The sequence below is a fragment of the Streptomyces panaciradicis genome (genome assembly GCF_023516615.1).
GTDB classification, from domain to species: domain Bacteria; phylum Actinomycetota; class Actinomycetes; order Streptomycetales; family Streptomycetaceae; genus Streptomyces; species Streptomyces panaciradicis.
In genome coordinates, this window is the sequence record NZ_JAMGBF010000015.1 from 1 (window position 1) to 54,669 (window position 54,669).

The window sequence follows — 54,669 nt, forward strand, 5'->3', positions numbered from 1 at the left end:
CGGGCGGGAGCGGTGGCCGCGGGCCGGGCGGGCTCGGCGACCTCCGGCGACGTCTCCACGACGGGGGCGGCCGTCGCGACCGGTGCGGCCGGTGCCGGAGCCGCCTTCCGCGCGCCCCGCGCGGTCCCGCTCTCGATCACCGCGAGCGGCGTCCCCACCGGCACGCGCGCCCCCGGCTCCACGAGCAGGCTTCCCACCGTCCCCGACTCGAAGCACTCCACCTCGATGGCGGCCTTGTCGGTCTCCACGACGGCCACCACATCGCCCTTGGTCACCGGGTCCCCGGGGCTCACGAGCCATTCCACCAGCAGCCCTTCGTCCATGTCGGCACCGAGCGACGGCATGGTGAACTCGGCCATCTCAGCCCGCCGCCTTCCCGTCCTGGTACGGCGCACCCGCCCCGACGGTGAACGGTTCGGGGCCCACCGCGCGCCGGGCGGCCGCGACGATCCCGGCGACCTGCGGCAGCGCGGCCTCCTCCAGCCTGCGGGCGTAGGGCATGGGCACCTCGGCGCTGCACACGCGCTCGACGGGGGCGTCGAGGTCGTAGAAGTTGTTCTCGGTGAGCCGGGCACTGATCTCGGCGGCCAGGCTGCCGGTGCGCCAGCCCTCGTCGACGACGACCGCCCGGTGCGTGCGGGCGACGGAGCCGGCGAGGGTCGCGTCGTCCAGCGGGCGCAGCGTGCGCAGGTCCACCACCTCGGCACTGATGCCGCCGCGCGCCAGATCGTCGGCGGCGGCCAGGACCTTGGGCAGCGAGCCGCCGTAGGTGATGAGCGAGACGTCCGTTCCGGGCCTGCGGATCGCCGCGTGGTCGATGTCGACCGGTCCCGCGTCGGCCGGCAGGTCGCCGGAGGTGTTGTACAGCCCCCCGTGTTCGAAGATCAGCACGGGATCGGGGTCGGCGAGGGCCGGGGCGAGCATGTACCGTGCGTCGGCGATCGTCGCCGGGGCCAGCACCCTGAGGCCGGGGATGTGCGCGTACCAGCCCTCCAGGCTGTGCGAATGCTGCGCGGCGAGCTGGCGTCCGGCTCCGGTGGTCATCCGGATGACGATCGGTACCGGCAGCTGACCGCCGGACATGTGCAGCAGGGTCGCGGCGTTGTTGAGGATCTGGTCCAGGGCCAGCAGGCTGAAGTTGACCGTCATGATCTCGACGATCGGCCGCATGCCCGCCAGGGCCGCGCCGATGCCGGCGCCGACGAACGCGGACTCCGACAGCGGCGCGTCCCTGACCCGCTCGGGGCCGAACTCCTCCAGCAGACCGAGGCTGACGCCGAAGCAGCCGCCGTAGCGGCCCACGTCCTCGCCCATCAGGAACACCCGCTCGTCGGCGCGCAGGGCGTCCCTGAGGGCCTCCCGCATCGCCTCTCGGTAGGTGGTCTTCCGCTCGGCGGGGTCACCGGTGGCCGGCATGGTCAACTCGCCTCCTCCACAGGGCTGGTGACGTACCGCAGCAGGTCCTCGACGGGTTCTTCGGGAGCCTGCTCGGCGCTGTGGACGGCCGCGTCGATCTCGTCGGCCACCCGCTGCTCCAGTTCGGCGAGCGCCTCGTCCGTCAGCTCACCGCTCTGCCGCAGCCGCCCGGCGAGCCGTTCGACCGGATCGTTCTCCTTCCACCGTTCGATCTCGGCCTTGTCGCGGTAGCGGTCCGGGTCGTACATGGAGTGGGCACGGAAGCGGTAGGTGCGCATCTCCAAAAAGTGCGGCCCCGACCCGGCTCGGACGCCTTCGGCCGCGCGCCGGGCGGCGTCCTCGACGGCGAGCACGTCCATGCCGTCGACGGCCCAGGAGACCATGCCGTAGGAGGCGGCGCGCATCGCCAGGTCGGTCTGGGCCTGGGCGCGCTCCAGGGCCGTGCCCATCGCGTACAGGTTGTTCTCGCAGACCAGCAGCAGCGGAAGGCCCCACAGGGCGGCCAGGTTGGCCGTCTCGTGGAACTCGCCCTCGGCGAAGGCGCCGTCGCCGAAGAAGCAGCAGGTGACCCGGTTCCGGCCGGCGATCCGGTCGGCGAGGGCGAGTCCGGCGGCCAGCGGCAGGCCTCCGCCGACGATCGCGTTGCCGCCGTAGAAGCGGCGCGAGGCGTCGAAGAGGTGCATGGAACCGCCGCGCCCCCGGCTGCACCCCGTGGCCTTGCCGAACATCTCCGCCATGATCGCGTCGGCGGGGACGCCGCGGGCGAGCGCGTGTCCGTGTTCGCGGTACGTCGACACCACCGCGTCCTCGTCGGTGAGCGCCTCGACGACCCCGACGGCGACGGCCTCCTCACCGATGTACAGGTGCATGAAGCCCCGGATGCGCGCGGCGCTGTACAGCTCGACGCAGCGCTCCTCGAATCGGCGGATGCGCAGCATCGAGGCGAGCAGGGCCGGCACGTGGGCCGGCTGCTTCTTCGGGCGGGCCCTGGGCTTGCGTGCCCGGGGGGTGGTGGCGCTCATGCGGACCCCTCCGTCGCTTCCAGAGTGGAGATGTCGCCCTCGGGCAGGCCGAGTTCCCGGGCCCGGAGCAGCCGGCGCATCACCTTGCCGCTGCGGGTGTGCGGCAGGTGCTGGTCGAAGGCGATCTCGCGGGGCGCGACGGCCGGGCCGAGCCGGCGGCGGGCGAAGGCCAGCAGTTCCTGGCGGGTCTCGGTGGTCGGGTCGTAGCCCGGCCGCAGGGTCACGAACGCCTTCACGATGTTCCCGGCGACGGGGTCGGGGCGCCCGATGACGCCGGACTCGGCGACCGCGGGGTGTTCCATCAGGGCGCTCTCCACCTCGAAGGGCCCGATGAGGTGCCCCGCCGACTTGATGACGTCGTCGGCGCGCCCCACGAACCAGTACCAGCCGTCGGCGTCGCGCCGCACCAGGTCACCGGTGAGGTACCAGCCGCCGGCGAACGCCGCGACCGAGCGGTCGGGCTCGTTCAGATAGCCCCGGAACATGGACGGCCACCCGGGCCGCAGGGCGAGTTCGCCCTCCGTGTCCGGCTCGTGGAGCTCGGTGACGCGCCCGCCGGTGATCTGTGCCCGGCTGTCCTCGCCGCGCCGCAGCACCGTCGCCTCCACGCCCGGCAGCGGTCGCCCCATGGAACCGGGGCGGATGTCACAGGCCGCGAAGTTGGCGATCATGATGGCGCCGGTCTCCGTCTGCCACCAGTTGTCGTGCACCGGCAGCCCCAGGACGTCGCGCCCCCACACCACGGCCTCCGGGTTGAGCGGCTCGCCGACCGAGGCGATGAAGCGCAGGGCCCCGAGGTCGTAGGAACGGGGCAGATCGTAGGGGCCGGTCCGCGGCGTGGTCTTCATCAGCATGCGCAGCGCCGTCGGGGCGGTGTACCACACGCTGACCCGCTGTTCGGCGAGGATGCGGTACCAGCGGCGGGCGCTGTAGTCGCCCTCGTCGACGACCACGGTGACGCCGTGCATGAGCGGCGCGACGACGCCGTAGGACATGCCGGTGACCCAGCCCGGGTCCGCCGTGCACCAGAACACGTCGTCGCGGTGGAGGTCGAGCGCGTAGGCGGCGGTGGCGTAGTGGGCGACGGCCGCCTCGTGGACGTGGACGGCACCCTTGGGGGTGCCGGTGGTACCGCTGGTGAAGTGGAGCAGGGCCATGTCGTCGGCCGAGGTGGGCGGAATGGTGAAGGCGGTCGGCGCGCCGGACATCAGGGCGTCGTACGACAGGGTGCCCGGCAGGTCCTGCGCGCCGTCGCCGACGATCAGCACGTGCTTCAGCGCCGGCAGCCGGTCGCGCTGCCCGGCGACCTTCCTGCGGTACAGCTCCGCCGTGGTGACCAGCACCCTGGCGTCGCTCAGCCGCAGCCGCTGCGCCACGGGGTCCGGTCCGAACGCCGAGAACAGCGGGCACAGCACGCTGGTGTTCTTCAGGGTGCCGAGGACCACCGTGTACAGCTCGGGGCACCGGCCCAGCAGGGTCACCACCCGCTCGCCCCGGTCGACGCCGAGGCTGCGCAGCACGTTGGCGAACCGCGCCGTGTCGCGGGCCAGGTCCCGGTAGGTCACGGAGGTCACCGACTCGTCGCGGCCCACGCAGCGCAGCGCGACCGCCGTCGCGTGCGGGGATGCGGCGTGCCGGTCCACGGCCTCGTAGGCGATGTTGAGGCCCTGTCCGCGGGGCAGGCCGTCCAGCGCGGCGCGGGCGCCGGACCAGGAGAAGGCTTCGCAGGCCTTCTCGTAGTCGTCCAGATTGGGCGGCACGCGAGGCGGGACGGCTTTGCGGATCGTCTCCCAGGGCATGGCGGCTCCCCTTCCTCGACCTGCTTCGACCATGCGTCCGTGCGGCACGGCACGCACTGGGCCGAACGTCCCCTGCTCAGGCCGGGTGGCTCCGCCGGGTCCGGCGGAGCCGGGAAGCCGGCGCCCGCGCCGTGCCGATCCCGCGGCCGGACGCGGCTGCGCGGCCGGGGTGGGCCGGTCGCGCAGGGTGCGGCTCAGCGCGTGACAGCGCTCAGACGTGCCGCACGGGGATGGTCCTCGTGTCCGCCTTCTTCTCGGGCACCGGAACCGTGATGGTCAGTACGCCGTCCTTGTACTCCGCGGTCGCCTCGTCGCCCTGTGCTCCCGGGGGCAGCCGCAGGGAGCGGGTGAAGGTGCCGTAGCGGAACTCGCTGTGGTGCTTGTCGGTCGTCTCCTCGGTGCGCGTGGCACGCAGTGTCAGAACGCCTTCCGCGACGGTGATCTCGACGTCCTTCGACGGGTCGACGCCCGGAAGCTCGGCCCGCAGCACGTACGCCCCGTCCTTCAGCTGCTCCTCGATGCGAATGCCGTGCGTCCCGGGGACGGTGTGCGCCGCCGGGAATCCGCCCTCGACCCAGCCGAACAGGTCAGGGAGCGCGGGCCAGCCCGGGAACCGCTCGATCATGCCGCTCATCTCGCCCTCCTCTTCGTCTCCTGCTTCCAGCGTCACGCCGCGGAGGGGCGTCCGCGTGGGCCGTCCGGCCCCGCGCGGGACCCGGTGGACCCTGTCAGCCGAGCATGCGCTTGCGCCACTGGGGACCGACCTGGCGCCACTCCGCCTCCCACTCGTCGTAGCGGCGGCGGTCCAGGCGGTTGCAGACCAGCCGGCCACCGAGAAGGACGAGGGTGCCGGCGGCGAGCCCGGTCGGCACGGCCAGCAGGACGGCCTGGGTGCGGGCCACGGCGGGCCCGGCGGGTTCGACGACCGGGGTGCCGTCGCGATCGAGCCACACGGTGACGCGGGCGCCCACCGTTCCGCCGGGTTCGACCTTGGCCAGGTCGGTGTGCGCGGTGCCGTCACGGCCGGTCCAGCGCACCTTGGCCCACACGGTGCCGTCGGAGCCGTAGGGGGCGACGACGGCGCTCTTGGGCGCGTCCTGGAGGAGGACGGCGGACACGGGGTGCACCGCGGCCCGTCGTGCGGTGAGGTCGTGCTCCGCCCAGGTGCCGGCGGCGAGCCCGGCGAACAGGCCGCCCACCACGGCGAGGACCCAGGCCGTCAGCAGGACCCAGCCCTGCACGCGGTCGCTGCGGCGCAGGAGCGTGTTGTGCCGCCACCGCCAGAACCGCACTCTGGCCGGCTTGTCAGGGCGTTGCTGCTTCATCGTCGACGCCTCTTCCCGCGTCTGCCGAGAACGCTCCGCGTTCCCTCCAGGACACCGTCTCACGTACGGCCGTCGCAGGTCAGGGGCCGGTCGGGGTCGTCGCCGGGACATCCGGACCCCTTCCGGCCCGTCGGGTCCCCGGCGGCTCGCGCCTCGGGGACTTCGGGCAGGTCCGCGTCGAGGTCGACCCGGCGCGGCGGGCCCGTCAGCGCGCAGTCGACGTCGACCACGCCCTCCACCGCCCGCGCCAGGCGGACGGCGACGGGCACGAAGGCGGTGTCCGCGACCCGGCCGGTGATCCGTACGACGCCGTCGCGCACCCTGACCAGGATCGGTTCGACAGGCTCGGGGAAGAGCGGGGCGATCACGTCGCGGCGCACCTCCTGCTCGATGTCGGCGTCCTCGCGCAGGAACACCTGGAGCAGGTCGGAACGGCTGACGATCCCCCGCAGCACCCCCGCCTCGTCGACGACCGGCAGCCGCCTGACCCCGTACTGGGCCATCGTGCGGGCCGCCTGGGCGAGCGTGGCGTCGGCCCGGACGGTGAGCGCGGGCGCGGTCATCACCTCGCCCGCCGTGCGCGCGCCGGCCTTGGCGAGGTCGCCGCCGCGGTGCATCCGGGTGTACCGGTCGGGGGTCCGGTTGCGGAACTCCTCCTTCGGCAGCAGGTCCGCCTCGGAGACGACGCCGACGACGCGCCGGTCCTCGTCCAGCACGGGCAGGGCGCTGACCTGCCACCGGCGGATCGCCCTGACGATGTCCTTGAACGGCGCGCCGCTCGCCAGGGCCACGACGGTGCGGGTCATCACATCGCTCACGGTGTGCGGAGTGCCGTACATGATGTCCTCCGGCATGCCCCGGCGCAGGGTCGCGCCCGTCAGGGGCCCCTGTACTCAGCGTCCCGCCGACGGCGGGCGGACGGCTTGGGCCGAACGGCACCAGGACCTCGAGCCGACGGGCACTTCCGCAGGGGATGGCCAGAAATCACCGTCGTAACGGACAGGGTCGAACAGTGCACGCACAGTAAGCGACAACCCGGTGCGGCGCTGACGGCGAAGCGGTGAGATGGCCTGATCGACGCCGGGGGTGGAGGTGAGGCGGAGATGGCCGACTTCGTCGAGACGGAGCCGCAGCTCAGTGCCGCGGTGCGTGATCGTTGCCGGTGTGCCGCAGCCGTCCGGGACGGGGCTCCCGGGGGTGCGGAAGAAAGGTTCCGTGGGCTGCTGGAGGCGGCGCCGGACGCCATGGTCATCGTCGACGACACCGGCAGCATCAAGCTCGTCAACGCCCAGACCGAGGCCCTGTTCGGCTACGGACGCGAGGAACTCCTCGGGCATCCGGTGGAGTTGCTCATGCCGTATCGGTTCCGCGGCCACCACACCCTGCACCGCGGCGGCTACACCGACAACCGCCAGGTGCGGCCCATGGGGGCCGGCCTCGATCTGCACGGGCTGCGCAAGGACGGCACCGAGTTCCCGGTGGAGATCAGCCTCAGCCCGCTGGAGACCTCCGACGGGCTGCTGGTGTCCGCGGCGGTCCGCGACGTCAGTGACCGCAAGGCCGCAGAGGCCCGCATCAACGAACTCGCCGCGCTCGTGGAGTCCTCGCAGGACGCGATCCTCGCCAAGACCCTCGACGGCTACATCACGTACTGGAACGCGGCCGCGCAGGACCTCTACGGCTACACGGCCGAAGAGGTCATCGGCCGGCACGTCTCCCTCCTCGCGCCCTCGGCCCTGCGCGACGAGGTCAGCATCCTGCTGGGGCGGCTGCGCGACGGCGAGAAGGTCGAGCACTTCGAGACGCTGCGGGTCACCAGGTCCGGGGGCCTGCTGGACGTCGACGTCACACTGTGGCCGACCCGGGACACCGCCGGCACCGTGGTGGGGGCGTGTGCCATCGTGCGGGACATCAGCGACCGCAAGAAGGCGGAGGCCGAGCTCACCGCGCTGTACGAGCAGCAGCGGCACATCGCCCTCACCCTGCAGCGCAGTCTGATGGGCGCCCCGCCCTCCCTGCCCGGTCTGGCCACGGCGAGCCGCTACCGCCCGGCCACGCAGGGCGCCGGGGTGGGCGGCGACTGGTTCGACCTGATCCCGCTGGGCGCCGACCGGGTCGGGGTGCTCATAGGCGACGTGATGGGCCGCGGTCTGGAGGCCGCCGCCGTCATGGGCCAGCTGCGCTCGGCGGCGCACGCCCTCGCCAAGACCGGCATGCAGCCCCGCCAGCTGATGCAGGCGCTGGACACCTGCGTGGCCGACCTGGACGTACCGGACCAGCTCGTCACCTGCTGCTACCTGGTCATCGCGCCGGACACCGGGACGGTGACGGTGTGTTCCGCCGGACATCTGCCGATCCTCGTCGCGGGCGTCGACGAGGGGGTCCGCGGCCTGCCCTCACCGGTCAACGCGCCGCTCGGCGTGGGCGGCATCCTCTACGAGCAGTCCTGTACGGCGATCCCGCCGGGCGCGACCCTCGTGCTGTACACCGACGGGCTGATCGAGACGCCGGGCAGCGACATCGAGGAGCGGGTGGGCGAACTGTCCGTCGTACTCGAGGAGTTCTTCGTCGGCACGCCGTGTCTGGAGGCCGCGGCCGATCATGTGCTGGCGAGCCTGCTGCCCGACCCGGAGAGCCACAACGACGACGTGACGCTCCTGCTGGCACAGCTGCCGGCCGCGCCGCTGGCAGCCCTCGGCACGGAACTTCCGGCCGTGCCGTCCTCCGTTCCGGAGGGGCGGGCCTTTCTGCAGAAGGCGCTGACCTCGTGGAACTGCACCCCGAGCGCCCATGACGCCCTGCTGCTGTTGTCGGAGACCCTGACGAACGCGGTGCAGCACGCGGAGGGCCCCATCGGCCTGCATCTGCACCGCACCGCCACGGACCTGACCGTCGAGGTCAGCGACCACAGCCCGCATCTGCCGCAGCCGCGTCTGGCGGCGCAGGACGAGGAGTCCGGGCGGGGCCTGCTGCTGGTGCGGGCCCTCGCCGACACCTGGGGCGTACGGCCCACCGACGAGGGCAAGACGACCTGGTTCACGCTCAAGCTGTGAGCGGCGGCGTCGCCGCCGTCCGGGGGGCCGGCCGTCCCACAGGTGCCGCCGCAGCGGACGAGCCGTCGATCCCGCCCGGCTTCCCCCCACCGGAAGCCGGGCGGGCGGACCGGGGCCACCGCACGTTCCCCGGTGGCCCGTTCCGGGAGAACGGTCCGAGGGCCGGGGCGAGCGGCCCCGCGGTCGTTCTCCATGGACCGGGACGCTATGCGGGGCGCCGGCCGCCCGGCCGTGGGCCGAACGGCCTCCGGCGGGTCCCGACCGGCCGCGGGTCGAGGTCCTTCGGCCCACACCGCCGGCGCGACTGATCGTCAACGCTGACGTCAGTCATCCACCCGCAGAAGGGACCAGCGCCATGCTCCAGTCGTCGAGGAACCCGCAACAGGCTCCGCCGGCGCCGGTCCCAGGGCGAGCCTGGCTGATGCTGGCCCTGGCCACCATCGGATTCGCCGTCAACTTCTGGGCGTGGGCGCTGCTCAGCCCGCTCGGCCCACGGTTCAAGGACTCCCTGGGGCTGTCCTCCTTCCAGCAGTCGCTGCTGGTGGCGGTGCCGGTCGTCGTCGGCTCGCTGGGCCGCATACCGGTGGGCGCGCTCACCGACCGGTACGGCGGCCGGCTGATGTTCCCGCTGGTGTCCGTCGTGACGGTGGTGCCGGTGCTGTACCTGGGACTGGCCGGGCACTCCTCGCTCACGGCGCTGCTGGTCGGGGGCTTCTTCCTCGGCGTCGGCGGCACCGCCTTCGCCGTCGGGGTGCCCTTCGTGAACGCCTGGTTCCCGCCCGAGCGGCGGGGGCTGGCCATCGGCCTGTTCGGCATGGGCATGGGCGGCACCGCCATCAGCGCCCTGAGCACGGTCAAGCTGGTCAAGGCGCACAGTGTCGAGACGCCGTTCCTGATCACCGCCGCGGTCCTGCTGGCGTACGCGGTCGTGGCCGCCCTGGTCCTGCGCGACGCCCCGGACCGCGTCGTGCCGACGGAGCCGCTGAGCACCCGGCTCGCGGCCACGCTGCGGCTCGGCATCACCTGGCAGGCCTCGGCGCTCTACGCGGTCGCCTTCGGCGGCTACGTCGCCTTCTCCGTGTACCTGCCCACCTACCTGAAGAACGGCTACGGCCTCACCCAGGCCGACGCCGCGAACCGCATGGCCGGGTTCGTGCTGCTGGCGGTGGCGATGCGGCCGGTCGGCGGCTGGCTGTCGGACCGCGTCGGCCCGGTCCGCGTGCTGGCCGGCTCGCTGGCGCTGGTCGTCACCGGCGCGCTGGTGCAGTCGGCGACTCCGGCGCTGGCACCGATGGGCACGCTCGCGTTCCTGCTCATGGCGGCCGCACTCGGCGCCGGCAGCGGCGCGACCTTCGCCTTCGTGGCCCTGCTCGCCCCGCCGCAGCGCACCGGTTCGGTCACCGGCGTCGTCGGCGCCGCCGGCGGCCTGGGCGGCTTCGTCCCGCCGCTGGTGATGGGCTCGCTCTACGGCTCCTACGGCAGCTACGCGGTCGGCCTGTTGCTGCTGGCGGGTGTCGCGGCGACGGCGCTGGTCTTCACCGGCACCGAGGTGCGGCGGGCGCTGACCCACCGGGAGCCGGTCGGCGCGGCCCACTGATCCCGGGGCGGCCCGGGCGGGGAGCAGGGCCGTTCGGCCTGGTGCCGAGGACGGCCAGCCCCTGCCCGGGCCGCCGTGCGTGCGCCGACTCTGATGGCATGACCCGTGCCGGAGCGGACCGCGCGGGCACCGATCCGGGGAGGTGTTGGCCGTGCTTCGCCCTGTTGTCGTGGGACTGGACGGTTCACGTGAGAGCCTCGCCGCCGCCGACTGGGCTGCCAGGGAGGCGCTGCGGCGCGGGCTGCCGCTGCGGCTTGTGCACGCGTACGAGGGGCTGCCGCCGGACGCGTCGGACCTGCCGGAGCTGGAGGCACCCCGCTACTGGGCGGGACGGATCCTGCGCGCCGCCCTGGACCGGCTGAACGAGCGGTATCCGCAGGTCGACCTGAGTTCCGAGCAGATCGTCCGGCCCGCCGCGGAGGCGCTGGTCAGGGCCGGTGCGCAGGCGGAGCTGCTGGTGCTGGGCAGCCGTGCGTTCAGTGGCTTCGGCGGGTTCATGGCCGGGTCCGTGGCGCTGGCGACGGTCGCGCACGTGACGCGGCCGGTGGTGCTGGTGCGGGCCGATCAGGCTCCCGAGGACGAACGCATCCCGGATCCGGCCGGCCGGCCGTCGGTGCGGGAGCCGTACCGCGAGGTCGTCGTGGGGGTGGACACCGGGCATCCGTGCGAGGAGGTCCTGCGGTTCGCCTTCGAGAGCGCCGCGCTGCGCGTCGCCCCGCTGCTGGTGGTGCACCTGTGGCAGCAGCCGCGGCTGTCGCGCCCGGCGGACGAGGAGGCGAACGCCGCGGCGCAGGCCGTGGCCGAGAAGGAACTGGCCGCCGTCGTGCGGCCGTGGCGGGAGAAGTTCCCCACGGTCGGGGTGCGCGAGCTGGTGCAGAACGGGCATCCGGCGCAGGAGCTGCTGCACGCGACGACCGACGCCGGTCTGCTGGTCGTCGGCCGCAAGGCCCGCGCGGGCCGGCTCGGCACGCACACCGGTCCGGTGGCCCACGCGGTGATGCACCACGTGCACTGCCCCGTCGCGATCGTCCCGCACACCTGACGCCCCCGCCCGTACCGGTCCCTGCGCAGGTCCACGCACTGCGCACGACGGTCCGCCCCCGACCCCGGGACCCTCGCACAGGGCCGCGGCCCGGCTTGCCCCCTCGGCCCCCGCCCGGGGACCTTCGGCCCCTGCGAGGGCGGGGGGAGCCGGGGATACGACTGGATGACAGGGCTCCGGGAGGAGGGCGTCGTGTTCCAGGTACGCATCCACGGTCGCGGTGGGCAAGGTGCCGTGACGGCAGCGGAGTTGTTGTCGGTGGCGGCGTTCCTGGAGGGCCGTCACGCGCAGGCGTTCCCGAGCTTCGGCTCGGAGCGCACCGGCGCGCCGGTGATGGCGTTCTGCCGTATCGACGACCGGCCCATCCGGGTGCGCGAGCCCGTGATGCGGCCCGACGCCCTGGTCGTCCAGGACGCCACCCTGCTGAACCAGGTGAACGTCTTCGAGGGACTGCGGCCCGACGGGTTCGTGCTCATCAACTCCGCACGCCGCATCGACGAGCTGGGACTCGCGGATCTCGCCGTGACCATGCCCCAGGTGCTCACCCTCACCGTGCCGGCCACCGCACTCGCCCTGCGCCACTTCGGGCGGCCGGTCCCGAACGCCGTCCTGCTGGGCGGACTCGCCGCGCTCACCGGGTGTGTGCGGCTGGAGTCGCTGACGGCCGCCATCGAAGAGCGGTTCTCCGGAGAGCTGGGCGCGGCCAACGCGGCCGCCGCCCGGGAGGCCTTCGCCCATGTCGGCGCCGAGCGTGAGGAGCTCGTCCGTGCTCAAGCAGACTGAGGGATCGCGTGCGGTCGCGGAGACGGTGGCGTACTGCCGTCCCGAGGTGATCGCCGCCTATCCCATCTCACCGCAGACGCACATCGTGGAGGAGCTCAGCCGCCTGGTGAAGTCCGGTGCGCTGAAGCCCTGCGAGTACGTCAACGTCGAGTCGGAGTTCGCCGCGATGTCCATGTGCATCGGCGCCTCCGCGGCCGGCGCCCGCACCTACACGGCGACCGCGAGCCAGGGACTGCTGTACATGGTGGAGGCGCTGTACAACGCCTCCGGTCTCGGCCTGCCCGTCGTGATGACGGTGGCGAACCGCGCCATCGGCGCCCCCATCAACATCTGGAACGACCACAGCGACACCATGTCCCAGCGCGACTCCGGCTGGATCCAGCTGTACGCGCGCGACAACCAGGAGGCCGCCGACCTGCACCCGCAGGCCTTCCGGCTGGCCGAGGAGCTGTCGCTGCCGGTGATGGTGTGCATGGACGGCTTCGTGCTCACCCACGCCTGGGAGCGGATCGAGGTCCCGGAGCAGGCGCAGGTCGACGCGTTCCTGCCGCCGTACGACCCCAGGCAGGTGCTGGACCCCGACGAGCCGGTGTCGATCGGCGCGATGGTCGGCCCGGACGCCTTCACCGAGGTGCGCTATCTGGCGCACGCCAAGCAGATGCAGGCGCTGGAGGCGATCCCGCGCGTCGCGGAGGAGTTCCGGCAGGTCTTCGGGCGTTCCTCGGGCGGGCTGGTGCATCCGTACGCCTGCGAGGACGCGGAGACGATCATCGTGGCGCTGGGCTCGGTCTTCGGCACGGTGTGCGACGTCGTCGACGAGATGCGCGAGAACGGGGTCCGGATCGGAGCGCTGGCGATCACGTCCTTCCGGCCGTTCCCGCTGGAGGAGGTACGGGCGGCGCTGGGCCGGGCGCGTCGGGTCGTCGTACTGGAGCGGGCGCTGGCGGTCGGCATCGGCGGGATCGTGTCGTCGAACGTGCGTACCGCGCTGTCCGGGATCCAGCTCGCCGGCCACACCGTGGTCGCCGGGCTCGGCGGGCGGCCGATCACGAAGGAGTCGCTGCACCGGCTGTTCGACGACGCGGTCGCCGGACGGCTGGAGCAGCTGACCTTCCTCGACCTCAACACCGAACTGGTGGAGCGGGAGCTCGCGCGGATGGCGAAGACCAGGCGGTCGGGTCCGTCCGCGGAGAACATCCTGCGCGATGTGGGGAGCAACCGATGACTGCCGCACGCGAGGTCAGGTTCTACCAGGTGGGCAGCTTCGCCGCGGGCAACCGGCTGCTGGGTCCGGAGCTGCAGTCCGAGCAGGCCCATCCCGGCCGCTCCAACGCGCTGACCTGCGGCCACCGCGCCTGCCAGGGCTGCGGCGAGGCGCTCGGCGCCCGTTACGCCCTGGACGCGGCCCAGCGGGCGGCCGGCGGGAAGGTCATCGCCGTCAACGCGACCGGCTGCCTGGAGGTGTTCTCCACGCCGTATCCGGAGACGTCGTGGCAACTGCCGTGGCTGCACTCCCTGTTCGGCAACGCGCCCGCCGTCGCCGCGGGCGTCGCCGCCGCGCTGCGCGCCAAGGGCCGCACGGACGTGCGGGTGGTCGGGCAGGGCGGGGACGGCGGCACGGTCGACATCGGCCTGGGCTGCCTGTCCGGCATGTTCGAGCGCAACGACGACGTGCTGTACGTCTGCTACGACAACGAGGCGTACATGAACACCGGCGTGCAGCGCTCGGGGGCCACTCCCCCGACCACGCGCACGGCGACCACGCAGGCGGTGGGCGAGGTGCCCGGCGCCCCCTTCGGGCAGGGCAAGAGCCTGCCGCTGATCGCGATGGCGCACGAGATCCCCTACGTCGCCACGGCCACCGTCGCGGGTCTGCGCGACCTGGAGGCGAAGGTGCACCGGGCGATGGGGATGCGCGGCGCCCGCTATCTGCACGTGCTGGTGCCCTGCCCGCTGGGCTGGGGCACGGCCTCGCACGACACGGTGCGGATCGCCAGGCTGGCCGAACAGACCGGGCTGTTCCCGGTGTTCGAGGCCACCGGCGGGGTGGTCACCGACGTCACACCCATCCGGCGGCGGGTGCCGGTGGAGGAGTACCTGCGGCCGCAGAAGCGGTACGCCCATCTGTTCCGGCCGGAGCTGCGCACGGATGTCATCGCCCGCCTGCAGCGGACCGCCGACCGCAACATCGCCCGATTCGGGCTGCTGGCGCAGGAGGAGGCGTCGTCGTGAAGGAGAAGCCGTTCGCGATCACTTTGGACGTGGGCTCCAGCCTGGCCAACCGGACCGGCGCCTGGCGCACCGAACGTCCCCGGTACGTCGACCGGATGCCGCCGTGCAACCAGGCGTGCCCGGCCGGGGAGAACATCCAGCAGTGGCTGTTCCACGCCGAGAGCGGCGACTACGAGTCCGCGTGGCGGCAGTTGATGCGGGACAACCCGCTGCCCGCCGTGATGGGCCGGGTCTGCTACCACCCGTGCGAGACCGCCTGCAACCGCGTCCAGGTCGACAACGCCGTCGGCATCAACTCGATCGAGCGGTTCCTGGGCGACGAGGCGATCCGGCGGGGCTGGACCGTCGAGGCTCCGTCGGAGACCAGCGGCAAGCGGGTGCTGGTGATCGGCTCCGGGCCCGCCGGGCTGTCGGCCGCCTACCATCTGCGGCTGCTCGGCCACGAGGTGACGATCCGTGAGGCGCAGGACCGCCCCGGCGGGATGATGCGCTACGGCATCCCGCGCTACCGGCTGCCGCGCGAGGTGCTGGACGCGGAGATCGACCGGATCATGGCCCTGGGCGTCACGCTGGAGCTGGGCACCAAGGTCGAGGACGTGCTCACGGCCCAGGCGGAGGGCGGCTTCGACGCCGTGTTCCTGGCCGTGGGCGCGGGCATCGGCAAGCGTGCCTACATCCCGGCCGGCGACAGCGCCCGCGTCCTGGACGCGGTGTCCCTGCTGGGCAGCATGGAGGGCGAGGGCCCGCCGCTGCTGGGCCGCCGGGTCGCCGTCTACGGCGGCGGCAACACCGCCATGGACGCCGCCCGGACCGCCCGGAGGCTGGGCGCCACGGACGCCGTGGTGGTCTACCGGCGCACCCGGGACCGGATGCCCGCGCACGACATCGAGGTCGAGGAGGCGCTGGAGGAGGGCGTGCGGATGAAGTGGCTCTCCACCATCAAGCACGCCGACGAGGGCCGGCTGACCATCGAGCGGATGGAACTCGACGAGACCGGATTCCCGCAGCCCACGGGCGAGTTCGAGGAACTTCAGGCGGACAGCGTGGTGCTGGCGCTCGGCCAGGACTCGGACCTGTCCCTGCTGCGGGACGTACCGGAACTGGCCGTGGACCACGGCATGGTGCAGGTGGCCGACGGCCTCATGACGGGACGTCAGGGCATCTTCGCGGGCGGCGACATGGTACCGGCCGAGCGCACCGTGACCGTGGCCGTGGGCCACGGCAAGAAGGCGGCCCGGCACATCGACGCGTATCTGCGCGGCGCCACCTACGATCCGGGCGCCAAGCACGCCCCGGCCACCTTCGACCTGCTCAATCCCTGGTACTACTCCGACGCCCCCGCCTCGGTGCGGCCGCGCCTCGAACTGGCCCGCCGCGTCTCGACGTTCGACGAGGTCGTGCAGGGACTCGACGAGTCCACCGCGCTGTTCGAGGCACGGCGCTGCATGTCCTGCGGCAACTGCTTCGAGTGCGACAACTGCTACGGCGTCTGCCCGGACAACGCCATCAGGAAGCTGGGCCCGGGCAAGGGCTTCGACATCGACCTGGACTACTGCAAGGGCTGCGGGCTGTGTGCGGCGGAGTGCCCGTGCGGAGCCATCGAGATGGTGCCCGAGGAGGACTCCGGCGCCTGACACGCCACGCGAAGCGCCCCCGCGGGTGACCGCGGGGGCGCTGTCCTGTGCGGTTCAGCCGACGAACTCGCCGACCGCCGACTTCAGTTCGCTCAGTCCCTTCTTCGCGTCGGTGAAGAACATCCCGGTCTTGGGGTCGGTGTAGAGCTCGTTGTCGATGCCCGCGTACCCGTGGCCCATCGAGCGCTTGATGACCACGACGCTCTTGGCCTTGTCGACGTCGAGGATCGGCATGCCCGAGATGGCGTTGCCGGGCTTGCGGGCGATGGGGTTGGTGACGTCGTTGGCGCCGATGACGAGCGCGACGTCGGCCTGCGGGAATTCCGGGTTGACGTCGTCCATCTCCTTGAGCTGGGTGTAGGGGACGTTGGCCTCGGCCAGCAGCACGTTCATGTGCCCGGGCATGCGGCCGGCGACCGGGTGGACGGCGTAGCTGACGTCGACGCCGTGGTCGGTGAGCAGCTTGGCGAGGTCGCCGAGTTCGTGCTGGGCCTGGGCGGCGGCCAGGCCGTAGCCCGGCACGATGATGACCTTGCTCGCGTACGCCAGCTGGATCGCCACGTCGTCCGCGGAGACCGGCCGCACCTGGGCGGCGGCGCCTCCCGCGACGGCCGCGGGAGCGCTGTCGCCGGTGCCGAAGCCACCGACCACGATGTTGGCGATCGACCGGTTCATGGCGTCGGCCATCAGCTTGGTGAGGATGCCACCGGAGGAGCTGACCAGCATGCCCGCGATGATCAGCGCGGTCTCGTTCAGGACGAAGCCGGCCATCGCGACGGCGGATCCGGTGAAGGCGTTCAGCAGGGCGATGACGACCGGCATGTCCGCGCCGCCGATGGGCAGCACCATCGTCACGCCGAACAGCAGGGCGACGGCCACCAGTCCGTAGAGGGCGACGAGGGAGTCGGGCGACAGCACCAGCCACACGGTGCCCACGACGAAGGACGCCGGCAGCAGCACGTTGAGCAGCCGCGCTCCGGGGAAGACGACCGGCGCGCCGGAGACGACCCCCTGGAGCTTGCCGGCCGCGATCAGCGAGCCGGAGAAGGTGACCGCGCCGATGACGATGTCCAGGGCGCCCGGCAGGGAGACGCGGGCGCCGAGGGCGGCCGGGTGGTCGGCCTGGAGGAGGTCGTTGACCGCGATGAGGGCGGCCGCTCCGCCGCCGACGGCGTTGAACAGGCTGACCAGTTGGGGCATGGCGGTCATCTTGACCTCGCGCGCGGCGTACAGGCCGAGCGCGGCGCCGATCAGGCCGCCGGAGACGAGGACCAGCCAGCCGGTCGTGGTGATCGTGCCCTCGTGGATCACCAGCCACACGGTGGCGGCGATCGCGACGGCCATCGCGGCGGCGGAGATCGCGTTGCCGCGGCGGGCGGTGCGCGGGTGGTTCATCAGGTGCAGGCCGAGCACGAAGCAGGCCGCGGAGCCGAGGAAGATGTAGTGGACGGCGTTGGAGACGGTGTCCATGTCGCTCACACGTCCTTCTTCTCGGCGGGCCGGGCCTTGAACATCTCCAGCATCCGGTCGGTGACGAGGTATCCGCCGACGACGTTCATCGCCCCGAACACCATGGCCACGAAGGCGAGGACGTAGCCGAGCCAGGTGTGCGACTCGGCGGCGATGAGCATGGCGCCGATGACGACGATGCCGTGCACGGCGTTCGAGCCGGACATCAGCGGGGTGTGCAGGGTCGCGGGGACCTTGCTGATGACCTCGACGCCGATCAGGACGCTCAGCACGAACACGGTGATCGCGGTGAGGAGATCGAGCTCGTTCATGAGGTCGCGCCTCCCTTCGGTGACGCTTCGCCCAGCAGCGCGGCCGTGATCTCGTCGGCCGGGTCGAGGACGAGTTCGCCGTCGCGCACGAGGTGGCGCAGGAGCGCGACGAGGTTGCGGGCGTACGCCGTGGAGGCCGCGGTCGCCATGGCGGACGGCAGCCGGCCGGCGCCGATGACGGTGACGCCGCCTGCGAGGACGTCCGTCTTGTCGGGTTCGGAGCCCTCGACGTTGCCGCCGAGGTCGCTGGCGGCGAGGTCGACGACGACCGAGCCGGGCTTCATGCCCCTGACCGCGGCCGCGGTGACCAGCAGCGGCGGTTTTCGGCCGGGGACCTGGGCGGTGGTGATGACGATGTCGGTGCGGGCGATGTGCGCGTCCAGGGCCGCGCGCTGGGCCCGCTGCTCCTCCTCCGTCAGCTCCCGCGCGTAGCCGCCCTGTCCGGCGCCCGGTTCCCCTGGTGCCTGGCTCTGGATGTCAAGGAACCGGGCGCCCAGCGACTCCACCTCCCCTCTCGACTCGGGACGTACGTCGTAGGCGGTGACGACGGCGCCGAGGCGGCGGGCGGTGGCGATCGCCTGCAGCCCGGCCACTCCGGCGCCCAGGACCAGGACCTGTGCGGGGCGCATGGTGCCCGCCGCGGTGGTCAGCATCGGGAAGAACCGGTCGTAGGAGTCGGCCGCGAGGACGGCGGCCTTGTAGCCGGCGACGTTGGCCTGGGAGGTCAGCGCGTCCATGGACTGGGCGCGGCTGAGGGTGCGCGGCAGCAGATCGAGGCTCACCGTGCGCACCCCGCGCTCGGCCAGCTCCCGCACGAGGGCGGGGTGGCGCAGCGGTTCGAGCAGGCCGATCAGGGTCTGTCCGGCGCGCAGCGACCGTGCGCTCTCGGCGTCCGGCGGGCCCACGCACAGCACGGCGTCCGCGCGCGCGTACAGCTCGTCCGCCGGTACGACGCCTGCGCCCGCCTCGGTGTAGTCGGCGTCGGTGAACCAGGCGCCGGAGCCGGCCCCGGTCTCGACCAGTACGTCGATGCCGGCCCGGGTGAGCAGGGTGACCGCCTCGGGGACGAGGGCGACACGGCGTTCGCCGGGCGCCCGCTCCCGTACGGCACCTACGGTGACGTGTGGCATGATCTGCTGCCTCTCTCCTGGGCCGCGGGGGTGTCCCGGGCCTCAGAACTCGAAGACGAGCCGGGCTTCGGCCCGTCCGCCGAGGACCTCGTCGAAGGAGTCGTTGACCTGGTCCAGGCGCCGGGTCTCGGCGATGACCTGGGTGCGGCCGGCGGCGTGCAGGGCGAAGACCTCGGCCAGGTCCTGGCGCGTGCCCACTATCGAGCCTATGACGGAGATGCCGCCGAGGACGGTCTCGAAGATGGGCACCTTGATCGCGGCGTCGTCGGCGGGCAGCGCGACCATGACCAGGCGTCCGCCGCGGTTGAGCGACCGGAACGCCTGCTCGAAGGCCGTGGGGGCCGCGGCGAGCACGACGGCGACGTCCGCGCCGCCGGCCTTCCTGATCTCCTCGACGGGGTCGTGGGTGCGGGCGTTGACGATCTCGTCGGCGCCGAGCCGGTGGGCCAGGCCCAGCTTGTCGGGTTCCAGGTCGACGGCGGTGACCAGGCCGCCGACGAGACGGGCGTACTGCAGGGCGAGGTGGCCGAGGCCGCCGATGCCGAAGACGGCGACCCGCTCGGCCGGGACCACGCGGGCGACCTTGATCGCCTTGTACGTGGTGACGCCGGCGCAGGTCAGGGGCGCCGCGTCGAAGGAGCTGACCCCGTCGGGCACGCGGACGATACCGCTCGCGTCGGCGACGGCGTACTCGGCGTAGCAACCGTCGACGCTGTAGCCGGAGTTGACCTGGGACTCGCACAGGGTCTCCCAGCCGGAGACGCAGTAGCGGCAGGTGCCGCAGGAGGAGCCGAGCCACGGCACGGCGACCCGCTTGCCGACGAGGTCGGCGGGAACGCCCGCGCCGACGGCCGTGACGGGGCCGATGCCCTCGTGGCCGGGGACGAACGGCGGCCGGGGCTTGACCGGCCAGTCGCCGTGCGCCGCGTGGATGTCGGTGTGGCACAGGCCGGAGGCCTCCATCTTCACGAGTACCTGGCCGGGTCCGGGCTCGGGGACGGGCAGGTCCTGGATCTCCAGGGGCTTGCCGAAGTCGGTGACGACTGCTGCCTTCATCGATCTGCTCCTCGACTGGTGCGGTTTCCGGGTGCCTCGACCCGGGTCACGAAGTGCAGCCCGTCCCCGGCTGCGAGGGAGAATCCGCCCGGTGTGCCCTCCTCGACGTCCAGGACGAGGAAGGGGCGGCCGAGCGCCTGGTACTGGTCGGCGTCCATGTGGAAGGTGCAGCCGTCGACGACGCCGACGAGCAGGTCACCGCCTCCCAGGGCGAACTCGCCGCCCTCGAAGCACATCGGGTCGCTGCCGTCGCAGCAGCCGCCCGACTGGACGAACATCACCGGCCCGCCGTGGGCGGCGCACAGGGCCGCGATCGCCCTGCGCGCCGCACGCGTGGCGGTGACGCGCCCGGGGGTGCCCCTCTCCGCCTTCTCGGACATGTCGCCGTACTCCTCCTAGAACAGCCCGAGCGGCTTGTCGCTGTAGCTGACCAGCAGGTTCTTGGTCTGGCTGTAGTGCTCGAGCATCATCTTGTGGGTCTCACGGCCGATGCCGGAGATCTTGTAGCCACCGAACGCGGCACCCGCGGGGTACTGGTGGTAGCAGTTCGTCCAGACGCGGCCGGCCTTGATCGCGCGGCCCATCCGGTAGGTGCGGGAGGTGTCGCGGCTCCACACGCCGGCGCCGAGGCCGTACAGCGTGTCGTTGGCGATCTCCAGCGCCTCGGCCTCGTCCTTGAAGGTGGTGACGGCGAGGACGGGTCCGAAGATCTCCTCCTGGAAGACGCGCATCCTGTTGTGGCCCTTGAGGACGGTCGGCTCGAAGAAGTAGCCGTCCGCGAACTCGCCGCCGATTCCGGGCCGGTGGCCGCCGACCAGCAGTTCGGCGCCCTCCTTCAGGCCGATCTCGACGTACGACGCGATCTTGTCGATCTGCTGCCGGGAGACCTGGGGTCCCATCATGGTGTCGGTGTCGAGGGGGTCGCCCTGCTTGATGGCGCGGATGCGCTCCAGGCAGCGGCCCATGAACTCCTCGTAGATGTCCTCCTGGACGAGCGCACGGGAGGGGCAGGTGCAGACCTCGCCCTTATTGAACGCGTACAGGACGAGTCCCTCGACGGCCTTGTCCAGGAAGTCGTCGTCGTGGGCGGCGACGTCGGCGAAGAAGATGTTCGGCGACTTGCCGCCGAGCTCCAGGGTGACGGGGATGATGTTCTCCGCCGCGTACTGCATGATCAGGCGGCCGGTGACGGTCTCGCCGGTGAAGGCGACCTTGGCGATCCGCCTGCTGGTCGCGAGGGCCTTGCCGATCTCGGCTCCGGGGCCGTTGACGACGTTGAGGACGCCCGCCGGCAGCAGGTCGCCGACGACCTCCATCAGCTTCAGGATCGACCACGGGGTGGGCGAGGCCGGCTTGATGACGCTGGCGTTGCCGGCGGCGAGCGCCGGGGCGAGCTTCCACGCGGCCATCAGCAGCGGGAAGTTGAACGGGATGATCTGGCCGACCACGCCCAGCGGCTCGTGGAAGTGGTAGGCGATCAGGTTCTTGTCGATCTCGGTGATCTCGCTCTCCTCGGCGCGGATCGCGGCCGCGAAGTAGCGGAAGTGGTCGGCGGCGAGGGGGATGTCGGCGGCCAGCGTCTCGCGGACCGGCTTGCCGTTGTCCCAGCTCTCGGCGACCGCGAGTTCCTCGCGGTGGGCGTCGATGGCGTCGGCGACCTTGTTCAGCACCGCGGCGCGTTCGGCGGTGGAGGCCTCGCCCCACTTGTCCTTGGCGGCGTGGGCGGCGTCGAGGGCGAGTTCGATGTCGGCGGCCCCCGAACGCGGAATCTCACAGATGGGCTTGGCCGTGGCCGGGCACAGGTTGACCGCGTACTGATCCGTGGTCGGCGCCTGCCACTTGCCTCCGATGAAGTTCTCGTAGCGTGGCGCCACGTCGACCGGGCTGCCGGGCCTGCCCGGAGACTCGTACTTCATGACCGTCCCCTTTCGATGACGACGATCCGCTGATGCTCCACACGCTAGGAACGGGAACGCTGCAATACCGCTGCATGCCGCCTGACCTGCGGGACCACCCCGCTCTCCAGGCCGAGGGCGCGGGCCCTGGCGGCCGCCGCCGCACGCTGCGGGGAGCCGCCCGGCAGGGTGTGGGCGAGCGCCGACCAGGCGGGTGCGTCGTCGCCGCCCCAGCCGGCGTCGACCCAGCGGCGCAGCAGTCCGGAATCCCCGCTGACCAGGACGGCGCCGCGCAACTGCTGCTCCAGGCAACGGCGTTGCTCCACGATCACCGGGGCGTCGGAGCGGGGCAGCAGCGGGCCGGGGTAACGGGCGAGGGCCTCGGCGACCCGGCCCTCGGCGAGGAGTTCCGCCACGTCGCCGAAGTCGGTGCGCACGGGCCGCAGCAGGGCGTAGGGCCGTGAGCCGAGCAGTTCGGGTCCCAGCACGGCGCGCAGCCGCGTCAGTTCGGCCCGCAGGGTGGAGGCGGGCACCTCCCGGTCGGACAGGTCCACCGCGAGCCGTTCTCCGGTCACGCCGTGGCCGGCGAGGGCGAGCGCGAGGACGATCTCGCTGTGCCGGGGGCTGAGCCGGCGTCTGCGTCCGGCGTCCTCCAGCAGGACAGTGTCCCGGCCCAGCGCGTACAGGCTCAGCGCGTCCCCGTGGGGCGTTCGTACGCAGGCGAGTTCGGCCTCGGCGGCCAGCGCGGCGGCCCGCACCGCCGCGAGGGCCGGCGGGGTGGCGATGGTCGGCCCGCCGGACAGGTCGACGACCCCCACGACGCGGCCGGTGCGCGGGTCGCGGACGGGCGCGGCGGCGCAGGACCAGCCGTGCACGGCGGCGCTGTAGTGCTCCCCCGTCACGATCTGCACGGCACACCCCAACTGCAGTGCCGTTCCCGGTGCGTTGGTGCCGGCCTGCCGTTCGGACCAGGCGGCGCCCTCGGCGAAGTGCATGCGTTCGGCGCGCCCGACGGCCTTGGTGTCCCCCTCGACCCACAGCAGGGTTCCGTCGGCGTCGCCGACGGCGAACACGTGCCCGTCGTCGGCGGCCCCGGTGCCCAGCACCTCGCGGAGCATGGGCAGCGCGGCGGCGAGCGGGTGGGCGGTGCGGTAGGCGCGCAGTTCCTCCGCGGTCCTCAGCAGCGGCGGCAGCCGGCTGCCGTCGGGCCGTACCGTGCTCCGCGCGCAGCGCCGCCAGGATTCGGCCACCAGACGGCGGGTTCCCGGTGCCGTGCCGGGGGAGGTGACGAACCGCTCGTGCGCGGTGCGCGACGCGGAGAGCGAGGCGGCGGTGGAAGCGTCCATGGCACCTCCCGCATGGCTTCCTCCCGGTCGGGTCACCCCAGCCTCCGGCTCGCGCCGCGCGGCCTGCAGAGGCCGAAGGGCCCCGGGACAGGGCCGCTCGGGCCCCGTCCGGGCACCGGGTGCCGCGACGGGGCTGTCCCTTCGCGTTCCGCCTCTCAGCCTGGCCCGGTGCCGGGGCCACGGGCAGGGGCCACCCGGTCATGCGGGGCGGCCGCTGGACCCCATTCACGCCGTGTGCCGCCGAGTTGCGCCGTCCACGCGACCGCCACCGACCCCGCGGTGCGGCGGCACAACGACCGGTGCTGCCCGCTGCGGGCTCCGGTCGGCCGTTGTTTACTGGCTATGAGCGGTGACCGGCGCGGCGCCCGCTGCCGGGCCGGTCCGACGATGGCGGTTGCCCGTGGCCATCGGCCTCCTCGCACACGTGGCGGTGACGATGACGCAGCTTGAGGAACGAAACCCGATCGTGGTCGGCGTGGACCCGGACCCGGGCAACCGTACGGCGCTGGCCTGGGCCGCCGACGAGGCGGACCGGCGGGACCTGCCGCTGCTGCTGGTCCTCGCCCAGGGGACGGCGACCCCCGGGTACCGGCCGACGGGCGGGCGGCCGACCTGGGAGGAGTGGAGCGCGGCGCTGCACGCGTCGGGGGACCGCGCGCTCGGCGAGGCGGTGTCCTTCGTCGAGTCCCGGTGTCCGCGGGTCCGGGTGTCCGGGCTGCTGGCGGAGGGACACCCGGCCTGGGTGCTGCGGGAGCAGGCGCAGAAGGCCACGGAGGTGGTGCTGGGTTCCTGGCACCTGAGCGCCGTACGGGAGCTGTTCACCTCGGCCGCCGTCGCCCTGCCGGTGGTGGCCCACGCCCCCTGCCCGGTGGTGGTCGTCCCCGAGCCGGAGCACCTCACCCGGCAGCCGCCGTACTTCGTGGTCGGGGTGGACGCCGGCCCGCACTCCGCTGCGGCCGTCGACTTCGCCTTCGAGGAAGCCGCGCTGCGCGGCGCGGCCCTGCGGGCCCTGTACGTGTGGCACACGCCGGTCCTCGGCCTCCTGGACGAGAACGCGGCCGTCCAGGAGTGCCGCCGGTCGCTGTCGGAGGCGGTGGCCGGGCCTTCCGCCGCCCATCCGGAGGTCGAACTGCACCACGAGGTCGTGCGCGGTCACCCGGTGGAAGCCCTCACCACGGCGTCGGAACACGCCCTCGGCCTGGTCGTGGGCACCCGCGGACACGGTGGCTTCACCGGCATGCTGCTGGGCTCCGTGAGCCAGGGCGTGCTGCATCATGCGCGCTGCCCGGTGATCACCGTCCCGCACGCGCACGACCGGTAGCGCCGCGAGCCGCTCAGTGGCCGCCGACGGCGAGTTCGTAGTCGCCGATCAGGTCGCCCAGCAGGGTGCCCGCGAGGAGGTCGGTGGTGACGTGGCCGGCCATGTACAGGCGGGAGTAGAGGACCTCGGCGCGCATCCACTCGTAGTCGGCGGCGCGGTGCGGACTGAGCGCGCTGAGGAGGGTGACGGCGGCGGCGGAACGGGCGGCGTGGCGGGAGGGATAGGAGTAGGGGCCCTTGGCGCCGGGCTTGACGTGCTTGTCCGGGCGCAGGGTCGGGTCCAAGACGAAGGGGGCCGGCTGTGCGTCCTGGGCCGCCAGCCGGTCGCCGATCGTCTTGGCCAGCTTCAGCGCGGACTTGAGTTCCGCCTTCTCGGCCGCGCCCTGCCGGGCGGGGACCAGCTCGCGCTGGTCGTGCAGGTACAGCTTCCAGATGTCCTTCTTGCCGTAGAGCTCCAGCCAGGACGCCGCCTTCTCCCCGGCCGCGGTGCGGGTCCGGGCGAGTGCCTGCACCTGGTGGAGTTCGGCGGTGCGCCGCTCGGCCGACGGCGGTGCCGGGACCTGGCGGGCCGCCCAGGCGGCGAACGCCGCGTCGTCGCGGGCGCGGCCGTGCGCGGCCTTCCACCGGGCGAAGAGGGCGTCGGCCTTCTTGCGCTGCTCCCCCGCCTGCTTGCCGATCGTGGCGATCCGGGCGTCGGGGAAGAGGGTGGGCGGCGGGTTCTGCTTGATCAGCGCCGTGGCTCCGGGCTTCTTCTTCACGGGCGTGGAGGCGGCGGCCGGGTGCAGCAGGCCGAAGGCGGCCGCGGCGACCGCGAGCAGCGCGATCACGGCGTAGGGCCACGTGAGGCGACGCGGGGTGTTCATGCGGCGGGGGTCCTTTCGAGGAGCGGTGCGGTGCTCGTCCCCGCCGTGAAGTGGGTGCGGGCGAGGCGGCGTACGTCGTTGTCGGGCAGGCCGGGAGTGAGCAGGGAGCGGCCGACGACGTACTTGCTCAGCGAGACGGGCCGGCCGCCCAGGCGCAGCAGCAGCCGGTCGGCCGGGGCGGGCCGGGCACCGCCCTTGGTCTCGACGAGCACGCGGCCGGGGTCGAGGGCGGCGGTGCGGTCGCCGTACCGGAAGGTGAGGGCGCCGTCGAGGGTCACGCGGGTGCCGTGGACGAGGTCGGCGAGGGCGGCGCGGACGTAGCGCACCTCCGCGGCCGGAACCAGTTGTCCGGCGCCGACCGGGATCGAGGCACCGCTCAGGGTCTCGTCGACGAACTCGGCGGCGCGGGCACGGAGTTCGCCGTGCTCGCCGGCCGGGATCCGCAGGGCGTGCTTGACCGTGGCGCCGCGGCCGTCCTTGGTCTTGACCTCCACCCGGCACAGTCCGTCCTCCGCGTACAGGCGGGTGCGGACCTTCCAGCGCCGGCGCCGCCCCTGGACGTGGGCGTGCCAGGCGGCCAGCCGGGGGGTGTCGAAGTAGGCGCTGACGTAGCTCGTCGTGCGGCGCCCCGCCAGGTCGAGGACGTGATGGCTGTCGGCGAGCAGGCGGACGAAGGTCTGAGCCAGGTCGACCGGCACCAGGTACTTGCGGTCGGTGCGGTGCTGCAGGGCCGCCGCCGCGTCGACCTCGGCGAGGGTCGCGCCGCGCAGGGCGGGCAGCCCCAGCCCGGCCGCGAAGGAGGACGCGGAGGTCATGACGCCGTCACCTGCTCGCGCGGTCCGGCGTCCGCGGCGGCCGGGAGGTCGTGCGGTCCGACGGGGAAGTGGGCCAGGACCCGGGTCGTCTCGCGTACGTAGTCGACCTCCTCGACGAGGACGGACAGCGGGGCCCGTCCGAGGCGCAGCGCCACGTCCTGCGCGACCAGGGCCGACTCGGGGTGGATCCGGTCCAGGGTGATCCTGACCTGCGTCGTCGGCGGCTCGTACCTCCTGGGGTCGTCGACCACCAGGACGGCGACCAGGACCACGGCGACCAGGGCGACGACGAGCCAGGACTGCCGATGCGGCAGTCCGGCGCACAGGGCGACGACCAGGCTGACGAAGGTGTAGGCGACGTCGCGCAGGGTGAACGCCGCGCTGCGCAGCCGCACCAGGGAGAGGATGCCGAACAGTCCGAAGCCGACTCCGGCCGGGAACTTCCCGGCGCTGATGGTGCTCATCGCGGCGAACAGGCCGACGTTCAGCGCGGCCAGGACCAGCGGCATGGCCGGCGCGCTGGGGCGGCGGCGATGCAGCAGGCCGACCAGGATCAGCAGGGCGACGACGTCGAGGCCGCCGCGGGCCAGCAGGTCCGCGGGGGCGATGTGGCCGGTGATGCCCTTGGCGGAGAGCACCGTGACCGCTGTGTGCATGACTGTCCCTTCCGTCACGGCACGTCGGACGGCGGACCGGTCGCGGCCCGCGGGGCACCGCGACGTGAAGGAAGGTAGGGATGTCACATGAACAGACCATGAAGGCTTCCCGACGTGCCTGACCGGGGACGGGGCCGATTAGCCTGGCCGTCATGCACTGCCTGGTCGTCGACGACGAACGCCGCCTCACGGACCTGGTCGTCCGCTACCTCACCGAGTCCGGTCACACCGCCGAGGGCCGCTACGACGGCCCGTCCGGGCTGGCCGCAGCCCGCGACCCGCGAGTGGACGCCGTGGTGCTGGACGTGATGCTGCCGGGCACGGACGGGGTCCAGGTGTGCCGGAGCCTGCGCGAGGAGGGCGTCGAGGTGCCGGTGATCCTGCTGACCGCGCGCGGCGCGATCGACGAACGGGTGGCCGGACTGGACGCGGGCGCCGACGACTACCTGGTCAAGCCGTTCGCCATGGAGGAGCTGCTGGCCCGGCTGCGGGCCGTCTCCCGGCGCCGTCCGGACTGCTCCGGCCGCCTGCGCGTCGGTGACCTCGTCCTCGACACCGAGCAGCAGCGCGCCTGGCGAGCGGACAGCGAACTCGACCTGTCCCGCAGGGAGTTCGACGTCCTGAGAGTGCTGATGGAGAACGCCGGCCGGGTGGTGACCCGGCTGCGGCTGCTCGAGGAGGTGTGGGACGGCGAGACCGACCTGCGCAGCAACGCCATCGACGTGCACGTCTCCAAGGTGCGCGCGAAGGTCGACCGGGCCTTCGGCCGTATGACGATCACGACGCTGCGCGGGCGCGGCTACCGCCTGGAGACCGCGCCGTGAGCCTGCCGGGCGGGCTGCGCACCCGGCTGCGCCGGCTGCCCGTCGTGGCCCGGCTGGTGCTGGCCGTCGCCGTCACCATGTCCCTGGTTCTGACCGGGGCCGCCGGGCTGGTCTACTGGCGGGTCAGGACCGCCCTGGACCAGCAGCTCAACGACGACCTGACGACGTACCGGCACAGCCTCGACCAGGCGGTGCGCGCCGGGCAGGCGCTGCCGCCGGGCCCCAGCGGCAGCCTGCGGCAGATCCTCGACGCGCACGGCCGCGTCCTGCGCTCCAGCGACGCCCTGCCCCGCCGGCCCCTGCTCACCCCGGCCGAACTCGGCGCCGTCACACGGGGTGCCACCGTGCGGCGCGACGTCGGCTCGCTGCTGCCCATCACCTCCGGCACGCTGCGCCTGCAGGCCCGGCGGGTGACCGCGGGCAAAGAGCCCCGGATCGTGGTCGCCGCCGTGCGGCGCGGCCACCGCGACGAGGCGCTGCGCGAGCTCCTCGCCCAACTCGCCCTCGCCTCCGCCCTCACCCTGATCGCCGCCTCCTACGTCGGCTACCGCACCGCCCGGGCCGCCCTGCGCCCGGTGGAGCGCTACCGCGGCGGAGCCGCCACCCTCGCCGAGGGCGCCCAGAACCTGCGCCTGGACGTGCCGGCCGACCGCGACGACGAGATCACCCGGCTCGGCCACACCCTCAACCACATGCTCGACCGGCTCCAGGCGTCCGCGGAACGCGAGCGCCGGTTCGTCGCGGACGCCAGCCACGAACTGCGCACGCCACTGTCCCTGTTGCGGGCCGAGCTCGACGTGGCCCTGCACCGCCCCCGCTCGGCCGCCGAACTCACGGACACCCTGCGCTCGGTGGACACCGAGGTGCAGCGCCTGATCGACCTCTCCAACGCACTCCTCGATCTGGAGGAACTCGGCGGCACCGCGCACGTCACCCGCACCCGCGTCCGGCTGGCCGACCTCGTCGACAGTGCGGTGGGCCCGCACCGGCGCACCGCGGAGCGGTCCGGGCGCCGCCTCGCCGTCGAGGTCGCCGACGCGGACGTCGAGGTGGACACCCGCTGGCTGCGCCCGGCCATCGGCAACCTGGTCGACAACGCCCTGCGCCACGGCCGCGGGACGGTCAACGTCACGGCCGGCGTCCGCCGGCGCAGGCTGCGGCTGTGCGTCACGGACGAGGGAGAGGGATTCGCGCCGGAGTTCCTGCCCCGGGCGTTCGACCGCTTCACCCGGGCCGAGGCCAGCCGCACCGGCGAGGGGTCGGGACTGGGGCTGGCCTTCGTGCGGGGGGTGGCCACCGCCCACGGCGGCAGCGCGTACGCCGAGAACACCGGCCGCGGGGGCGCGGCCGGCCTCGACGTGCCCTGCTGAGCCGTACCCGGCCTCAGACCCGGGTCACCGGTCCCCCACCGGCACCAGCCACACCAGCGTCGTACCGCCGCCCTCGGGGCAGTCCACCCGCAGGGAGCCGCCGAGCTGTTCGGCACGCTCGGCCATGTTGCGCAGCCCGCTGCGGCGGCCGCCGTCGGGGATGCCCCTGCCGTTGTCGGCGACGGTCAGCCGCACCTCGCGGCCGTCGGTCTCCAGGGCCACGTCCGCGCGCTGGGCGCCGGAGTGGCGGGCGATGTTGGTCAGCGCCTCGGAGAGCACGGCGATCACATGGTCGGCGGTCTCCTGCGGTACGTCCGTGTCGACCAGGCCCTCCATCCGCACGCTGGGCGCGAAGCCGAGGACCGGGGTGGCCTCGCCCACCGACCGGACGACGCGGGCGCGCAGTCCGGTGCCCGCCCCGCCGTCGCGGGCGCGCAGACCGAAGATCGTCGACCTGATGATCTTGATGGTCTCGTCCAGGTCGTCGACCGCGCGGACCACGCGCTCGGCGGCCTCCTCGTGCTCGATGAAGCGGCCGGCGCTCTGCAGTGTCATACCGGTGGCGAACAGCCGCTGGATGGCCAGGTCGTGCAGGTCGCGGGCGATCCGGTCGCGGTCCTTGAGCACCGCGATCTCCTCCGCGTCGCGGCGGCGTTCGGCGAGCTCCATCGCGATGGCGGCCTGCGCGGCGAAGGACTGCAGGGGCTCGATCTCCGTGGCCGAGTACACCGGCCGCCCCTGCTTGCGCGCCAGCAGGACGACGCCGCGCGGTCCCTCCCCGCCGGTGCCGATGGGGACGGCCACGGCGGGGCCGAGTCCTTCGAAGCGCGGCGGCTCCGAGGAGATGCGCTGGTCGTGCGCGGCGTCGGAGCTGGTGACGGGGGCGGCGCCGGAGAAGGCCAGCCCCATCAGGCTGCGGTCCATGGGCAGCACGAGCCCGCGGTGGGCGTCGGCGTCCAGGCCGAAGGCGTACTCCACGGCCAGGGAGTCGGTGTCCTCCATCGGCAGCGCGACCGCCGCCAGGGCCGAGTCGGTGATCTCGCCGGCCCGCTCGGCGATCAGGCCGAGGACCTCGCTGCTCGGACCGCCCGACATCAGGCTGTGCGTGATCTCGGCGTTGGCCTGCAGCCACCGCTCGCGCAGCCGGGACTCCTCGTACAGACGGGCGTTGTCGATGGCGACGCCGGCCGCCACGGCCAGCGTCGACAGGACCGACTCGTCCTCCTCGTCGAACTGCGCCCCGCCGCGCTTCTCCGTCAGGTACAGGTTGCCGAAGACCTGCTCGCGCACCCGGATGGGCACGCCCAGGAAGGAGTTCATCGGCGGGTGGTGGGCGGGGAAGCCGTAGGAGGCGGGGTGCTCGGAGAGCTTCGCCAGCCGCAACGGCTCGGGGTGCCGGATGAGTTCCCCGAGGATGCCGTGCCCCTCGGGGTAGGGACCGATTCTGGCGATCTCCTCCGGGCCGACGCCGACGGTGTGGAAGGCCGACAGCCGCTTGCCGTCCGGGCCGATGACCCCCAGTGCGGCGTACTCGGCGTCGACCAGCACCGCGGCGGCCTCCACGATGCTGCGCAGCACCTGCTCCAGCTCCAGCTCCCGGCCGACCGAGAGCACCGCCTCCAGCAGGCTGTGCACCCGGTCGCGGGTGCCGCGAGCCGCGTCCAGCCGCGCCTGCAGCTCCTCCAGCAGCTCGTCGAGCCTGAGCTGGGGCAGCCGCACGCGAGCCTCCGCGGGCCCTTCGGAGCGTCCCACCCGTGATCCTCCACATCCCCTTGCCGTCGCCGACCGGCCTCGGCCTCATGTGCCACCGTAACGGTCTTGACGAGGGGACGATACGGGATCTCGGGTGGGAGGGAACGCTTCGGACCGGTCAGCTCCGCGGCAGCCCGGCGATCACGTGCTCGGTGAGGTCCAGCAGCCGGTTGGTGTAGCCCCATTCGTTGTCGTACCAGCCGAAGACCTTGACGAGTTCGCCGTGCGCCTGGGTCAGCGGGGCGTCCAGGACGCAGGAGGCCGGGTCGCCCACGATGTCGCGGGAGACGATCGGTGCGTCGGAGACCCGGAGGACGCCCTTCAGCGGTCCGTCGGCGGCCTCGCGGTAGGCGGCGTTGATCTCCTCCGCGCTCACCGCCCGGTCCAGGACGATGCTCAGGTCGGTCAGCGAGCCGTCCTCGACGGGCACGCGGACGGCGATGCCGTCCAGGGTGCCGGCCAGCTCCGGCAGGACCAGGCCGACGGCGCGGGCGGCGCCGGTGGAGGTGGGGATGATGTTGACGGCGGCGCTGCGGCCGCGGCGCAGGTCCTTGTGCGGGCCGTCCAGGACGACCTGGTCGTTGGTGTAGCCGTGGATGGTCGTCATCAGGCCCTTGACGACGCCGAAGTGCTCGTCGAGGACCTTGACCATGGGGGCCACGCAGTTGGTGGTGCAGGAGGCGTTCGAGATCACGTGGTGGTTCGCGGGGTCGTACGTCCCCTCGTTGACGCCCATCACCACGGTCGCGTCGACGTCCTTGCCCGGTACCGACAGCAGCACCTTGCGCGCTCCGGCCGTCAGGTGCGCCCCGGCCGTCTCGCGGGTGCGGAAGCGGCCGGTGGACTCGATGACGACGTCCACGCCCATCTCGCCCCAGGCCAGCGCCGCAGGGTCGCGCTCGGCGGTGACCGCGATGCGGTGCCCGTCGACCGTGATCGAGGTGTCGTCGTGCTCGACGGTGCGGCCGATCCGGCCGTACGTCGAGTCGAAGGCCAGCAGGTGGGCCAGCGTGGCCGGCGAGGTGATGTCGTTGATCCCGACGACCTCGATCCCCGTGCCGCTGCCGGCCGCGGCGCGCTCCAGCACGCAGCGCAGGTAGTTGCGGCCGATGCGGCCGAAGCCGTTGATGCCCACACGCACGTTCATGTCCGTCCCTCCTCGGGTGCCCGGTGGTGTCCGGGCTGCACTGCCAGCCTGCGGGAGGCGGACCGGGTCCGGCATGGGCCGTCCGGGGGCGCCCTGGGGCCGACCGGACCCCGCTCGGCCGGGTCAGTGGCCCTGCTGCCGCAGCCGGTCCTGGGCCTGCGTGGCGATGACGGCCGCCTGGATGCGCCGCTCCACGCCCAGCTTGGCCAACAGCCGGGAGATGTGGTTCTTCACCGTCTTCTCGGCCAGGAAGAGCCGCTGGCCGATCTGCCGGTTGGTCAGTCCCTCCCCGATCAGCGCGAGGATCTCCCGCTCGCGGTCGGTCAGCCCGGGCAGCGCGTCCGGTTCCTCCTCCTGGCGCTGGTCGTGGCGCAGCCGCGCCATGAGCCGCGTGGTGGCGCTGGGGTCGAGCAGGGACTGCCCCGAGGCGACGGTGCGTACGGCCGACACCAGGTCGGAGCCCTGGATCTGCTTGAGCACGTATCCGGAAGCGCCCGCCATGATGGAGTCCAGGAGGGCCTCCTCGTCGTCGAACGAGGTCAGCATCAGGCAGCTCAACTCGGGCATGCGCGAACGCAGTTCGCGGCAGACGCTGACGCCGTCGCCGTCGGGCAGGCGCACGTCGAGGACCGCCACGTCGGGTCGGAGCGCGGGGACGCGGACCAGGGCCTGTTCGGCGGTGGCCGCCTCGCCGACCACGGAGATGTCCGGCTCGTCGTTGAGCAGGTCGTGCACCCCGCGTCGTACCACCTCGTGGTCGTCCAGCAGGAAGACCCGGATCGGCTCTTCGGGTCCTGGCCGCCGGCTGTCCGCCATCAGATGCTCCTCGCCGTGTCTGTCGTGTTCCGCCGCACCGCATTCCGCGCGCGTGGGCGAAAGCGGTTCCATCCCTAGATCCTTCTCGCCCAGGAGTCCGGTGGCCAGGGCCGGTCGGCCCTGATTCCCGCCCCTTCCGCGTGCCGCTCGGGTACCCCGCGGCCACCCCGCGTGCACCTGGGCCGCGTCGAGGACCCACGGCCCCGTTCGTGGGCCGGGCGGCCCCTGGGGCGCGGCGGGCGCCGGAGGGAGTCTGGAACTGCTCACAGACGATCAAAGGGGTGGAGCACATGACTCCCAGGGACACCGGCACCGAGGCCGCCACTGCCTTCGCCGTACGCGTACGGGCCGAGGGCGACGTGGACGAGGCGGCCGTGGCCTACGTCCGGACCAAGGTGGCCGCGGCGCTGGACCGGCCGGGCCTGCCCGCAGTCGACGGAGAGGTGCGGGTCGCCAAGGCGGCCGCCCACCATGTCGAACAGCCCTGGTCCGCGGGCGCGGAGATCCGTGTGGGCGGCGAGCTGCTCGTCGTCCACGCCAGCGAGGCGAGCGCCCATGAACTCGCCGACCGGTTGCAGAACCGCCTGCGCACCCGGCTGGACCGGCTCGCCGACCGCTGGGACAGCACCCGGCGCACGGCCACCCCGCCGCCGTGGCGAGGCGGCCCGGGTCAGGAGCGAGAAGGCTAGAACGTCCTCGGCGGGCAGGGCTCTCCCTGCCCGCCACCCGCCCGAACCGGGGAGAAGGCGCTGTGGAACAGCACATCATCGGCGAGGTGATGACCAGTGAGGTCGTGCTCGCCCACCGCACGACGCCCATCCAGGAGCTGGTGGGGCTGCTGGACCGGCACCGCATCAGCGGGCTGCCGGTCGTCGACCACGACGACAAGGTCCTCGGCGTGGTGTCGGGCACCGATCTGACGCGCGCGGGGACCGGCACCCTGACCGCCGGGGACCTGATGTCCACTCCCGCGGTCACCGTCCACCCCGAGCAGGCCGTCTCGGACGCCGCGCGGGTGATGGAGCGGCACGGCATCGAGCGGCTGCCCGTGGTCGACGAGGAGGACCGGCTGATCGGCATCGCCACCCGGCGCGATCTGCTGCGGGTCTTCGCGCGCACCGACGCGACGATCCGCCGCGAGGTCGTGGAGGGGATCGTGGTCGGCGTGCTGGGCCTGCCGCCGGAGGCCGTCGACGTCACCGTCGGGGACGGCATGGTCACGTTGACCGGCCGGGTGCCCCGGAGCAGCGACCTGGCGTCGGCCGTCCGCTCGGCGTGGAAGATCGAGGGCGTCGTCGGCGTCGTCAACGGCCTCACCTACGGGGACGAGGACGCGGGGACGCGTGCGGGCTGACCAGGGCGGGTGTCCCGCACCGGTGTGAAGGGTCCACCGGGGCCGGGACAGGGCCCGAACGGCCCTAGCGACCGGTGGCCCGGACCGGTTTCCATGGCGCGATCGGACACCGCCGCCTCACGCGGCGGGGGACGACTCTCCGAGCGAACCACGAGAACCTACGGAAACCGCCCATGGCCCTGGACCAAGCCCAGCCGGTTCCCACGGAACCCCGCCAGAGCATCGCGCTCGACAGCGCGGAGGCACTGCGGCTGCTGGGCAGTGTCTCGTACGGCCGGATCGTCTTCACGCAGCACGCGCTGCCGACGGTCCGCCCCGTCAACCACGTCCTCGACGACGGCGACATCGTCATCCGCACGCACGAGCGCGCGGCCCTGACCTCCCGTACCCGGCAGGCCGACGGGCAGGGCGTGGTGGTCGCCTACGAGGCCGACGTCATCGATCCGGACACCCACCTGGGCTGGAGCGTGGTGGTGACGGGCTACGCCCATCTGGTCACCGACCCGCAGCAGCTGGCCCGCTACCAGGAGCTGCTGCGTCCCTGGGTCGGCCGTGCGATGGACTACGCGGTGCGCATCCGCCCCGACCTGGTGACGGGGATCCGGCTGGCCCCCGCCGACGCCTGAGCCGGCGCGGCGGGGGCGCCGCCCGCGGTCAGCCGTGCGGTACGACGGCGACCGGGGCGACCGCGTGGCGGACCACCTCCTGCGTCACGGGACCGACGGAGCCGACCGCCGTGGCGTGGCTGCCGCGGTGGCCGACGACGACCAGGGCTGCGTTCCGCGAGGCGTCCACCAGATGCGGCCCCGCCCCTCCGACGACCGCCTCGCCGGTGACCTCGACCGTGGGGTACTTCTCCCGCCACGGCCGCAGCAGGGCGTCCAGGACCTCTCGTTCGTCCGTGCCGGCGGACAGCACGTCGGGGTAGGCCGGGAGCCGCCAGCCGTGGACGATCCGCAGGGCGGCCCCACGGCGGGAGGCGGCCTCGAAGGCGAAGCCGAGGAGGGCGTCGTCGGCCTGGTCGTGCAGTTCCAGGCCGAGCACCACGGCGCCCTCCACGGCGCCCGCCTGGTCCCGCGCCGGCTGCTCCCCCGTGCCGTCGTCGGCGCGTACGAGCACGACGGGCCGTTCCGCCCGGGCCAGTACGGCCGAGGCGACGGAGCCGAGCAGATGGCCGGCGGCCCGGCCCAGTCCGCGGGAGCCGAGCACGAGCAGCTCGGCGTCGCCGGCCGCTTCCAGCAGGGCCGCCGCGGGGCGCCCTTCGAGTCGGTCCGTGGTGACGTGCAGGCCCGGGTGACGGTGCGTCAGCGTGGCGCGGACCTCCCGCAGCATGCGCTCGGCCCGGTCCTCGCCGGGTGCCGGCACGGTCTCGCCCGCGAACGGCCGGTAGGCGGAGGGCTGTTGGTCCCCGGCGTACACGGCGCGCAGCGCGGCGGGCCACAACAGGGCTTCCCGGGCGGCCCATTCGGCGGCCGCGAGGCTTTCGGGCGAGCCGTCCAGGCCGACGGTGAGGGTTCGGGACATGGTGTGCGGCCTCCTTCTTGTCAGGACCACTCTCGTCGGCGGCGGCCCGTGGCGGGAAGGTCCACAGGTCCCTGTCCGGTACCGATCGGTCCCGCCCCCGGCACGCCGAAGGGGCGCCGCCGCTGCGGGAATTCGGATCCCCTCAGCGGCGGCGCCCCTGGCCCGGTGTGCACCGAGCGGTCAGAGCAGCCAGCGGTTACGGCTGACGAAGGGCAGCCGCGCCCACAGCTTGCCGAGCCCCCAGGTGGCGCCGGCGCCGACGACCGCCAGGGCGATCATCACGACGGCGTAGATGACGTGGTAGTCGACGAACGGGTTGGTCGACATGCTCGGCGCCCCGTTCGAGAGGTGCTTGGCCGGCGGCCATTCGGCCATCCACATCAGAGCCATCATCAGCGTGCCCGCGACGGCCGCGAGGCGCAGTGCCACGCCCGACATCAGCGCGAGGCCGATGCCCAGCAGGCCGAGCATGAACAGCCAGTCGGCCCAGCCGGCGCCGGCCCAGTCGTGGAACGTCGACTCCATCGGTCCGGCCGCCACCGAGCTCAGGAAGCCCTTGGTGGGCGAGCCGCCGTCGATCCAGCCCTTGCCGGACGGGGTCGCGTAGCCGAAGCCGAACGTCTTGTCGAGGAAGGCCCACAGGAAGACGAACCCGGTCAGCAGGCGCAGTCCGGCGAGGACGTGCGCGCCGGTCACGGCCGCCGCCGCCGTGGTGTCCGTGGTGCGGGGGGCCGTTCCGGTCCGGCGCAGAGACGGGAAGTGGAATCCCTGGTGACGCTGCGGGTGATCGTGCACTGCCATGATCTTCATCCCCTCGAAGGAGTCTCACGAGGGCTTTCCAAGCCCTCGTCACGTTCTCGAATATCCCGCTCTCGCGACGGTCGTCGCATGGGCTGCAGGGCCCGCTCGCCGGTCCGAACGTCCCCGTCGCCGGGACCACTTGGATCCCGGCGGCGGGCGCGTCACTCCTGCGCCGGCACCAGCACGACGGGGCAGTGGGCGTGGTGCAGCAGGGTGTGCGCGACGGTGCCCAGGTGCGGACCGACCCGCCCCGTGCGCCGGTGCGCGCCGATCACCACGACGGACGCGTCCGCGGTGGCGTCCAGCAGCGCGTGGGCCGGCCCGCCGCGCACCGTGCGGGCCTCGACGCCGACCCTGGGGTGCCGTTCCTGCAGCCGGGCCAGGCTGAAGCGCGGCACCGCCTCCTCCGCCCGGTCGTGCTGCGCCAGGCGCTGCTGGCCGGGGCTGGTCGCGGGGATCAGCGAGGGCATCTCGGGGGCGACGTGCCGCTGGCTCCAGGAGTGCAGCACGTGCAGCCACACGCCGCGCCGCTCGGCCTCCTCGAAGGCGTAGGCGGCCACGTCCGCGTCGCCGTCGTCCTGCAGGCCGAGCAGGACGTACCGGCCCGCGTCGAGCGGATCGGCGGCGCGGTCGACGGGATGGTCCTCGCGGACCACCATCAGCGGACCGTGCACCTGTGCGGCCAGCCGCAGGCTCACCGAGCCGAACAGCGTGCCGGTGACCCCGCCGAACCCGCGGGTCCCGACGACGGTGAGGGCGGCGCCCTCGCTCGCGTCGGTCAGTGCCCGCACGGCGTTGCCCTCGACGGCCTCGGTCACCACCCGCAGGGCGGGGTGCCGGGCGTGGACACGGGCCACGGCGGACGCCAGGATCGGCGCGGCCTCGTCCCGGTCGGGCACGGCGTAGACGACGCGCAGTTCGGCGTCGCGCCGTGCGGCCTCGTCCGCGGCCCGGTCCAGGGCGCGTACGGCGACCAGTGTGCCGTCGACTCCGACGACGACGTGCTGGTGAGTCATGTCCCGTTTCCCTTCTGTGCCGTGCTCTTCCCGTGCGGCGGGAAGGAGCCGCCGGGACCGGGGCGCGCGCGCCGCCGTGCGGCTCGCGGGATTCCGCTGCGGTCACCGACTCGATCGTCGTGCCGTGCGGGCGCCGGGGGCAGGGACCGCGCGAACCCGGCGGGGATGCCGGACGGCCCCTTGCCGTAGGGCCGTGCGGTCCTTGGGCAGGGGGCCGTCCCGTTCGCTCAGCGGGGCGCCCGCAGATCGAGTCCGTACAGGCTGCGCCCGGCGATCAGTTCGCGTCCGGTCACCAGCTCGGGCTCGATGCGCACGAAGACCTCCCGCGGGGAGGGCGCCCAGGAACGGGGTCCGGTGCGCAGCAGGCGCTCCTGCTCGGCGGGGTCGGTGACCATCGCGGCGTGACCGGTGACCACGACGCTCCAGCCGGCGTGGGCGTCGGCGTCGACCTCGTCGGCCTCGAACGCCACCACCGCGCCGTCGATCGCGCGGACCAGTTCGGAGGTGGCCGAGGTGCGCAGCAGCACCGCGCCGTCGGTGTCCAGGGCGAAGTTGACCGGGAGCACCGCGGGCAGCGCCTGGCGCGTGTGCACGATACGGCCGACGGGCGCCTTCGCCAGCAGACGCAGGCACTCCTGCCGTTCGAGTTCGCGGAATCCGTCGTTGGGATACATCAGCCCGTCGCTTTCGGCCCGTGGTCCGCCGCCCGGACGGGGCGGTCGGAATGTGTCTCTCCATGGTTGGCGCGACGGGACCGCGGGCTAAGGGCCATCGGTCCCGAACAGGTCGGCCAAGGGACCTCTCAGGCGGTGATGCGGCGTCCGCTGAGAGCGAGCGGTTCGATGCGCACCCAGGTGTCGCGCCGTCCGCCGGCCCAGGGTTCGCCGCGCGCCTGCTCGGTCAGCCGGCGTACGGCCTCGGGGTCGGTCACGGTCCGCGCCAGGCCGCGCACCAGCACGCTCCAGCCCTGGCTGAACACGTCGTCGATGCGGTCCACCTCGAACGCCACACGGCAGCCCGCGGCCTGGGCCGGCAGGGTGCCGTGGGCCGTGCGGAAGACGATCGCGCCGTCGACCACGCTGTAGTTGACGGGGACGACGAGAGGGCCTTCGGCGGTGGGCACCGCGATGCGCCCGACGCCGTGGGTCGCCAGCAGGGCGCGGCACTGCTGCGGGGTGAGTTCGATCAGCTCGGCGTGGCGGGCCGCCCGCGCGGGACCGGGCGGCACCTCCACCTCTCCGCCGGTCAGTTCGGTCAGGGTGGTGCGCAGCGCCCCGGCGAGCCTGAGCAGCGTGCTGGTGCCGGGAGCGGCGGTCGGCTGCTCCTCCAGGTACTGCAGGTAGCCGAGGGCCATGCCCGCGCGGGCGGCCGTCTCCTCACGGGTGAGGCCGAGGTCCTCGCGTCGCCGGGCGAGTCGGCGTCCGAGATCGCCCGGCGCGACGGTCTCGTGCGCGTGCGCGTGCGACGGTGTCGGTACGGTCATGGCCCCTCACTCCCTCCGGTCCGGGTCCGTCACGTCGTGCGGACGGCGACGGCCTCGTGCTGGTCCTCGCCGAGCACCACCTTCAGGGCGCCGGTGTCGGCGGCGCGGGCGAAGACGTCGTACGCCTCCTCCATGGCGTTCAGCGGGAACGTGTGCGTGACCAGGGCGCCCGCGGGCAGCCGGCCGGCGGCCGCCATGCGCAGCAGGGTCGGCGTGGAGCTGGTGTCGACCAGGCCGGTGGTGATGGTCACGTTCTTGATCCACAGATCCTCGAGGTGCAGGGTCGCGGGGGCGCCGTGCACGCCGACGTTGGCCACGTGCCCGCCGGGGCGCACCATGCGGGTGCACATCTCGAACGTCGCCGGGATGCCGACCGCCTCGATGACGACGTCGGCGCCGAGTCCGTCGGTGAGGTCGGCGACGAGCTGCTCGGGGTCCTCGCTCGCGTCGGCCACAGCGTCGGCGCCCAGCCGCTTGGCGGCTTCCAGGCGGGCGGCGGCCAGGTCCACGGCGACGATGCGTTCGGGGCTGAAGAGCCGGGCGGTGGCGATCGCGGCCAGTCCGACGGGTCCGGCGCCGACGACGGCGACGGTGTCACCGGGCCGGATACGGCCGTTGAGGACGCCGACCTCGTAGGCGGTCGGGAAGATGTCCGCGAGGAGGACCGCCTCCTTGGCGCTCAGGGTGCTGGGCAGGGCGTGCACGGACAGGTCGGCGTACGGCACGCGGACGTACTCGGCCTGGGTGCCGTCGATGAGGTGGCCGAGGGCCCAGCCTCCGCCGCCCCGGCACTGGCCGTACATGCCGTGCCGGCAGTAGGCGCAACGGCCGCAGGCGGTGATGCAGGACACCAGTACCCGGTCGCCGGGGCGCACGGTGCGCACGTCGGTGCCGGTCTCCACGATCTCGCCGACCGCCTCGTGGCCCAGGACGGTGCCGGGAGGGACCTCGGGGACGTCGCCCTTGAGGATGTGCAGGTCGGTGCCGCAGATGGTGACGGCGTCGACGCGCACGACGGCGTCGGTGGGTTCCTGGAGACCCGGATCCGGGACGTCCTGCCAGGAGGACTTGCCGGGTCCGTGGTAGACGAAGCCCTTCATGGCGTTCCTTCCCTCCTCGGCCTGTCGCTCCCGTGCTCCGGGAGGGCCGCGAGCCGGTGCGGCGCCGGTATTGCCCCGCAGGTCCAGCTTGTCCGGACGCCGCGGGCGGACGCTTGGGCCGGTCGGCCCCAGGCCCGCGCCGGACGGGTCCCTCGCCCCGGCCGTGCCCGGACGGCCCACCCCGTCAGGCACCCCCTGGACCGAACGGCCCTACCCGCCGCCCGGCTGTGCCCGATTGGCTTGCCCCATGGCCGAAATGCACTCCAATCCCCCACCGCCGACGGTTCGTGTCGTCGCCGGCCGGACCGTCGTGGTGCTGCGGGGGGAGATCGACCTGTGCACGGTGCCGTCGCTTTCGGCCCGGCTCGACGAGCTGACCGCGGGTCCGTGTCCCGACCTGGTCCTGGACCTGCGCGACGTGACCTTCATCGACTGCTCCGGGCTGGGAATGCTGTGCCGGGTACGCAACCGGGTCCTGGCGCGCGAGGGCCGGCTGCGGCTGGTGACGGACAGCCCCGGTTTCCGGCGGCTGCTGGCCCCGGTGGGCCTGGCGGGCGTCTTCGCACTCGACAGCCGGCTCTGCGAGGCCCTCGTGCCCGGGGCGGACGTCGGGGACCTGGCCGGCGCGGCCGGCTGATCGCGGGCCACCGGGCGGGTGCGCGATGCGGGCCCCGGCAGGGCTGAACGGCCCAAGGGGGCCGGGCGGCAGGTCCCGGTTGGTCCCCCGAAAGCGCCTGGTCGGCCCATCCCGGCGCGCCCCTGCCGGTGCCACCGTCTTGTCCGTGACCACGAGGAGGAGGTGCGGACCGATGAGCGGCAAGCCCGTGAAGAAGCGGCTGTGGCGGTGGCGGAACAACCCACTGCGCCGGCACGACGACATCGTCGAGGCCTGGATCGTCCTGGCGATGTGGCTGGCCATAGTCATCGGCGGCGCGATCGCCGGACTGGTCACCGCCCACGCGGCCGACGACGTCCTCGCCCGGCAGCGCGCCGAACGGCACCCCGTCCGGGCCGTCCTCCTCACCGATCTGCCCAGTGCCTCGTCCAGCGGGGACACGGCCGAACGGATATCGGCGGACGTCAGCTGGACCACCGCCGACGGCACGGCCCACACCGGCCGGGCCCTGGTGAACGCCGGGCAGAAGGCCGGTGCACGGGTCCAGGTCTGGCTGGACGGCGAGGGCCGGCTCACCTCCCAGCCGCCCGGTCGCGTGGAGGCCGGGTTCGAAGCCGGCCTGCTGGGCACGGCGGCCTCGCTGGCGACCGCCGGCGTCGTGTTCGCCGCCGGGGCCGTGGTGCGCTGGCGCCTGGACCGGCGTCGCCTGAACAGCTGGGACACCGAATGGGCCATGGTCGGACCACGCTGGGGGCACAAGACCGGCTGACGCACCATCCGAGGACCATTTCCGCGCGGCACCGCCGAGCTCGACAGGGCGGGACTCGGTCGGCGGCCGCGGAGCCCGTGCACCCCACCGGTGCACGGGCTTCCTCACACCCCGGCCCTCCGCCCCACGCGCCTGGCCCGCCCTCTTCCCGCGCTGCCCGCTCTCCGGCCCGCACGGCTCGCCGGCACGCCGCTACCCGCCACCGGCGCCGCCCGAAGCCGACCAGCACCCCCTGTTCGCGGGCCGCGGGCCCTCCGACCCGCACCCCCATGCCCGCGCACGCACGCATGTGCCGCCGACCGCAGGGGCCCAACCGACCGGTGGCCCACCGCCGCGGCTCATCCACGCCGGCACTCCGGCACGCACGCGTAGCCCGCAGCCAGCACAGCCCGAACCACCCGCCCACCCGCCGTCCCCGCCCTCCTCACGCGCCGCGAGCCCTACGGCCCGCACGGCTGTCGGCGGGCCCGTGCCCGCGCGCACGGCGGGCCCGCCGGCGGTACGGGGTGAACCGACCGGTGAGCCACCGCCCCGGCCCCTCCACGCGTCGGCCCTCCGGCATACGGCCGACCCGCCGATGCCGGTTCCGGCGCGTCGGTCAGCTGACCGTGAGGTCCGGGCGGACCAGGGTGCCGGAGCGGCCGTGGACGATCTCGTACGCCGCGTCCAGGGCGCCGATGGCGGCCAGGGCGCCGGTGCGGGCGACGAAGCGGGCGGCTGCCTCGGCCTTGGGGCCCATGGACCCTGCGGGGAAGCCGCCGCGGCGCAGCTCGATGGGGGTGGCGTCGAGCACGGGCCGCTGGTCGGGGGTGCCGAAACCGGCGTACACACACGGGACGTCGGTGAGGATCAGCAGGAAGTCCGCCTTGAGGTCCTGGGCGAGCAGGGCGGCGGCGAGGTCCTTGTCGACGACGGCCTCCACCCCGGTGAGCCCGCCACAGTCCGGGTCGGCGACGACGGGGACGCCCCCGCCGCCGGCGCAGACGACGAGGGTGTCGGCGGCGAGCAGGTCGTGGATCGTCTCGGTCTCCACGAAGGACACGGGCGACGGCGAGGGCACGACCCGGCGCCAGCCCCTGGTGTCGCGGGCCACGCTCCAGCCGCGCTCGCGGGCCAGCGCCTGGGCCCGCGAACGCGAGTACACCTGGCCGACGAACTTCGTCGGCCGGTCGAAGGCCGGGTCGTCGGTGCGTACGAGGGTGTGGGTGACCAGTGCGGCGATCTTGCGGCCGGGCAGCGCGTCGTGCAGGGCCCGCACCAGCAGGGACCCGATCATGCCCTGGGTCTGGGCGCCCAGCACGTCGAGCGGGTAGGGGGCGGTCAGCGCGGGGTCCGTGGCGCTCTCCAGCGCCAGCAGCCCGATCTGCGGGCCGTTGCCGTGGGTGATGACCAGCTCGTTCTCCTGGGCGAGCGCGGCCAGGGCGGTGGCCACCCGGACGATGTTCTCGGTCTGCACCCGCGCGTCGGGGCGCTCGCCCCGGTGCAGCAGGGCGTTCCCGCCGAGGGCGACGACGATACGCATGGTTCAGTCCTCCAGGGTGGCGACGAGCGCGGCCTTGACGGTGTGGAGCCGGTTCTCGGCCTGGTCGAAGACGATCGAGGCGGGCGAGGAGAAGACCTCGTCGGTGACCTCCAGGCCGTCGAGGCCGTAGGTGTCCAGGAGTTGGCGGCCCAGGCGGGTGCTGTGGTCGTGCAGGGCGGGCAGGCAGTGAATGAACCGCACGTCCGGGTTGCCGGTGGCCGCGAGCGTCTTGGCGGTGACCTGGTAGGGCAGCAGCAGGTCGATGCGCTCGCGCCAGGTGTCGGCGGGTTCGCCCATGGAGACCCAGACGTCGGTGTGCAGGAAGTCGGCCCCGCGCACGGCGGCCTCGACGTCCTCGGTGACCGTGATCCGCGCACCGGTGCGCTCGCCGAACCAGCGGCAGTCGGCGACCAGCCCGCGGTCGGGCCACAGCGCGGCGGGGGCGGCGATCCGCACGTCCATGCCGAGCAGGGAGCCCATCGACAGCAGGGAGTTGGCCATGTTGTTGCGGCCGTCGCCGAGGTAGCAGTAGCTGATGTCGGTGAGCGGCTTCGGGCTGTGCTCGCGCATGGTGAGCATGTCGCACAGGCTCTGGGTGGGGTGCGCGGTGTCGGTCAGCCCGTTGTAGACGGGGACGCCGGAGTGGGCGGCGAGTTCGGTGACGGTCGACTGGGCGGAGCCGCGGTACTCGATGCCGTCGAACATCCGGCCCAGCACGCGGGCGGTGTCGGCGACGGACTCCTTGTTGCCGAGGTGGGTGTCGCCGGGGCCGAGGCAGGTGGTGGCGGCGCCCTGGTCGGCGGCGGCCACCTCGAAGGCGCAGCGGGTGCGGGTGGAGGTCTTCTCGAAGATCAGCGCGAGGTGCCGGCCGGTGAGCCGGGGCCGCTCGGAGCCGGCGCGCCGCTCCTCCTTCAACTCGGCGGCGAGGTCGAGCAGATGGTGCACCTCGGCCGTGGTGAAGTCGAGTTCGCTCAGGTAGGAGCGGCCTCGCAGGTCGATGTTCATGGAGGTCTCCTTGCCGGTCAGAGGACCGCGTCGCGTTCGACGGGGCAGCTCATGCAGCGCGGTCCGCCGCGGCCGCGTCCGAGTTCGGCACCGGCGACGGTGACGATCTCGATGCCCTGTCGGCGCAGGTAGGTGTTGGTGGTGACGTTGCGCTCGTAGCCGACGACGACGCCGGGGGCGAGGGCGAGGAAGTTGCTGCCGTCGTCCCACTGCTCGCGCTCGGCGCCGCGGATGTCCTGGGGCGCGGACAGCATCCGCACCTTGTCCAGGTCGAGCGCCTCGGCGAGGGCGCCGGCGAGGTCGGAGTCGGGCATGACGTCGAAGCCGATCTCGCGGGCGGGCTCGGGCCGCAGGGTCCAGGAACGCAGCGAGTCGGCGAGCCCCGGGTAGACGGTGAAGGTGTCGCGGTCGACCATCGTCAGCACGGTGTCGAGGTGCATGTAGGCGCGGGTGGCGGGGAGTTGGACGGCGAGGACGCGGTCGGCGGCGTGGTCGGCGAACAGCCGGGCCGCCAGGTTCTCCACGGCCTGCGCGGTGGTCCGCTCCCCCATGCCGACCATCACGGCGCCGTTGCCGAGGACGTGCACGTCGCCGCCCTCGAGGGTGCCGACGTCGCCGACGAGGATCGGTTCGGGCGCGGTGCCGTGGAACATGGGGTGGAAGCGGTAGACGGCCTCGGCGTGCAGGGTCTCGCGCCTGCGGGCGGGCTTGGCCATCGGGTTGACCGACAGACGGTCGTAGATCCAGCAGGAGTTGTCGCGCGGGAAGAGGTGGTTGGGCAGCGGGGCGAGGACGAAGTCCTCGATGTCCAGGGCGTCCCAGACCAGGCTGTGCGGTGCGGCCAACCGCAGGTCGGCGCGCAGCAGCCCGCCGATCAGGTGCCCGGCGAGGGTCTCGCCGTCGAGGCCGTCGAGGAAGCCGCGTACGGGCTCGAGGAGGGCCGGTCCCACGGTGGCGCGGGTGACGACCCGGTCCAGCAGCCAGTCGCGGGCCTCGGGCACGTCGAGGGTCTGGGCCAGCAGGTCGGAGAAGTAGTGGACGCGGGCGCCGTGATCGCGCAGCACCTGCGCGAAGGCGTCGTGCTCCTCGCGGGCCCGCTCGGCCCACAGGATGTCGTCGAAGAGCAGGGCGTCGACGTTGCGGGGGGTGAGCCGGGAGAGTTCGAGTCCGGGGCGGTGCAGGATCACCTGGCGCAGCCGGCCGACCTCGGAGTCGACGTGGAACGTGGTCATGGCGCATCTCCCGGGTCTCAGTCGTGGTGGCGCAGGGCGTTCCCGAGCCGTCCGCGCTGCCGCGGGATGCGCGGGGCAGGCGTCGGCGGTGGGGTCTGCGGCGCATGCGTCTCGGTGGCGGGCCGGGACGGGCGCTCGCCGTACTCGCCGCGGTCGCGCTTGAGCCAGAGGTACACCGGCAGTCCGAGGAGCAGCACGAACAGGCCGTAGTAGACGGTCTGGTAGCCGCTGCCCTGGATCGACCAGTACGAGAAGGCCATGGCGAGCGCGGCGACGGTGGCGTCCCGGATAAGCCGCCCGCGGCCCAGTCCCTCGCGGCCGCGCACGAGCAGCCAGTACAGCTGGGCGGCCGCGGAGAACAGGTAGGGGATGACGGCGGTCAGCACGCTCAGCAGGACGATCTTGGTGAAGACGTCCTCGAAGCGGGTGTAGCTGAAGACGGTGATCAGCGAGGCGAGCACGGTGGAGGCGACGATGCCGAAGACCGGGACGCCCTCGGCGCCGCGCAGCCGGGCGAACGCGGCGGGGAAGAGACCGTCGCGGGCCGCGACGTACGGCATCTCGGCGCACAGCATGGTCCAGCCGTTGAGGGCGCCGATGCCGGAGACGATCGCGGCCGCGGCGACGACGTCACCGGCCCAGGTGCCGCCGAAGATGTTGTTCGCGGCGTCCGTGAAGGGCGCGGTGGAGTCGCCGAGCCTGCCGTGCGGGACGGTGCCGAAGACGGCGAGGGTGCCGAGGATGTAGATGACGGCGCAGACGAGGGTGCCGTAGACGGTGGCGCGCGGCACGTTGCGCCGGGGTTCGCGCACGCGCCCGGCGACGACGGAGGCGGCCTCCAGGCCGAGGTAGCTGAACAGGGCGATGGCGCCGGCCGCGGAGATCGCGCCGGTCGCGGACCGGCCGGAGGCGTTGAAGGGGCCGAAGTCGGCTGACTCGACGAACAGCAGGCCGACGGTGGCCATGAAGACCAGCGGGACGAACTTCAGCACGGTGGTGATCACCTGGAAGGCGCCCGTGTTCCGGGCGCCGGTCAGGTTCACGGCGGCCGGGATCCACAGCCCGACCAGTGCGATCAGGATCGAGACGCCGGTGCGGTGCCCGGTGTTGACGAACACCTCGACGTAGCCGACCCAGGCGACGACGATCGCGGCGTTCCCCGCCCACGCGGTGATCCAGTACGACCAGGCGTTGAGGAATCCGGTGAACTCGCCGAAGGCCTCGCGGGCGTAGACGTAGGGCCCGCCGCCGGCCGGGACACGCCCGGCGAGCGAGCCGAAGGTCAGCGCCAGGGCGAGGGCGCCCAGGGTCACGACGGCGAACGCGACGAGGGAGATCGGCCCGTACGGCGCCAGGGCGGACGGGAGGGCGAAGACGCCCGTGCCGATGATGCTGCCGATCACTAGCGCGGAGGCGGCGGGCAGGCCGAGCGCCTTGCGTGGACCCCGGTCCGGTGCCTCGCGTCCTGTGGGTGTGGCGGACATGGCAGTGCTCCTCGCTCCGGTCGCCGCGGGTGGGGCGGTTCCCGGAACCGATCCTGGTGCGCCGCGCCCGGCAGGGTGAGCGGCCGCAGGTCCCCGGAGGTGCCCATTGGTCCCTGGGGCGACGGCCGCCGGTCGCGCGGCCGGTCAACGGCGCGGGTGAACCGGCCCGGTCCGCGGGGCGGGAACGGGGCCGGCGGGCCGCTACTGCACATGCCGCTGCCGGTGTCCCCCGTAGTACGCAAAAGCCCGCGGCACGCGGCATCGGCGCGGCGCCGGGGGCTAGGGCTGTGGTCTCACGACCCGCACCACCGCACCCTTCAGGAGGTACGCCGAATGGCAGACAGACACCGCGCGACCGTACGCGGCGCCGCCGTGGTCGCGCTCGGCACGCTCGCGCTGACCGCGATCCACCCGGCGGCGTCGGCCGGACCGGGCCGCGGCCCGGCTCCCACCGCCGCCCAGACGCTCGGCGCCGACAAGCCGTCGCCCCAGGTCCTGCACGCCCTGGAGCGCGACCTGCGGCTGACGCCGGACCAGGCGGCCACGCGCCTGGTCAACGAGGCCGAGGCCGGCACCCGGGCGGGTGTCCTGCGCAACACCCTCGGCACGCGCTTCGCCGGCGCCTGGGTGGAGGGCGCGACGTCGGCCGAGCTGACCGTCGCGACCACCGACCGGGCGGACTTCGCCGCGATCCGGGCGCAGGGCGCCACCCCGGTGGCCGCCCGGTGGGGGCTGGCCGACCTGCGGTCGGTGAAGCAGAAGCTGGACCGGGCGGCGGCCGGCGTCAAGACCGCCGACACCCCGGTGTGGTACGTCGACGTGCAAACGAACCGGGTGGTGGTGCAGGCCAGGAGCCGGAAGGCGGCGACCGCGTTCGTCAGGGCGGCCGGCGCCGCGGCGGGCCGCACGGCCGTGCGCCTGTCGGCGGAGCGGCCGCGGCTCATGGCGGACATCGTCGGCGGTGACGCCTACTACATCGACGCCATGGCTCGGTGCTCCGTCGGCTTCTCCGTCACCAAGGGCGACCAGCAGGGCTTCGCCTCGGCCGGCCACTGCGGCAAGCCGGGGTCCAAGACCACCGGGGCCGACCGGACCACCGCCCAGGGGACCTTCCAGGCCTCCACGTTCCCCGGCAAGGACATGTCCTGGGTGGCCACGGTCTCCGGCTGGACGGCCACCCCCTACGTCAAGGGGGAGAACGGCCAGAAGGTCGAGGTGGCCGGTTCGGTGCAGGCCCTGGTGGGCGCGTCGGTGTGCCGGTCGGGCTCGACCACCGGCTGGCACTGCGGCACCGTCAAGCAGCAGGACACGAGCGTCAGTTACGCCGAGGGCACGGTCGACGGGCTGACGCAGACCGACGTGTGCGCGGAGCCCGGGGACTCGGGCGGCCCCTACATCTCCGGCGCGCAGGCGCAGGGCGTCACCTCGGGCGGTTCCGGCGACTGCACCAGCGGCGGCACCACGTTCTTCCAGCCGGTCAACCCGATCCTTGCCGACTTCGGTCTCACCCTGAAGACCACGGGTCAGACCTCCGCGGCACCCGAGCCGGCCGACGCGCGCGCCTGGCGTGCGGGCCGGGTGTACGAGGCGGGGGCGGAGGTGACGGTCGGGACGGTCACCTACCGGTGTCTGCAGTCCCATCAGGCGCAGAGCTCGTGGGCGCCGGACGTCACGCCCGCCCTGTGGCAGCGTCTGTGAGACGGCGCCGGCGACGGTGAGGCCGGACGGGCCCGGGAGCGCGGACGCGCGCCGGGCCCGTCCGCCGTCACAGCTCCGCCAGCAGCCCGTACGCCGTGGCCACGAACGGGTCCTTCGCCCGGAACCGCCGGGTGCACACGGCCACCAGGGCCGTCCCGGTGTCCGGCCGGAAACCGAGGAAGGCCTGCTGGCCCAGGGTGGCGCCGCCGTGGAAGTACATGCCCGCGCCGTCGACCGGGTGCCGGAACCAGGCCACCGTGTGCACGTGCCGGTGCCCCAGGCCGCGTCGCAGGACGGGAGGGCGGGTCGCCCTGAGCGCGCCCGCCAGGGGCCACTCGCCGGGCCGGAGGTGGGCTTCGAGGAAGGTGAGCAGGTCGTGCGGGGTGGAGCGCAGGGCACCGGCCGCCTGGAAGCCGCCGGCGTCGAAGCCCGGGACGGGGGTGCGGCCGTCCTTGCCGTGACCCGTGGCGTCGCGGCCGTCGCTCGCCGGCGCCAGGGCCGTGTCGCCGAGCCCGAGGGGGCGCAGCAGGCGGTCGCGGACGAGGTCCTCCCAGGGGGTGCGCGTGGCCGCGGCGAGCGCGTGGCCGAGGACGGCGACCCCGAAGTTGGAGTAGTGCCATCGGGTCCCGGGCCGGCGGCGGGTGCGGTGCCGCAGGAACGCGTCGACGACGCGCTCGGCGGGGTAGCGGCCGTAGGGGTTGGTGCGCCAGGCGGGCAGGGCACGCAGGCGGAAGCCCGCCGGCAGGGCCGGGAGCCCGGCGGTGTGAGTGATGAGGTGCGCCAGGGTGGCGGGTGAGCTGTGCCCGGCGCGCCCCGGAGCCAGGAGACTCGCCGCGGTTTCGGTCCCGCTCACGGCACCGTGCCCGATCAGCTCGGTCAGCAGGGTCGCGGTGAACGCCTTGGTGGCCGACCCGATCTCGTAACGCAGTTCCTCGCGGGGGACGGCCGGGGGCGGCGCGGTTCCGCCGCTGCGGACCAGGCGCCGTCCCCCGAGGGACAGCGCGAAGACGGCGTCGGGGGCGTCCACGGCGTCGACGGCGGCCGCCAGCCGCGCCGAAAGTTCGGCGTCGTCCGCTCTCGTGGCGGGCCGCACCGTCGCGTCGTCCCCGTCGTCCGGGGCGGCGCCCGGCCACAGCAGCGCGGGGCCGGTCATGACGCCGCCTGCGTGAGGCCGGCCAGGGCGCGGGAGGTGGCCAGGGTGGAGGCGAACGCGGCGACGAGCGTCGGGTGGTAGACGGCGTCGAACAGTTCGTCGGGGTCGGCGATGTCGGGCATCTCCCGCACCGCGGGCATGGCGCCGTCGGCCCGCTGTGCCTCGGCGAAGCCCGCCCAGGCGCGCTCGTCCAGGGTGGGCCGGGGCAGGCAGGCGTCGACGACGAGGAGCTCGCCCAGCAGGTCCCAGCGCCGCAGGTCCAGCCAGTCGTCGATCCAGACCGGCAGCCAGACGGCGAGGTAGTCGGCGAGCCGGGGCGGCAGACCGCCGGGGTTCTCGCCCCAGTCGGTGAGGTGGAAGACCGCGTGCGTGACGTCGTAGGCGATGTGCCCCTCGACCGTCCACGGCTCGGGGGTGCGGGCCAGCCATGTCGCCTTCAGGGCCTCGTGCTCGGGCGGGCGCGGCCGGAGCCCGAAGCGGCGCTGGAACGCGGACAGGCCCAGCCGCCGGGTGGGGGTGACCTCGAAGGCGCACCAGCTGTCCAGGCGGTGGTCGAGTACGGCGGCCCGCTCGATCTCGGGCTGGTGGTAGCCGAGTTCCTTGAACGGCAGGTAGGTCTCGAAGGGGATCGGGGAGATCGGTTCGGTGCGCTGTCCGCGGACGAGCATGCTGCCGCCGCCCAGCGTCTCGCGCCAGACGTGGTCGAGGAGCCGGCGGGCCAGCTCGGCCTGGCGTGACCCGGCGACGCCCTCGCGGAAGAGGACCTTGCAGACGAGGGCGAGTTCGCCGACCGGTTTGAAGCGGTCCAGGAAGCCGATCTCCGGGTCCACGTCCGGTTCCAGCCGGAATCCGTCGCGGTGGGCCCACAGCCATTCGATCGCTCGGACCCCCACGGTGTGCAGCAGACGTGTGTCGGTCATCCGGGCACTCCTTGTCCGCCGGGCGCGAGCTGCGCGCCGCTGCCGGGCCGGCCTTCGCGGTCTGCCGTCAGGCCGGCCGCGAAGGCGGCCATCAGGGTGGAGTGGTAGCTGTGCGGGAAGTCGGCGCCGTCGGGCAGCGCTTCGAAGCGGCCCTCCTCCGGCAGGGCGCCACAGGCGTGCTGCGCGTCCGCGATGCGGCTCCAGGCGCCGCCGAGTGCCGCCGCGCCGGGTGGGGCGGGCAGGAGCGCCGCCGTGGCCAGCAGTTCGCTGGCGAGGTCCCACATCCGGGCCTCCAGGCAGGTCTCGAGCCAGGCCGGCAGCCAGTCCGCCAGGTAGCCGGCCAGCGTCTGGGGCACGCCGGGGCCGCCGCGGCCCCAGTCGGTGAGGTGGAAGACGACGTGGGTGACCGCGTAGCCGGACGCGCGTTCGAAGGTCCAGGGCTCGGGCAGTCCGCCGAGCCAGGTGCGTGCCAGCATCCGCTCCGGGGTCGTGTGCGGGCGCAGGCCGCTGGTCCGCCCGGCCAGCAGGACACCCAGGGAACGGGTGGGGTCCTGCTCGGTCAGCCGCCAGCCGCGGGTGCGGGCGACGGTGGCCGCGGCCTCCTCGTAGCCGGGGTGCCGCAGCCCCGCCGAGGCGAAGGCCGCGTAGACCTCCAGGGGGTAGGTGGCGAAGGGCTCGGCGCGCTGGAGGCGAAGGAACAGCTCGCCCTCGCTGGTCTCGCGCCAGGCGAAGGCGAGCAGGTCGTGCGCGCGGGCGTGGAGCGGGTCGGCCCGCGGTGTGCGCCGCGCGAGGGTCGCGCAGACCTGGACCAGTTCGCCGAGCGGCTTCCAGGTGCTGTTCACCCGGCCGTCCGGTGCGAGGGCGTCGTCGCCCAGCGCGAACCGGGCGCGGTGTCCCGCGACCCAGGCGAGCGCCGCCTCCTCCACCTGCCGGGTCGGGGCCGCCGTCATACGAGCGCTCCGGCGCCGGTGAGCCGCGCGGCGCGCACCTGGAGCAGCACCCGGGGGTCGTCGCCGCCCATGAGCTCCACGAAGTCGAGCCCGGCGGCCAGTCCCAGGGTCTCGGGCACGTCCGGCAGCAGGGTCAGCCAGCGTCCGGCGCCGGCCGCCTGCAGCCAGTCGCGCCGCCGCACCGCCCGGACGAAGCCACGGGCGACGTCGAGCGTCCTGGCGCGTGCGGCACGGGCCGGTGCGCAGTCCTGGCCGGGCAGCGCGAGCGACGCGAGGACGGCGAGCTGGTGGGTGAGGAACGGCCAGGGCACCCCGTCGAGCCAGGCCGCGTCGGGTTCGGGCGGTCGTCGTTCGTCGGAGCCCGAGCCGGAGGGGTCGGCCTGCCGGAGCGCGCGCCGCAGGGCCCAGTGGCTCCACCGGACGGTGGGCGGGGCCTCCGGTCGCGGCGGGAAGGCCTCCAGGGTGCGTCGGATGAGGTCGAGCCGGTCCGCGGTGGGCGGAATGCCGCACAGCACGGTCGGCAGCACGAGGTCGGCCCCCAGCACGCGTGCCGCCGCCAGCTCGAGGTCGCCGGACGGCCCACCGCCTGTGGTGATGTCGTCCGGCGCGTGGCCTCCGCCTCTGAGGGCGGAGGCCACACTCGAAGCCATGTCGAGCACCGCGTCCTGCAAGAGGGCGGAAGTACCTGACTGCTTCATCGGTTTGCTCCCGTCGCCGCGCTCAGCCCTTCTTGGGGCGCGGCGTCGGCGGGGACAGCAGAAGCGATCCGCCGCCGGACGACAGCGCCAGAGCGACGCATTCCCTGCTGTCCCGGTAGACGCCGTCGGGCTCGGCGGGGTCGAGGACCGCCTCGATGTCGATGTCGTGGACGCGGACCTCGTCGAGGATCTTCTCTGCGGAAGCCATAGCACCGTCTCCTTGAATTCGGGCTTTGGTGTTGACCCTGCACCTAGTGTCCGAATGGACCTGGTTAATGCGAGAAATCAGCAAATTTCATTTCTTACTTGTTCAATTTCCCCGGGACATGGTTACTGTTGCGTGCGGAAGTTGACGACAGAACATCCGACCGGCGAAAACACCGCGCACGTGACCATCGCCGCGACAACGCCGATACTTTTCCCATGTGAGCTGCCGGGACTGCGGCTCAGCGGACACGTTTCCCGGAGGTAGTCATGAAGATGCTCATCAATGTCGCTGAGACCGTGGTGGCGGACGCCCTGCGGGGCATGGCGGCCGCCCACCCCGAGCTGGCGATCGACGTCGAGAACCGGGTGATCGTCCGGCGGGACGCCCCCGTCGCCGGTAAGGTCGCGCTGATCTCCGGCGGAGGCTCCGGGCACGAGCCGCTGCACGGCGGATTCGTGGGCCCCGGGATGCTCTCGGCCGCCTGTCCGGGCGAGGTCTTCACCTCCCCGGTGCCCGACCAGATGGTGCGTGCCGCAGCGGCCGTGGACAGCGGGGCCGGCGTGCTGTTCGTCGTGAAGAACTACACCGGCGACGTGCTCAACTTCGACATGGCCGCCGAACTCGCCGAGGACGAGGGCATCCAGGTCGCCAAGGTCCTGGTCAACGACGACGTGGCGGTCACCGACAGCCTGTACACGGCCGGGCGGCGCGGCGTCGGCGGCACGCTGTTCGTGGAGAAGATCGCGGGCGCCGCCGCGGACGAGGGGCAGCCGCTGGAGCGGGTGGAGGCGATCGCCCGTCAGGTCAACGAGAACGCGCGCAGTTTCGGCGTCGCCCTGAGCGCGTGCACCACGCCCGCCAAGGGCAGCCCCACCTTCGATCTGCCCGCCGGTGAGCTGGAGTTGGGCATCGGCATCCACGGCGAGCCCGGCCGGGAGCGGCGGCCGATGATGACCTCCGGCGAGATCGCGGACTTCGCGGTGAACGCCGTCCTGGAGGACATGCCGCCGCGCAACCCGCTGCTCGTGCTCGTCAACGGCATGGGCGCGACACCGCTGTTGGAGCTGTACGGCTTCAACGCCGAGGTGCAGCGCGTCCTCACCGAACGCGGAGTCGCCGTCGCCCGCACGCTGGTCGGCAACTACGTCACCTCGCTGGACATGGCCGGGGCCTCGGTCTCCATCTGCCAGGTCGACGAGGAGCTCCTGCGGCTGTGGGACGCGCCGGTGAGCACGCCGGGGCTGCGCTGGGGCATGTGAGACACCGGACATTCGGGCCGTACCTACCACGCAAGGAGATCCAGTGCTCGACGCCGATTTCTTCCGCCGTTGGATGACGGCCACCGCCGCGTCCGTGGAGCGCGAGGCGGAACGGCTCACCGCCCTCGACTCCCCCATCGGGGACGCCGACCACGGCAGCAATCTGCAGCGCGGGTTCCGGGCGGTGACCGCCACGCTGGAGAAGGAGGCGCCGGACACGCCCGGCGCGGTCCTCACGCTCACCGGACGCCAGTTGATCTCCACCGTCGGCGGCGCGTCGGGCCCCCTGTACGGCACACTGCTGCGCCGTACCGGCAAGGCCCTCGGGGACGCCGCCGAGGTCAGCGAGGAGCAGCTGGCCGGGGCGCTGCGGGCCGGAGTGGACGCGGTCATGACGCTGGGCGGCGCCGCGCCGGGCGACAAGACCATGGTCGACGCGCTCGTGCCGGCGGTGGACGCGCTCGCCGACGGTTTCACCGCGGCCCGGGCCGCCGCCGAGCAGGGCGCGCTGGCCACGACTCCCATGCAGGCGCGCAAGGGCCGGGCCAGCTACCTGGGCGAGCGCAGCATCGGCCACCAGGACCCGGGGGCGACCTCCTCGGCGCTGCTGATCGCGGGACTCGCGGAGGCCAACGGTGAGTGACGACAAGACGGTCGGGATCGTCCTGGTCTCGCACAGCGCCGAAGTGGCCGCGTCGGTGGCCGAGTTGGCCAAGGGCCTGGCGGGCGGCGGCACTTCGGTGCTTGTCGCCCCGGCGGGCGGCACCGAGGGCGGGGGGCTCGGCACCAGCGCGGAGCTGATCGCCGCGGCGGCCGCCTCCGTGGACCGGGGGGCGGGGGTCGCCGTCCTCACCGACCTCGGCAGCGCGGTGCTGACCGTGAAGGCGCTGCTCGCCGAGGGCGACGAACTCCCCGGCAACACGCGCCTGGTGGACGCCCCCTTCGTGGAGGGGGCGGTGGCCGCGGTGGTCACGGCGGCCACCGGCGCGGACCTCGCGGCGGTGGAGGCGGCGGCCGCGGAGGCGTACACCTACCGGAAGGTCTGACCGCCCCGGCCGGGAACCCGCCTACCCGAGCCCCTCCGCGACGACGGCCAGGGCCGAGCGGACGATCCACGTCAACTCGTCCCGCGCCGTCGCCCGGCCGAGCCCCGCCTCGGCGGCACGCGCCGTCCGACGGATTCTCGGTGTCTCATCCGGCCCG

Annotated in this window: 55 protein-coding genes (1 of these 55 only partly in view); 19 read left to right on the forward strand and 36 right to left on the reverse strand. The window is 73.5% G+C overall.

The annotated features are described in order from the left end of the window. From M8J74_RS06140 to M8J74_RS06170, 7 genes are all read right to left on the reverse strand, one after another. On the reverse strand, positions 1-359 hold a 359-nt coding region (locus M8J74_RS06140), incomplete at its 3' end, for a biotin/lipoyl-containing protein (protein ID WP_283947851.1). Between the two features lies 1 nt (position 360). Next, the gene (locus M8J74_RS06145) at positions 361-1,416 is read right to left on the reverse strand and encodes an alpha-ketoacid dehydrogenase subunit beta (protein ID WP_249835429.1); all 1,056 of its coding nucleotides are present in this window, start codon (positions 1,414-1,416) and stop codon (positions 361-363) included. 2 nt (positions 1,417-1,418) lie between these two features. Then, positions 1,419-2,438 (reverse strand): pyruvate dehydrogenase (acetyl-transferring) E1 component subunit alpha, encoded by a 1,020-nt coding sequence (pdhA, locus tag M8J74_RS06150; RefSeq protein WP_249835430.1) that lies wholly within the window; start codon positions 2,436-2,438, stop codon positions 1,419-1,421. Next, positions 2,435-4,237 carry an acetate--CoA ligase gene (acsA, locus tag M8J74_RS06155; RefSeq protein WP_249835431.1) on the reverse strand — a complete coding sequence of 601 codons (1,803 nt, stop codon included), beginning with the start codon at positions 4,235-4,237 and terminating at the stop codon, positions 2,435-2,437. The genes pdhA and acsA overlap by 4 nt, the downstream gene beginning before the upstream one ends. A gap of 211 nt (positions 4,238-4,448) precedes the next feature. After that, a complete protein-coding gene (locus M8J74_RS06160) occupies positions 4,449-4,871 on the reverse strand; it encodes an Hsp20/alpha crystallin family protein (protein ID WP_249835432.1) in 423 nt (140 codons plus the stop codon). 94 nt (positions 4,872-4,965) lie between these two features. Next, complete coding sequence (locus tag M8J74_RS06165) at positions 4,966-5,562, reverse strand: Rv1733c family protein (protein WP_249835433.1); 597 nt, start codon at positions 5,560-5,562, stop codon at positions 4,966-4,968. A 59-nt stretch (positions 5,563-5,621) separates the two neighbouring features. Then, the gene (locus M8J74_RS06170; RefSeq protein ID WP_249835571.1) at positions 5,622-6,401 is read right to left on the reverse strand and encodes a CBS domain-containing protein; all 780 of its coding nucleotides are present in this window, start codon (positions 6,399-6,401) and stop codon (positions 5,622-5,624) included. Between the two features lie 264 nt (positions 6,402-6,665). Here M8J74_RS06170 and M8J74_RS06175 point away from each other — a divergent pair, with 264 nt between their 5' ends. The 7 genes from M8J74_RS06175 (at position 6,666) to M8J74_RS06205 (ending at position 15,903) form a co-directional block, all read left to right on the forward strand. Continuing rightward, on the forward strand, positions 6,666-8,615 hold the full coding sequence (locus M8J74_RS06175) for a PAS domain S-box protein (RefSeq protein WP_249835434.1): 1,950 nt from the start codon (positions 6,666-6,668) through the stop codon (positions 8,613-8,615). 421 nt (positions 8,616-9,036) lie between these two features. Next, positions 9,037-10,212 carry an MFS transporter gene (locus M8J74_RS06180; protein ID WP_249835435.1) on the forward strand — a complete coding sequence of 392 codons (1,176 nt, stop codon included), beginning with the start codon at positions 9,037-9,039 and terminating at the stop codon, positions 10,210-10,212. Positions 10,213-10,363: 151 nt separating this feature from the next. Continuing rightward, a complete protein-coding gene (locus M8J74_RS06185; protein WP_249835436.1) occupies positions 10,364-11,254 on the forward strand; it encodes a universal stress protein in 891 nt (296 codons plus the stop codon). Between the two features lie 165 nt (positions 11,255-11,419). Beyond that, complete coding sequence (locus M8J74_RS06190; protein WP_283947853.1) at positions 11,420-12,037, forward strand: 2-oxoacid:acceptor oxidoreductase family protein; 618 nt, start codon at positions 11,420-11,422, stop codon at positions 12,035-12,037. Then, positions 12,021-13,262 (forward strand): transketolase C-terminal domain-containing protein, encoded by a 1,242-nt coding sequence (locus M8J74_RS06195; protein ID WP_249835438.1) that lies wholly within the window; start codon positions 12,021-12,023, stop codon positions 13,260-13,262. The genes M8J74_RS06190 and M8J74_RS06195 overlap by 17 nt, the downstream gene beginning before the upstream one ends. Continuing rightward, positions 13,259-14,269, forward strand: coding sequence for a thiamine pyrophosphate-dependent enzyme (locus tag M8J74_RS06200; RefSeq protein WP_249835439.1), 1,011 nt, complete (start codon positions 13,259-13,261; stop codon positions 14,267-14,269). Before M8J74_RS06195 ends, M8J74_RS06200 begins: the two co-directional genes overlap by 4 nt. After that, positions 14,266-15,903: an NAD(P)-binding protein gene (locus M8J74_RS06205; RefSeq protein ID WP_249835440.1), complete on the forward strand. Its 1,638-nt coding sequence runs from the start codon at positions 14,266-14,268 to the stop codon at positions 15,901-15,903. The genes M8J74_RS06200 and M8J74_RS06205 overlap by 4 nt, the downstream gene beginning before the upstream one ends. 54 nt (positions 15,904-15,957) lie before the next feature. Here M8J74_RS06205 and M8J74_RS06210 read toward each other — a convergent pair whose 3' ends face one another. Genes M8J74_RS06210 through M8J74_RS06240 form a run of 7 tightly spaced genes read right to left on the reverse strand, consistent with a single transcriptional unit; the run spans position 15,958 to position 23,111 of the window. Beyond that, positions 15,958-17,373, reverse strand: coding sequence for an NAD(P)(+) transhydrogenase (Re/Si-specific) subunit beta (locus tag M8J74_RS06210; RefSeq protein WP_249835572.1), 1,416 nt, complete (start codon positions 17,371-17,373; stop codon positions 15,958-15,960). 5 nt (positions 17,374-17,378) lie between these two features. Next, on the reverse strand, positions 17,379-17,684 hold the full coding sequence (locus M8J74_RS06215) for an NAD(P) transhydrogenase subunit alpha part 2 (protein ID WP_249835441.1): 306 nt from the start codon (positions 17,682-17,684) through the stop codon (positions 17,379-17,381). Next, positions 17,681-18,814, reverse strand: a complete 1,134-nt coding sequence (locus tag M8J74_RS06220; protein WP_249835442.1) for an NAD(P) transhydrogenase subunit alpha — start codon at positions 18,812-18,814, stop codon at positions 17,681-17,683. Before M8J74_RS06220 ends, M8J74_RS06215 begins: the two co-directional genes overlap by 4 nt. A gap of 42 nt (positions 18,815-18,856) precedes the next feature. After that, positions 18,857-19,870 (reverse strand): zinc-dependent alcohol dehydrogenase, encoded by a 1,014-nt coding sequence (locus M8J74_RS06225; protein ID WP_249835443.1) that lies wholly within the window; start codon positions 19,868-19,870, stop codon positions 18,857-18,859. Further along, the gene (locus tag M8J74_RS06230) at positions 19,867-20,250 is read right to left on the reverse strand and encodes a DUF779 domain-containing protein (RefSeq protein ID WP_249835444.1); all 384 of its coding nucleotides are present in this window, start codon (positions 20,248-20,250) and stop codon (positions 19,867-19,869) included. Before M8J74_RS06230 ends, M8J74_RS06225 begins: the two co-directional genes overlap by 4 nt. A gap of 15 nt (positions 20,251-20,265) precedes the next feature. Then, a complete protein-coding gene (locus tag M8J74_RS06235; RefSeq protein WP_249835445.1) occupies positions 20,266-21,786 on the reverse strand; it encodes an aldehyde dehydrogenase family protein in 1,521 nt (506 codons plus the stop codon). Positions 21,787-21,830: 44 nt separating this feature from the next. After that, positions 21,831-23,111 (reverse strand): GAF domain-containing protein, encoded by a 1,281-nt coding sequence (locus tag M8J74_RS06240; RefSeq protein ID WP_249835446.1) that lies wholly within the window; start codon positions 23,109-23,111, stop codon positions 21,831-21,833. 436 nt (positions 23,112-23,547) lie between these two features. On the opposite strand from M8J74_RS06240, the gene M8J74_RS06245 reads away from it, so the two are divergent. Continuing rightward, positions 23,548-24,432, forward strand: coding sequence for a universal stress protein (locus M8J74_RS06245; RefSeq protein ID WP_249835447.1), 885 nt, complete (start codon positions 23,548-23,550; stop codon positions 24,430-24,432). A 13-nt stretch (positions 24,433-24,445) separates the two neighbouring features. On the opposite strand, the gene M8J74_RS06250 is transcribed toward M8J74_RS06245, so the two are convergent. From M8J74_RS06250 to M8J74_RS06260, 3 genes are read right to left on the reverse strand one after another with little or no spacing between them, the layout of a single operon-like run. Then, the gene (locus M8J74_RS06250) at positions 24,446-25,294 is read right to left on the reverse strand and encodes a phosphatase PAP2 family protein (RefSeq protein ID WP_249835448.1); all 849 of its coding nucleotides are present in this window, start codon (positions 25,292-25,294) and stop codon (positions 24,446-24,448) included. Further along, positions 25,291-26,109 carry a polyphosphate polymerase domain-containing protein gene (locus M8J74_RS06255; protein WP_249835449.1) on the reverse strand — a complete coding sequence of 273 codons (819 nt, stop codon included), beginning with the start codon at positions 26,107-26,109 and terminating at the stop codon, positions 25,291-25,293. Before M8J74_RS06255 ends, M8J74_RS06250 begins: the two co-directional genes overlap by 4 nt. Continuing rightward, positions 26,106-26,765: a DUF4956 domain-containing protein gene (locus tag M8J74_RS06260; RefSeq protein ID WP_249835450.1), complete on the reverse strand. Its 660-nt coding sequence runs from the start codon at positions 26,763-26,765 to the stop codon at positions 26,106-26,108. The genes M8J74_RS06255 and M8J74_RS06260 overlap by 4 nt, the downstream gene beginning before the upstream one ends. A 152-nt stretch (positions 26,766-26,917) precedes the next feature. On the opposite strand from M8J74_RS06260, the gene M8J74_RS06265 reads away from it, so the two are divergent. Beyond that, a complete protein-coding gene (locus M8J74_RS06265) occupies positions 26,918-27,589 on the forward strand; it encodes a response regulator transcription factor (protein WP_063824498.1) in 672 nt (223 codons plus the stop codon). After that, positions 27,586-28,959: a sensor histidine kinase gene (locus M8J74_RS06270; RefSeq protein ID WP_249835451.1), complete on the forward strand. Its 1,374-nt coding sequence runs from the start codon at positions 27,586-27,588 to the stop codon at positions 28,957-28,959. The genes M8J74_RS06265 and M8J74_RS06270 overlap by 4 nt, the downstream gene beginning before the upstream one ends. A gap of 24 nt (positions 28,960-28,983) precedes the next feature. Here the strand turns inward: M8J74_RS06270 and M8J74_RS06275 are convergent, their stop codons facing one another. From M8J74_RS06275 to M8J74_RS06285, 3 genes are all read right to left on the reverse strand, one after another. Continuing rightward, positions 28,984-30,711, reverse strand: a complete 1,728-nt coding sequence (locus M8J74_RS06275; RefSeq protein WP_249835452.1) for a GAF domain-containing sensor histidine kinase — start codon at positions 30,709-30,711, stop codon at positions 28,984-28,986. A gap of 118 nt (positions 30,712-30,829) precedes the next feature. Beyond that, the gene (gene gap, locus M8J74_RS06280) at positions 30,830-31,858 is read right to left on the reverse strand and encodes a type I glyceraldehyde-3-phosphate dehydrogenase (RefSeq protein ID WP_249835453.1); all 1,029 of its coding nucleotides are present in this window, start codon (positions 31,856-31,858) and stop codon (positions 30,830-30,832) included. Positions 31,859-31,981: 123 nt separating this feature from the next. Next, positions 31,982-32,674, reverse strand: a complete 693-nt coding sequence (locus M8J74_RS06285; protein ID WP_249835454.1) for a response regulator — start codon at positions 32,672-32,674, stop codon at positions 31,982-31,984. A gap of 290 nt (positions 32,675-32,964) precedes the next feature. Here M8J74_RS06285 and M8J74_RS06290 point away from each other — a divergent pair, with 290 nt between their 5' ends. The 3 genes from M8J74_RS06290 to M8J74_RS06300 all read left to right on the forward strand — a co-directional run bounded on the left by M8J74_RS06290 (position 32,965) and on the right by M8J74_RS06300 (position 34,654). Further along, positions 32,965-33,363 (forward strand): HPF/RaiA family ribosome-associated protein, encoded by a 399-nt coding sequence (locus M8J74_RS06290; protein ID WP_249835455.1) that lies wholly within the window; start codon positions 32,965-32,967, stop codon positions 33,361-33,363. A gap of 62 nt (positions 33,364-33,425) precedes the next feature. Continuing rightward, positions 33,426-34,028, forward strand: a complete 603-nt coding sequence (locus M8J74_RS06295; RefSeq protein WP_249835456.1) for a CBS domain-containing protein — start codon at positions 33,426-33,428, stop codon at positions 34,026-34,028. 173 nt (positions 34,029-34,201) lie between these two features. Further along, a complete protein-coding gene (locus tag M8J74_RS06300) occupies positions 34,202-34,654 on the forward strand; it encodes a pyridoxamine 5'-phosphate oxidase family protein (RefSeq protein ID WP_249835457.1) in 453 nt (150 codons plus the stop codon). Positions 34,655-34,682: 28 nt separating this feature from the next. Here M8J74_RS06300 and M8J74_RS06305 read toward each other — a convergent pair whose 3' ends face one another. The 6 genes from M8J74_RS06305 to M8J74_RS06330 form a co-directional block, all read right to left on the reverse strand. Next, positions 34,683-35,552 carry a universal stress protein gene (locus M8J74_RS06305; protein ID WP_249835458.1) on the reverse strand — a complete coding sequence of 290 codons (870 nt, stop codon included), beginning with the start codon at positions 35,550-35,552 and terminating at the stop codon, positions 34,683-34,685. Positions 35,553-35,732: 180 nt separating this feature from the next. After that, complete coding sequence (locus M8J74_RS06310; protein WP_249835459.1) at positions 35,733-36,353, reverse strand: hypothetical protein; 621 nt, start codon at positions 36,351-36,353, stop codon at positions 35,733-35,735. A 161-nt stretch (positions 36,354-36,514) separates the two neighbouring features. Further along, positions 36,515-37,369, reverse strand: coding sequence for a universal stress protein (locus M8J74_RS06315; protein WP_249835460.1), 855 nt, complete (start codon positions 37,367-37,369; stop codon positions 36,515-36,517). Positions 37,370-37,596: 227 nt separating this feature from the next. Further along, positions 37,597-38,043, reverse strand: coding sequence for a pyridoxamine 5'-phosphate oxidase family protein (locus M8J74_RS06320; RefSeq protein ID WP_058928577.1), 447 nt, complete (start codon positions 38,041-38,043; stop codon positions 37,597-37,599). Between the two features lie 128 nt (positions 38,044-38,171). Next, positions 38,172-38,852, reverse strand: a complete 681-nt coding sequence (locus M8J74_RS06325; protein WP_249835461.1) for a helix-turn-helix domain-containing protein — start codon at positions 38,850-38,852, stop codon at positions 38,172-38,174. 29 nt (positions 38,853-38,881) lie between these two features. Beyond that, on the reverse strand, positions 38,882-39,952 hold the full coding sequence (locus M8J74_RS06330; RefSeq protein WP_249835462.1) for a zinc-dependent alcohol dehydrogenase family protein: 1,071 nt from the start codon (positions 39,950-39,952) through the stop codon (positions 38,882-38,884). A 247-nt stretch (positions 39,953-40,199) separates the two neighbouring features. Here M8J74_RS06330 and M8J74_RS06335 point away from each other — a divergent pair, with 247 nt between their 5' ends. Next, complete coding sequence (locus M8J74_RS06335) at positions 40,200-40,589, forward strand: STAS domain-containing protein (protein WP_249835463.1); 390 nt, start codon at positions 40,200-40,202, stop codon at positions 40,587-40,589. A 172-nt stretch (positions 40,590-40,761) separates the two neighbouring features. Beyond that, positions 40,762-41,337 carry an Rv1733c family protein gene (locus M8J74_RS06340; protein ID WP_249835464.1) on the forward strand — a complete coding sequence of 192 codons (576 nt, stop codon included), beginning with the start codon at positions 40,762-40,764 and terminating at the stop codon, positions 41,335-41,337. A 598-nt stretch (positions 41,338-41,935) separates the two neighbouring features. Here the strand turns inward: M8J74_RS06340 and M8J74_RS06345 are convergent. Genes M8J74_RS06345 through M8J74_RS06360 form a run of 4 tightly spaced genes read right to left on the reverse strand, consistent with a single transcriptional unit; the run spans position 41,936 to position 46,499 of the window. Then, complete coding sequence (locus M8J74_RS06345) at positions 41,936-42,859, reverse strand: carbamate kinase (RefSeq protein WP_249835465.1); 924 nt, start codon at positions 42,857-42,859, stop codon at positions 41,936-41,938. Positions 42,860-42,862: 3 nt separating this feature from the next. Continuing rightward, the gene (gene argF, locus M8J74_RS06350) at positions 42,863-43,864 is read right to left on the reverse strand and encodes an ornithine carbamoyltransferase (protein WP_249835466.1); all 1,002 of its coding nucleotides are present in this window, start codon (positions 43,862-43,864) and stop codon (positions 42,863-42,865) included. A 17-nt stretch (positions 43,865-43,881) separates the two neighbouring features. Continuing rightward, a complete protein-coding gene (locus M8J74_RS06355; RefSeq protein ID WP_249835467.1) occupies positions 43,882-45,096 on the reverse strand; it encodes an arginine deiminase in 1,215 nt (404 codons plus the stop codon). Positions 45,097-45,113: 17 nt separating this feature from the next. Further along, positions 45,114-46,499: an APC family permease gene (locus M8J74_RS06360; protein ID WP_249835573.1), complete on the reverse strand. Its 1,386-nt coding sequence runs from the start codon at positions 46,497-46,499 to the stop codon at positions 45,114-45,116. 414 nt (positions 46,500-46,913) lie between these two features. Between M8J74_RS06360 and M8J74_RS06365 the strand changes: the two genes are divergently transcribed. After that, positions 46,914-48,278, forward strand: coding sequence for an alpha-lytic protease prodomain-containing protein (locus tag M8J74_RS06365; RefSeq protein WP_249835468.1), 1,365 nt, complete (start codon positions 46,914-46,916; stop codon positions 48,276-48,278). A gap of 67 nt (positions 48,279-48,345) precedes the next feature. Here M8J74_RS06365 and M8J74_RS06370 read toward each other — a convergent pair whose 3' ends face one another. Genes M8J74_RS06370 through M8J74_RS06390 form a run of 5 tightly spaced genes read right to left on the reverse strand, consistent with a single transcriptional unit; the run spans position 48,346 to position 52,207 of the window. Then, positions 48,346-49,431: a serine hydrolase domain-containing protein gene (locus M8J74_RS06370; protein WP_249835469.1), complete on the reverse strand. Its 1,086-nt coding sequence runs from the start codon at positions 49,429-49,431 to the stop codon at positions 48,346-48,348. Then, a complete protein-coding gene (locus tag M8J74_RS06375; protein WP_249835470.1) occupies positions 49,428-50,351 on the reverse strand; it encodes a DUF6895 family protein in 924 nt (307 codons plus the stop codon). The genes M8J74_RS06370 and M8J74_RS06375 overlap by 4 nt, the downstream gene beginning before the upstream one ends. After that, positions 50,348-51,301, reverse strand: coding sequence for a DUF6895 family protein (locus tag M8J74_RS06380; protein WP_249835471.1), 954 nt, complete (start codon positions 51,299-51,301; stop codon positions 50,348-50,350). The genes M8J74_RS06375 and M8J74_RS06380 overlap by 4 nt, the downstream gene beginning before the upstream one ends. Beyond that, the gene (locus M8J74_RS06385) at positions 51,298-51,999 is read right to left on the reverse strand and encodes a hypothetical protein (RefSeq protein ID WP_249835472.1); all 702 of its coding nucleotides are present in this window, start codon (positions 51,997-51,999) and stop codon (positions 51,298-51,300) included. Before M8J74_RS06385 ends, M8J74_RS06380 begins: the two co-directional genes overlap by 4 nt. A gap of 22 nt (positions 52,000-52,021) precedes the next feature. Beyond that, on the reverse strand, positions 52,022-52,207 hold the full coding sequence (locus tag M8J74_RS06390; RefSeq protein WP_249835473.1) for a hypothetical protein: 186 nt from the start codon (positions 52,205-52,207) through the stop codon (positions 52,022-52,024). A gap of 266 nt (positions 52,208-52,473) precedes the next feature. Between M8J74_RS06390 and dhaK the strand changes: the two genes are divergently transcribed. From dhaK to M8J74_RS06405, 3 genes are read left to right on the forward strand one after another with little or no spacing between them, the layout of a single operon-like run. Beyond that, the gene (gene dhaK, locus M8J74_RS06395) at positions 52,474-53,466 is read left to right on the forward strand and encodes a dihydroxyacetone kinase subunit DhaK (protein WP_249835474.1); all 993 of its coding nucleotides are present in this window, start codon (positions 52,474-52,476) and stop codon (positions 53,464-53,466) included. A 43-nt stretch (positions 53,467-53,509) separates the two neighbouring features. Beyond that, complete coding sequence (gene dhaL / locus M8J74_RS06400) at positions 53,510-54,109, forward strand: dihydroxyacetone kinase subunit DhaL (protein WP_249835475.1); 600 nt, start codon at positions 53,510-53,512, stop codon at positions 54,107-54,109. After that, positions 54,102-54,512 carry a PTS-dependent dihydroxyacetone kinase phosphotransferase subunit DhaM gene (locus M8J74_RS06405; RefSeq protein WP_249835476.1) on the forward strand — a complete coding sequence of 137 codons (411 nt, stop codon included), beginning with the start codon at positions 54,102-54,104 and terminating at the stop codon, positions 54,510-54,512. Before dhaL ends, M8J74_RS06405 begins: the two co-directional genes overlap by 8 nt. Positions 54,513-54,657: 145 nt before the next feature. Here the strand turns inward: M8J74_RS06405 and M8J74_RS06410 are convergent, their stop codons facing one another. After that, positions 54,658-54,669 carry the final stretch of a glycoside hydrolase family 75 protein gene (locus M8J74_RS06410; RefSeq protein ID WP_249835477.1) on the reverse strand. The gene runs 684 nt beyond the window's last position, so 12 of the gene's 696 nt are visible here — the last part of the coding sequence; the start codon falls outside the window, past its right edge — the gene reads right to left on this strand; its stop codon occupies positions 54,658-54,660.

What these genes read in the sequence shown, in the direction of transcription:
- M8J74_RS06245 (WP_249835447.1), top strand. Translation starts at nt 23,548, where the DNA reads ATGACGCAGCTTGAGGAACGAAACCCGATCGTGGTCGGCGTGGACCCG.
- M8J74_RS06220 (WP_249835442.1), bottom strand. Translation starts at nt 18,814, where the DNA reads ATGCCACACGTCACCGTAGGTGCCGTACGGGAGCGGGCGCCCGGCGAA.
- M8J74_RS06255 (WP_249835449.1), bottom strand. Translation starts at nt 26,109, where the DNA reads ATGACCTCCGCGTCCTCCTTCGCGGCCGGGCTGGGGCTGCCCGCCCTG.
- M8J74_RS06310 (WP_249835459.1), bottom strand. Translation starts at nt 36,353, where the DNA reads ATGGCAGTGCACGATCACCCGCAGCGTCACCAGGGATTCCACTTCCCG.
- M8J74_RS06385 (WP_249835472.1), bottom strand. Translation starts at nt 51,999, where the DNA reads ATGAAGCAGTCAGGTACTTCCGCCCTCTTGCAGGACGCGGTGCTCGAC.
- gap (WP_249835453.1), bottom strand. Translation starts at nt 31,858, where the DNA reads ATGAACGTGCGTGTGGGCATCAACGGCTTCGGCCGCATCGGCCGCAAC.
- M8J74_RS06240 (WP_249835446.1), bottom strand. Translation starts at nt 23,111, where the DNA reads ATGGACGCTTCCACCGCCGCCTCGCTCTCCGCGTCGCGCACCGCGCAC.
- M8J74_RS06180 (WP_249835435.1), top strand. Translation starts at nt 9,037, where the DNA reads ATGCTGGCCCTGGCCACCATCGGATTCGCCGTCAACTTCTGGGCGTGG.
- M8J74_RS06335 (WP_249835463.1), top strand. Translation starts at nt 40,200, where the DNA reads ATGGCCGAAATGCACTCCAATCCCCCACCGCCGACGGTTCGTGTCGTC.
- M8J74_RS06380 (WP_249835471.1), bottom strand. Translation starts at nt 51,301, where the DNA reads ATGACGGCGGCCCCGACCCGGCAGGTGGAGGAGGCGGCGCTCGCCTGG.
- acsA (WP_249835431.1), bottom strand. Translation starts at nt 4,237, where the DNA reads ATGCCCTGGGAGACGATCCGCAAAGCCGTCCCGCCTCGCGTGCCGCCC.
- M8J74_RS06305 (WP_249835458.1), bottom strand. Translation starts at nt 35,552, where the DNA reads ATGTCCCGAACCCTCACCGTCGGCCTGGACGGCTCGCCCGAAAGCCTC.
- dhaK (WP_249835474.1), top strand. Translation starts at nt 52,474, where the DNA reads ATGAAGATGCTCATCAATGTCGCTGAGACCGTGGTGGCGGACGCCCTG.
- M8J74_RS06265 (WP_063824498.1), top strand. Translation starts at nt 26,918, where the DNA reads ATGCACTGCCTGGTCGTCGACGACGAACGCCGCCTCACGGACCTGGTC.
- M8J74_RS06345 (WP_249835465.1), bottom strand. Translation starts at nt 42,859, where the DNA reads ATGCGTATCGTCGTCGCCCTCGGCGGGAACGCCCTGCTGCACCGGGGC.
- M8J74_RS06165 (WP_249835433.1), bottom strand. Translation starts at nt 5,562, where the DNA reads ATGAAGCAGCAACGCCCTGACAAGCCGGCCAGAGTGCGGTTCTGGCGG.
- M8J74_RS06320 (WP_058928577.1), bottom strand. Translation starts at nt 38,043, where the DNA reads ATGTATCCCAACGACGGATTCCGCGAACTCGAACGGCAGGAGTGCCTG.
- M8J74_RS06250 (WP_249835448.1), bottom strand. Translation starts at nt 25,294, where the DNA reads ATGAACACCCCGCGTCGCCTCACGTGGCCCTACGCCGTGATCGCGCTG.
- M8J74_RS06175 (WP_249835434.1), top strand. Translation starts at nt 6,666, where the DNA reads ATGGCCGACTTCGTCGAGACGGAGCCGCAGCTCAGTGCCGCGGTGCGT.
- M8J74_RS06390 (WP_249835473.1), bottom strand. Translation starts at nt 52,207, where the DNA reads ATGGCTTCCGCAGAGAAGATCCTCGACGAGGTCCGCGTCCACGACATC.
- M8J74_RS06200 (WP_249835439.1), top strand. Translation starts at nt 13,259, where the DNA reads ATGACTGCCGCACGCGAGGTCAGGTTCTACCAGGTGGGCAGCTTCGCC.
- argF (WP_249835466.1), bottom strand. Translation starts at nt 43,864, where the DNA reads ATGAACATCGACCTGCGAGGCCGCTCCTACCTGAGCGAACTCGACTTC.
- pdhA (WP_249835430.1), bottom strand. Translation starts at nt 2,438, where the DNA reads ATGAGCGCCACCACCCCCCGGGCACGCAAGCCCAGGGCCCGCCCGAAG.
- M8J74_RS06330 (WP_249835462.1), bottom strand. Translation starts at nt 39,952, where the DNA reads ATGAAGGGCTTCGTCTACCACGGACCCGGCAAGTCCTCCTGGCAGGAC.
- M8J74_RS06285 (WP_249835454.1), bottom strand. Translation starts at nt 32,674, where the DNA reads ATGGCGGACAGCCGGCGGCCAGGACCCGAAGAGCCGATCCGGGTCTTC.
- M8J74_RS06260 (WP_249835450.1), bottom strand. Translation starts at nt 26,765, where the DNA reads ATGCACACAGCGGTCACGGTGCTCTCCGCCAAGGGCATCACCGGCCAC.
- M8J74_RS06210 (WP_249835572.1), bottom strand. Translation starts at nt 17,373, where the DNA reads ATGGACACCGTCTCCAACGCCGTCCACTACATCTTCCTCGGCTCCGCG.
- M8J74_RS06375 (WP_249835470.1), bottom strand. Translation starts at nt 50,351, where the DNA reads ATGACCGACACACGTCTGCTGCACACCGTGGGGGTCCGAGCGATCGAA.
- M8J74_RS06235 (WP_249835445.1), bottom strand. Translation starts at nt 21,786, where the DNA reads ATGAAGTACGAGTCTCCGGGCAGGCCCGGCAGCCCGGTCGACGTGGCG.
- M8J74_RS06190 (WP_283947853.1), top strand. Translation starts at nt 11,420, where the DNA reads ATGACAGGGCTCCGGGAGGAGGGCGTCGTGTTCCAGGTACGCATCCAC.
- M8J74_RS06315 (WP_249835460.1), bottom strand. Translation starts at nt 37,369, where the DNA reads ATGACTCACCAGCACGTCGTCGTCGGAGTCGACGGCACACTGGTCGCC.
- M8J74_RS06215 (WP_249835441.1), bottom strand. Translation starts at nt 17,684, where the DNA reads ATGAACGAGCTCGATCTCCTCACCGCGATCACCGTGTTCGTGCTGAGC.
- M8J74_RS06370 (WP_249835469.1), bottom strand. Translation starts at nt 49,431, where the DNA reads ATGACCGGCCCCGCGCTGCTGTGGCCGGGCGCCGCCCCGGACGACGGG.
- M8J74_RS06325 (WP_249835461.1), bottom strand. Translation starts at nt 38,852, where the DNA reads ATGACCGTACCGACACCGTCGCACGCGCACGCGCACGAGACCGTCGCG.
- M8J74_RS06290 (WP_249835455.1), top strand. Translation starts at nt 32,965, where the DNA reads ATGACTCCCAGGGACACCGGCACCGAGGCCGCCACTGCCTTCGCCGTA.
- M8J74_RS06225 (WP_249835443.1), bottom strand. Translation starts at nt 19,870, where the DNA reads ATGAAGGCAGCAGTCGTCACCGACTTCGGCAAGCCCCTGGAGATCCAG.
- M8J74_RS06340 (WP_249835464.1), top strand. Translation starts at nt 40,762, where the DNA reads ATGAGCGGCAAGCCCGTGAAGAAGCGGCTGTGGCGGTGGCGGAACAAC.
- M8J74_RS06365 (WP_249835468.1), top strand. Translation starts at nt 46,914, where the DNA reads ATGGCAGACAGACACCGCGCGACCGTACGCGGCGCCGCCGTGGTCGCG.
- M8J74_RS06160 (WP_249835432.1), bottom strand. Translation starts at nt 4,871, where the DNA reads ATGAGCGGCATGATCGAGCGGTTCCCGGGCTGGCCCGCGCTCCCTGAC.
- M8J74_RS06170 (WP_249835571.1), bottom strand. Translation starts at nt 6,401, where the DNA reads ATGTACGGCACTCCGCACACCGTGAGCGATGTGATGACCCGCACCGTC.
- M8J74_RS06300 (WP_249835457.1), top strand. Translation starts at nt 34,202, where the DNA reads ATGGCCCTGGACCAAGCCCAGCCGGTTCCCACGGAACCCCGCCAGAGC.
- M8J74_RS06230 (WP_249835444.1), bottom strand. Translation starts at nt 20,250, where the DNA reads ATGTCCGAGAAGGCGGAGAGGGGCACCCCCGGGCGCGTCACCGCCACG.
- M8J74_RS06355 (WP_249835467.1), bottom strand. Translation starts at nt 45,096, where the DNA reads ATGACCACGTTCCACGTCGACTCCGAGGTCGGCCGGCTGCGCCAGGTG.
- M8J74_RS06145 (WP_249835429.1), bottom strand. Translation starts at nt 1,416, where the DNA reads ATGCCGGCCACCGGTGACCCCGCCGAGCGGAAGACCACCTACCGAGAG.